The following is a 54,892-nucleotide window of genomic DNA, read 5'->3' as shown; positions in this document are numbered from 1 at the left end:
ACAAAAAACAACTAAACCTCCAATTAAAAAAATGACAATTAATGATTTAGCAGTAATTGTTATTCAAGGTTTTGCAAAACAAGAAGAAGCAAATGCAAAACAAGATGAATTTAATAAAAAAGTTGAAGCATTTATGGACAAACAAATGGAAACAAATGAAAAACAAGAAAAGTTCAATGAATGAGTTTATGATGCAATCACTGGTCTTAAAAAAGATGTCAAGAGAATTGATGGCGTTTTAGAAAAAAATAAAATTAAGTAAAAATATTTTTTGATTAATCAATATTTATTTAAACCGTCACTGTCAGAAAGTGATGGCTTTTTTCAAGCATTGTTCGTTTTTTTAATTTTGCTTTTAAGATAAAATAGTCAACCAATTTCAAAATCTAAAAAACTTGACCATAACTTGTTTTTGATTATAAAAATAAGCAGTAAAAACATTTATAAGGCAAAGGGAATTATGAATAAAATTAAAATAAAAAAAGATTCAAAAGTAATTGACTCAAGTTTTGAAGGTCATAAAAATATTATAATCGATTGTGAAGATAAAGAAGACCATTTAAGAATTTGCATAGTATCTTCAGATCAATTAAAGCAAAAAACAACTAAACCTCCAATTAAAAAAATGACAATTAATGATTTAGCAGTAATTGTTATTCAAGGTTTTGCAAAACAAGAAGAAGCAAATGTAAAACAAGATGAATTTAATAAAAAAGTTGAAGCATTTATGGACAAACAAATGGAAACAAATGAAAAATTTGAATCATTTATGGACAAACAAATGGAAACAAATGCAAAACAAGAGAAATTCAACGAGTGAGTTTATGATGCAATCACTGGTCTTCAAAAGGATGTCAAAAGAATTGACGGCGTTTTAGAAAAAAACAAAATCAAGTAATAATTTTGAAAATATATTCTAGTTAACTTAATAACTATATAACCTATCACTGACTAACAGTGGTAGGTTTTTTATGCACACCAAAATATTTTTATATTTTGTAAACAAAAGAAACATGTACCTACTTTTCAATATTTTCAAAATAAGCATATTTATTACAAAAATGTGCAAAATTCTGCCTTTTTCGCCAAAACAAAAAAAAAAAAAACGGGCATACAATTGAAATAGAAGAGAAAAAAATTCTTAAGGATCTACTTATGAAAAGAAGAAAACTGTTTACTATTTTATCATTGTCTATTGCAACATTTGCTGGTTCAGCAGCAATAGCTTGCAGTCAACAACCTACTCCAACTAATATCAATGCACAGACAATTATCGATAGTTTACCTAGTGAAGTTAAGACTAATATAGATAATCAAGAGCTAGATAAATTAAAAGAAAAACTGCAAAATTTAGGTACTGATTTACAAGCAACTTTTTTAAATTTACTAGATGAAACTAATAAACAAACATTTGCAAATGCTTTAAAAGATGGTTATAAAATTTCTAAAATTACTCTAGCAACTGCAGATAAATCAAGTGCATCTTTGCAGATCTATTTAAGTGTAAGTAATGCTGAAGATGTTAAAAATAAGACAATTAAAATTGTCGATTTAAAACAAACTTCAAGCCAAAATCCACCTTCAACTAAAGTACCTGATCAGCCTGAAAAAGGTAAACCTCCAACTGGTGCATCGCCATCAGATAACCCAGAAGAACCACCTAAAAATGGCGATCCTGAAAAATCAAAACCACCTAAAACTGCAGACCCAGGTGCAGTAAATTCTAAACCACCAACTGATGTTACGCCACCTAATCCACCTGTAACTGGTCAACCAGAAAAACCAATAAATCAGCCTAAACCACCTGATAAACCATATGTGCAAGTCTTTGAAACTGATTTAAGAAAGTTTCAAGGCTATCAAATTAATACCCAATTACATACAGATCAGCCTGAAAAAAATGATTATATCTTTGATATTTATAGCGAAGGTTCTAAAAAAACTGCAACCCGTAGTAATGAGTGAAGTGTTCAAAATGAAGCTGTTAAGGGTAAACTTAATAACAATGATTTTTTAAAAGCAATTCCTAATTTAGATGCTCCTGAATGAAATCCTAATCAGAATACATATACCATGGCTAAAAAGCAAAAAGATGAACTGCTTGCTAATGGTTTTAATATAAATTCTGATCAAAATTATGATCAAAGCTATAATTTTTGGTTCAACCAAAAATTAATTGCTCATCGTTCAATTGAACATTTAATTAGTGCTTCAGCTAAAGTAGATATTGATAAAATTGCTGAAGCACCTTTACCACTTGAGCCTAGTGAACAAGTTAAAAAAGATGCCGTTGCTATGGAAAATAGTGAATTAAAATTCAATTTAAATTCACTAAAATACTTAGTAACTCATAATGAAATGGGTCAAAACCCTAAAATGTTTGCTTGAAAATTATTAACTTTGAGTGATGACATACGTTTAAATAAAAAGACGGTTTTATCAGACCATATTTATTTAAATAATATAAGCGAAGATGAAAAAAGTTACAAACTTTTTGAAAAAGTTGACTCAGATATTAGTGACATTATGTTCTATGCTGAAAAAGTTGATAACAAAACTGGAAACATGATTTTATATGTTTCATATAAAAAGAATGGTTCTTCTAAATCATTTAAAATCGAACTAAATAAGCAAAATAGCGAATTAAAAAGTGACTACGATTTCATTAAATATGTTAATGATCGTTCATTTTCAATTGCTTGAAAATATGCAGGATGATTTGATGAAAATGATCAATATGATGATGATAAAAATGATACCTGAAAAAATTTACATAGTATTTTTAAGCAACGAATTTCAGGTTTTAAGGATGTTCCTGAAAGCTATAAAGCATCAAAATTTTCTTCATACTTTGGGCAGAGCAATACAAGTGGTGTTAAGTGAACAAGACTGTCAGGTTCAGGTGGTACAGGTTGGGTAGTTGATAAAATAATTGACCCTTCTTTACCTCAAGGTCAACACGCTTTTGTTGTTGCTACAAATAAACATGTGATTGATATTGGACAGTTTGCAGGAACAACTACTTCGAGATTTTTCAATGGCTTCACTTTTGAAAATGAGCATTTATCAGGTGAAGTTGATCTTTTAACTTATGTTAAAAGATTCCCTTGATATAACGAAAAATACGCTTCAATAAATAAGCAAAACTATCAAGAATTGTTTAAAGATCAGCCTGATAAAATTGAACTAATTAAAGATCGTATTAAACTAAATGAGCAAGCCATTGTAACAAATCGTAAAATCATGAATAGACAAAGTAGTTGATTAAAAAATTCTGGTTTTACTTCATTTACTTGAAATAGATTTGAACCAGATGATTATACAAAAACTGATCCAATTGATTCAAAACACATTCATAATCTAACTGAAGCACAGAAAAATCAACTTCCAATTCGCCATCAATTACCACTTGATGTCGTTGGCTTTTCAGGTAAACTTTTTAAAGACAATAACTATACAGAATTAAATGCAACTGATGAAAGTCCTTCATGATTAACTGACACTAGAAAAAACTTTATCAATAGCATTATCTATAATCCTCAATTTAGTGCCGGTCATGTTTATCGTGCAAGTGATGAACAAGGCGATTCTAGATTAGGTGGTGGCTTAAAACGTGAAGAAACTAATAATTACTATACTCATCAACTGCTTGGTCCTGACCTTGTTTTGATCAAAATGATCTTTAAAGAAGAAGACTTAAAAAAATACTGAAAAGCACTTTATGAAATAGTTCATAAATCTGAAGAAGAGCAGAAAAAATGATTTAATGGAATTGATTTAAACCCTTATACAGATGAGCGTGTTAATTCATATATGGCAGGTTATCCTGCATCAGGTGATGAAAATGACAGAATTTTTTCATACCGAACTCCTGAAAAAGCAGCAACATCTACTTTAAGAGAGCGTTTTCTTACACAAGGTGTTTCTGAAAATATTAGTCAAACATTTTTTGCTGATTGAGATGAAATAGCTTTTAAAAAATATTATGCACCTTATGATTTAGGTGGTAAATTTAATGAAGCAAATATCCCAGTTTTTCCTGCAAGTAAGATAATATCTAATAAAGAAAATGGTTTATTCAGTGTTACTCCTAGAGTAGCAACTGAAAGTCTTTATTCAGGTGATCAGGTTCATCCTGGAAATTCAGGAACAATGGTGATAGATGCCAACTTTAAAAACTATGCAATTATTTTTTCATATGTGCCTGGATTAGTGAATGGTGGAGCTAAATCACTAGCACATCATTTTGTGCAACAAGATCCTTATGCTCGTTCAAATGTCTTAGAAAATCAGCGACCTAATGTTAGGTTAGAACTAATTGAAATGCTGAAAAAGAAAAATATTAAGACACTTAACTTAAATCCTGAAAAGTAAAAATAATCTAACAACACTTTTATAAGTGTTGTTTTTTTTAATATTTACCTGTTTTTTAAAACTAGCACATTTATTACAAAAATGTGCAAAATTCAGGCTTTTTCAGCAAAACAAAAAAAAAAAAAAACGGGAATAAAATTGAATTAGAGAGATAAAACTCTTTTAAGGATTTGTTTATGAAAAGAAGAAAATTACTAACAATTATGTCATTGCCTGCTACATCATTTGCTGTCGTTGCAGCAATTGCTTGTACGCAACAAAATGAACCTGCACCTGTTTTAAATGCACAAGCAATTATTGATGGTTTACCTAAAGAAATTAAGACAAATAGTTCAAATCAGGAACTATCTAAACTAAAGGAAAAACTACAAAACTTAACCAAAGATGTACAAACATCTTTTTTGAATTTATTAGATGAATCTAATAAAAATACTTTTGAAAAAGCATTGAAAGATGGATATAAAATTTCTAAAGTTACGCTTGTTGCTGCCGATGTTTCAAAGTCTTCTTTATCAGTTTATTTAAGTGTAAGTAAAGAACAAGATGTAAAAACTGCCACAATTAAAATTGTTGATTTAAAGCAAGCAACACTTGTTCAAAATAAACCCAACCCCAACCCACCTGGAGATCAAAATCCTCCTGATACTAAAGACAATCAAACTCCAAAACAAGATAAACCTGGAGATCAAAATCCTCCTGATACTAAAGACAATCAAACTCCAAAACAAGATAAGCCTGTTGATCAAAATCCTCAACAGGCAAACCCGGGTCATTCTCAGTCACCAAAACCACCTGAATCTTATGTCCAAAAATTTGAAACTGATTTAAAAAAATTCCAAGGTTATCAAATCAAAACAACACTTCATACTGAACAACCTGCTTCTCATGAATATATTTATAGTTTATCTGGAAGTAAAAAAACAGAAACTAGAAGTAATGAATGAACAACGCAAAATGACAGTATCAAAGACAGAGTTAATGACGATGATTTTCAAAAAGCAATTCCTAATTTAGATGCTCCAGAATGAAATCCTAATCAGAATAAATATAGTCAAGCTGTTAAACAGCGTGATGAACTTATCAAAAATGGTTTTGAAATTAACCCTGATTCATATTTTGAACAAAGCTATAATTTTTGATACAATCAAAAATTTATTGCTTGAAGATCATTAAGTAAAATTGCAGCACTTAAGCCACCTAAGAACATGAATTTAGATTTAATAGCAAGTGCACCACAATTACTTAAACCAACTCAAGAAGTTAAAGATTCTGCCGTTGAAATGGCTAATAGCGAATTTAAATTAAATTTAAATTCACTAAAATATTTAGTAACTCATAATGAGATGGGGCAAAATCCTAAGATGCTTGCTTGAAAGTTATTAACTTTAAGCGATGACATTAGAATGAATCAAAAGTCAATTTTATCAGATCACATTTATTTAAATAATGTTAGTGAAGTTGAAAAAACTTACAAGTTATTTGAACAAGTTGATCCAGATATTAGTGACATTATGTTCTATGCAGAAAATATTGATAATAAAACTGGAACCATGACTTTATATGTTACATATAAAAAAGGTACTCAAAATAAGTCCTTCAAAATAGATTTAAATAAAGCAAATGTAGATCTAAAAAATGATTATGATTACATTAAGCATATTAATGATCGCACTGTTTCATTAAATTGATCATATGGAGGTTGATTAAGCGAAAATGATGATTGAGATGATGATAAAAATCAAACATGAGAAAATGTTAAGAAAACATTTGATAGAAATATTGAAGGTTTTAAAACTTTAAAACCCGACATTAAGATACAAAAATATTCTTCATGATTTGGACAAAATGATACAAGTGGAGTTAAATTTAATCAGTCACTTGCAACAGGTGGTACAGCTTGAGTAGTCGACAAAATTATTGACCCAAACTTACCACAAGACCAACACGCATTTATCATTGCAACTAATAAGCACGTATTAGATATAGGCATGATTGCTGGAACAACAGCTTCAAGATTTATAATGGGTTATGTCTTTGAAAATAGTAAGTTATCACCAGAAGTTGACTTAGCGACTTGAGCAAAATATTTTAATTGATATGAAGATAAATACGCTAATTTGAATGAGTCAAATTATGAAGAATTACTTAAAGATTATCCTGATAGAATAAAGTTAGCAAAAAGTCGTCTTGAAGAAAATAAAAAGAATAGACCTAATAATAAAAAGATCTTTAACAAGCAAAATAGTTGATTAAGAAACTCTGGTTTTTCATCATTCACATGAAATAGATTTGAAACAGATGATTATTCAAAAACTGATCCAATTTCATCAAGTGCTCTTTCAAACCCTACTACTGAACAAGGAAAGCAAAGCCCAACTTATCAAAGACAGGATATGGAAGTAGTTGGCTTTCAAAAGCCAATGTTTTTGGATAATAACTATACACAATTAAATGCTACAGATCAAAGTCCTTCATGATTGACAGATACTAGAAAAAACTTTATCAACAGCATTATCTATATGCCTCAATATACAGCAGGTCATATTTATCGCTCTGGTGATGAGCAAGCTTCTGTTATTTTAGGCGGTGGTATGAAAAGAGAAGAAGATCAATTTACATATACCTACCAACTTGCTGGCCCTGATTTAGTTTTACTAAAAATGGTTTTTAAAGATTCAGATCTTGAAAAAGCATGACCTGCTTTACATCAGATTTTGAAAAAACCTGAAGCAGAACAAAAAGCATGATTTAATACTTTAGATTTAGATCCTAGAACTGATGATCGCACTAATTCATATGTTGCAGGTTATCCAGGCTTACAAGGTGAAAACGGCAGAATTTTATCGTATCGTTCATCAGATAGAACAGCTACTTCTTCACTAAGAGAATCATTTGTGACTTCAGGAGTTTCAAATGTTATAGCTCAAAGTTTCTTCAGAGATTGAGACAAAGAAACATGAGATAAATATTACGCTCCTTATGATGTAGGTGGCAGATATAATGAATTAAATTCAGTTAATTATCCAACAAGTAAGCATGTATCTAATCCTGAAAATGGACTATACACAACTACTACTAAAACTGCAACTGAAAGTTTATACTCAGGCGAAAAAGTTAATGCAGGAAATTCAGGATCAATGGTAGTTGATGCTAATTTCAAAAACTATGCAATTGTCTTTTCTTACCTTCCAGAATTGCAAGGTGGAGATCGAACATCTGCTCATCATTTTGTGCAACATGATCCATATGCACGATCAAACGTATTAGAAAATGAGCGACCAAATGTCAGATTAGAATTAATTGAAATGCTTAAAAAGAAAAATATTAAGACACTTAATTTGAACCCTGAAAATAAAAAATAAATTATTTACTCAACACTACAAAGTGTTGAGTTTTTTTTACTAATTATGCACTAATAATTAATCAAATATTTTTGCTAATTATTTAAGATAAAATTTAAAATCTAACTATGTTTAAATATTTAATTTTAAAACCTTATCTTGACTATAAAATTTGAGGTGGAAATCACTTAGCAAATTGATTTAATTCAGACAGAAAAAATATAGGAGAAGCACTTGTAATTTCGGCTCTGGAAAATAAAGAAAGTGTAATTATTAATTTAGGACAAGAAGTTTTACTTTCGGAATTTTACAGAGCAAATAAAAAATTTTTTGGTAACTATTATGGCGACCTGTACCCACTTTTAGGCAAAATAATAGATGCAAATGATGATCTAAGTATTCAAGTACATCCTGATGATGAATACGCTGAAAAGCATTTTTATAAGCTAGGAAAAACAGAGTGTTGATACGTTCTAGAAGCACCTAAAAATGCACAAATAATTTATGGTTCAAAAGTAGAAAATATAGACACTTTTAAAGAACATGTTTCACAAAATAATTGAGACCAAATTTTAAATTATGAAACAGTTAAAAAAGGAGATCTAATTAATGTTCCTCATGGCACAATTCATGCAATTACAAAAGGCATAACAGTTTTTGAAATTCAGCAAAATTCAGATCTAACTTTTAGACTTTATGACTATGATAGATTAGATATAAATAATGAAAAAAGAGAGCTTCATCTAGATCATAGTTTTAATGTTTTAAATTTAAAAAACAAAATAGAAATAATTAATAAAGAAGAAGGTATTTTATTTGAAAGTGAATTTTTCAATATTGAAAAATTAATTGTTGATGATGAAATTTTTATTAAAAAAGAGAATGCTTATTGAACACAAATAACAGTTATAAAAGGTTATTTAAATGTTGATTATTATTCTCTTACAAAGGGTTATTCTTTAATTTTAAAACATAAAATAGGATGAAAATTAAAAGGACAAGCAGAAATATTATTAACTTATATTGAGAAAAAACCTTTGAAAAAATAACCTAATTATGAAAGTTTTGTTCAATAAATCTTAATTAAAAATGTGGAACAAAACCTGCAAAAAAACTAGAGTGAACAATTCTTAAACTATTCTTATATAATTTATTATGTAGATTTGTGTTCGGTCTACAAAAATTCAATACAAGGAATTAAATGAAAACCAACAATACTTATAAAGACTGAAGTACTCTTTCCAGAAAAATTTCTCCGTTATTTAAAGAATATAGTGATTTAGAATTAGATCTTGTTTTTAATGAAAATGGTGGATTAGTATGTACAATTAAAGCATATAAATTAAGAACTAAAGGTGGTGGCATAATGACTGTTGAACAACTAGCAAAAATAGTCTTAGAAGGTTTTGCGAGAATAGAATCTGTTATTGGTGTAATGCAAGAAGATATTAATCAACTAAAAACTGATGTTGCAAGAATTGATAAAACCACACAGGTTCTTCAAAAAGACATGGTTGAAGTTAAAGCAGATGTTGCAAGACTTGATAAAACTGTGAGCGGCATTCAAAAAGATGTCAAAAGAATTGATGATACCCTAAAAAGTGTCCAAAAAGATGTCAAAAGAATTGATTCTGTTTTAGAAAAAAACAATATCAAATAACTCAGTCACTAATTTCAAATCCTTAAACTAAAAAATAAAATCAAATAATATTTTTACAAATATTAATGAACATAAATATTCTATTTTGTTATTTAACAAAAATATAATGCAGCATATTTTTCTGCATTTTTACTTACCCTTAAATTAGCGACAGTTCTATTTATCAACCAATTTATTAAACCTGAAAAAATGAAAATGAACCCGTTAAGGTTCATTTGCTTTAATAAATTAAGATCAGTATCGAATATCTGGTCCATCTTCTTGCCATCTATCAACAATAATAAATAGGTTTTGTCCCATGTGAGCGTATGCAGAATTTTTACGACCACTTTTATAGGTGAAGTATGGATTCAATCTTAAAATTTCGTGTGATCCTTCAGTTTTATAATAACGTACACTTTTGATATGCATGTTTTTAATAATTGAAATTGGATTTCAACTTGTAGGTTCTGGTTTAGGATCAAAGTTTTTTGAAGTAGGTCTAAAGATATCTTCAACTCTACCTTCATGTGGTGTATTAATTGTAAATAAGAATGAAATATAGTCTCAAGGTTTATCTCTTTGAAGTTTACTTCGATCGGCTTGTTCGTTGGCTGTTCTTCTTTTTAAGACCATACGTTGGTTGACTTTGAAGATAAATTCTTTTAGAATTTCAAAGTCAACATAGTTAAATAAAGGCTCGATATTTCTTGAATATCAGTGTTTTGTTGGAGTAACTTTAACTTTCAAGCGAAAGACTTTATTGTCACGACCATAGCGTAAAACTATGTCAAAAGTATTAGTTGTGTTTCCTCCTGCTTCTGAAAATTCTAGTGCTGAACCAGTGATTGGAACTGATTGAATTAGTCTTACAACTTTTCACTGTTCATTAGTTAAACTAGCATTTGCAAAGAAATCACCTAGCATAGTCATATTGTTTTGTAAGTTACGATCTCTAGAGAATTTAGTCATAAATTCATAAACATTAATCTTATTTGAAACTGCCCTAGCTGAACGATAGTAATTTCCGGCAGTATCTTTTTCACCTTCAATTCCTGGTTGTCTTACTTCATAACGACTTGATAAATCAAACATTACATCATCTAACTCATCGAGTTTATTATCTTGTGTAATAAATGTAAAGTTGTATTTAACATCTTTATTGTTATAATTTAAGGTAAATGATACTGAAAGTGATTGGGAAACAACTTTTTGATTTCATTTTCATTCCACATTTTTAACATTAGTCTTAGCAATTAAATATCCATAGTGGCTAAATGAAGGTGTTGCTTCTTCTCTTCTATTGAAATCTAGTGAGTGCTCATCAAATAAATTAACTAGCGAATCACTAGGGTGAAGTTTTGAGAATCATTCAAAATATTGTTTAGGAGTTTTGCCTGATTTTAGCCTAATAATTTTAGCTTTAGCTAAATTATCTAGATTAACTGCAAGTGAAGCAACTAGTTGATGATTACCATTTGGTAAGTAAACAAAATCAAGGGGATGATTTTCGTAAATGCTTTTTCTAGTATTTGGATCAGGCTCTGGTGGTAAAGGAATTGCGCCAATCGGTGTATTGTCAACTGGCTTTACGTATGAAATTGAAATTCCCATACCTTTTTCTTCTTCATGCTTTTTAGAATCTTTTTGTGAAGGTGCAGGTTTTGCTGTTGTTGTTTGAGGTTCAACTTTTTCCTTTGTTGTTTCTTCTTTAACATTAACCTGAGTTTCAGCTTGTGGCTTAGAAACTGTTTCTCTTTTTACCACTTTTTTAGGTTGATCAACATAGCCGCTAACAACTAGTTCTAGATTAAATTGTTTAAAATCGACTGCATATAAAAGTCTTAAAACAATTTCTACTGAATCTTTTTTCTCAACTAGATAGAAATTTTTTGCAATTGGTGAATTTAAAATTTTTGTTTTTAATAATTCTTTAACCTTGTTTTTCTGAGCAGATGTCAAAGTCGTATTAGCTAACAATCACTCAAGTTGGTAACTAAATGATTTAGTTTTGTTTTGCTTAATAAATTCACGAGTAGTTAATTTATAGTCTTTTAAATAGATTGTTTTTTCACTTCCAAAAATATCAAGTAGACCATTTTCAACTTTATTTCACTCTTCAGTTGCTTTTTTAGTTTCTTCAGTTCAATCTTCTTCAGAATGATCACCACTTTCTAAATGGTGGTGAATTTCCTTGGTTTTTGAAGATTCTTCTGAATCCTGTTTTTGCTCATTAACTGAGACACTACTTTCTTGTACTGCAGGCTCAACTTTAACTTCAACGTTATTGATTTCTGGTTGTTCTACAGAAGTTTTAGAAACTTCTGTAGATGGTTTTTCAACCTTGTTAGTTTCTACTTTTGGTTCTTTTACAAGTTCACTAACTGCTACAGGTGTTGTAGTGCTTGTTAGTTTATTATCATTTTCAGATTTAGTTTTTTCAACTACACTTGTACTACAGGCAACTGCAGCAGCAGTTGCACCTATACCAGCTAGGACTGCAAATGATAAGAATAATTTTTTAGTTTTTTTCATATATATCTCCTAATAAATGAAAGTAAGCCTTAAATATAAAACTTACAAATTTTCTGCCCACATTATAGAACTATTGCAAAAAATACTGGATTTTTAATTTCTATTTATTTTATTTGGAAATTCCAATAAAAAAACATCTAAAAATAGTTATCAAAGACCAATAAGTCGATTTATTTATGTTTTTGGAGTAGAAATCTGACTTTTTGGAAAAAGACAATATATTAGTGATTAACTACTTTTTCTGATTGGTTGCAAAAAAATTTACAATTTAAATTTTTTAATGAATATAGTTGGGTAAGGTAACAAAAAAATGAACCGTTGAAGGTTCATTTTGATTTGTATTATTAATATCAGTTTTGAATATCAGGTCCTTCTTCTTGTCATCTATCAACAATGATGTAAAGACTTTGCCCCATGTGTGCGTATTTAGAAGTTTTGATCCCGTTTCTATAAGTGAAATATGGATTCATTCTCAAAATTTGGTGTGAACCTTGAGTTTCATAGTAGCGCATATTTTTAATATGTACATTCTTAATAATTGAAATTGGATTTCAACTTGTAGGTTCTGGCTTAGGATCAAAGTTTTTTGAGGTAGGTCTAAAGATATCCTCAACTCTTCCTTCATGTGGAGTATTGATTGTAAACATATATGACATGTAACTTCAGTCTGTATCTCTTCTGAACTTATCTCAGTCAGTAAGTGTGTCAGAGATTTTTCTTTTTAAAACCATACTTTGGTTGACTTTGAAGATAAATTCTTTTAGAATTTCAAAGTCTACATAGTTAAATAATGGTTCAACATTATGGCTGTATCAATGACTAGTTGGAGCAATTTTAACTTTTAAGCGAAAGACTTTATTATCTTTTCCATAACGAAGCACAATGTCAAAAGTGTCAGTTGTATTACCACCATTTTCTGTAAATTCTAGGGCTGAACCAGTGATCGGTACTGACTGAATTAGTCTGACAATTTTTCATTGTTCAGCATTTAAATTAGCATCTTTTAAGAAATCACCTAGCATATTCATGTTAGTTTGTAAATCTCTACTTCTAGAGAATTTAGTCATAAATTCATAGACATTTTTTCTGCTTGAAACTGCTCTAGATGAACGATATAAATTACCTGAACTATCTGTTTCACCATCAATTCCTGGTTGTCTTACTTCGTAAGTTTTTGATAAATCAAACTTGATGTTTTGTAAATCATCAAGTTTGTTACTTGCAGTTACAAAGTTAAATTTGAATTTATGATCTGAATTGTTGTAAAACAATGTAAATTCTACTGAAAGTGGATTTGTAACGGTTTGGCGATTTCAAATTCACTTAATATTTTTAACTTTAGTTTTTGCAATTAAGTATCCATAATCACTAAATGAAGGACTTCCACCACGTTGTGCAAAATCTAGTGAATGTTCATCAAATAAATTAACTAGTGAATCACTTGGGTTTAATTTTGAAAAATGCTCATAATATTCTTTGACACTTTTATTATTTTTCAAACGAATAGTTGTTGCTTTTGAAAGCTTATCTAGTCTAGCTGCTAAAGAAGCAACCAGTTTTTGGTTACCATTAGGTAAATAAGCAAACCATAGTGGATGTTTTTCATAAATACTTGAAGGTTTTTTAGTTTCTACTTGTGGTTTATCAGGTAAAGGAATAGCCATAATTGGCGTATCATCAACTGGTTTACCAATTGAAACAGTGATCATGCGATCATCTTTTTCAGTAGTATTATCTAGAGTTTGTGCCTGCGAAGAAACATCTTTATTTTCTAGTTGTACCTCTACTTTAGGCTCAACTTTTTTATTTGGATTTAAAAATCCATTAACTGTGAAATCTAGTTTAAAGCCTTTAACTTCAAAAGAAAATAATAATCTTAAGGTTGCCTGAGTAGGGTTATGATCTACTAAATGAAGATTTTTCATAACGGGCATGTTGAAAATTCTTCTGCTTAATAATTCTTTAACTTTATCTTTTTGCTCCTTAGTTAAAGTTGTTCCTTCTAGTAAACGAGCAAGTTGTACTTTGAAAGGTTGCTTATTAGTTTCTTCAATAAAATCTTTAGCACTCTGCTTAAAATCTTTTAGTTCAATAGTTTTTTGGCTACCAAAAACTTCTATTAAACCTTTTTCAATTGCTTTAAATTCAGCAGTTGCTTGATTAGATTCTTCAGTTCAATCATCTTCAGAATCAGCACCATCAGGATCAACATGATGCACTACTTTTGTTTTAGTGGTTGTGTTTGTATCTTCTTTTTGCTGATTAACTGAAACTTGACCAACAACTTCAACTGGTTTAGTTGCTTTAACTTCAACAGGTGCTTGAATCCCATTTCCATTTACAACTGGTGTATTATTCAAATTGTTATCGAGTTCAGTTTTTGTTTCTTTATTAACAACACTTGTGCTGCAGGCAACTGCAGCTGCAGTTGCACTTAATCCTGCTAAGACTGCAAATGATATTAATAATTTTTTTGTTTTTTTCATATATCTCCTATTAGATGAAAATAAGTTTAAATAAACTTACAAATTTTCTGCCCATATTATAGAACTATTGCAAAAAATACTGAATTTTTAAATAATTTAAAAGTTTGTAATTTTGAAAGTTTTTGATTATAAAAATTGTCAGCAAATAGATAATTGCTAACAAATATTAATTATTTTATTCATTAATCTTTTCAAATATAAATGTTTAAAAAGTTTTTAAGATGTCATGCAAAAGTAATGTAAAGATTTATTTAAATTTTTATTTAAATAAAACATAAATTTAATTAATTATTTTCAAATTAAGATTGATTAGTTTTTGTCTATTTGTGATTCTTCTTTTAATTTTTCAAGCTCTTTTTGTCCTAGTTTATTTTTAATTTCTTGAGCTATTTTTAAAGGAACAAATTTACTTAACTCTTCTAAAGATGCGTTAAAAATATTATTGTAATTTGAAAAATGTTCAAGCAATAAAAGTTCTCTTTTTTCACCTACACCTGGAATTTTTTTAAGGTCTCCTTCTAGTGAAAAATTACCTTTTCTTTTACGATAGGATTCTTTTGCAAAGCGATCAACTTCTTCTTGCATTTCTGATAAAAAGTTAAATAAATTCCTGTCTTCAATTTTTATTTTACTTTCATTTAAATCAATCAAATATTTTGTTTTATGTCTTTCATCTTTTGTAAGAGCAATAACATTAATATTTATTTCTAATTCATGTAATGTATTTTTAACTTCATGTAATTGTGGATATGAGCCATCAACAATTATTAAATCAGGTCACATCTTTATTCGTTTTTCTAAATTAGAAAAGTATTTTGTAACTGCCTGTTTCATGTAATCCACATCTGCTAATCTTTCATCATTTGCTGCTAAATTTATTTTTCGATATTCATCTTTTTTCTTTTCACCATTTACATAAGAAATAATTGCAGATACAGGATTAATATTTGAAATATGAGAATTATCTATTAATATAATTCTTTTAATTTCATCTAAGTTTATTAACTTTTCAAGTGCAGATAAATTGCGTTGATTTTTTTCTAGTCTCAATTTAAATTCATTTGCTTTTTCTTTAATTGCTTGATTTGTATTCTCAATTGCGTGATTCAAAATTAAACGATAAAGCCCTTTTTCTGGGAAGAATAGTTTAATTTTTTCATCAAAACTAAATTCATAATTTTTAAATTGTGGCTCTAAAATAATATTTGCAACAATTGCTTTTTTAGCATAAAACTGATTTACAAATTCAACTAATGAATTTTCAAAATCAGTTTTAATTTCAAATACTTCTAAACTTTTACTTATCAAAATTCCATAGCGATAAAATAAAAATGTTACATAAATTAGGCCATTATCTTCCTTAGCACTTATGACATCTATATCAGCAATATTTTCTAATTGAACAACTTGTTTTTCATGTAGCTTTTTTAAAAAAATTAATGTATCTCTGAGTTCTTTTGCAATTTCAAAATTTTGAATTTCAGCTGCTTGGTGCATTTGACTTTCAATATTTTTAAGTAATTTTTTATCACCTAATTTTAATAAATTTTTTACTTGTAAAAATTTATCTTTTCAATATTCACTATTTGTATTTACAATTGGTAAACCATTTTCAAAAAATAATTCACGTTCAATCATACGCTTAATTATGTTCGCTCCTGAACCAGTTGGGAAAGGTCCATAAAATAAACTATTATGTGATTTTTTGCTAACGATTCTTTCGTATCTAACTTCAATTTTATCCTTCTTTAAAATAATTTTTATGTAAGGATAGCGCTTGTCATCTATTAATAAAATATTGTAATAAGGCTTATGTTGATTAATTAAATTTCGTTCTAAAAGCAAAGCCTCTTTTTCATTTTCAACTACAAAAACTTCAAAGTCTTCAACCTTTTCCATCAAGGCATTTGTCTTATAAGAATTGATTGATCCTTTTAAATATTGAACCATTCTATTTCTTAAATTTTTAGCTTTACCAACATACAAAACATGGTCATATTTATTCTTTCATAAATAGACTCCTGGTTTAGTTGTAACTGATTTAATTCTTTCCTCAAGTTGTAAATTCATTATCTTAATTTTACATTCAAAAAATTAAAAAATGAAAGTCTGTTTCATTTTTTAAATAGATCATATTTTCAAGAAAATAAAAAAATGGGCTTGCCCATTTTCTCTTAATCTATAACTTGTGAATTTAATTCACTGTATTTAATTGTACGTCTAGAGATTTCATCTTTACGTGTTCCTGGTTGTGCAAGTGCTTCTAAAATTGGAGTATGAGTTGTAAACCCTTTAACGATTCCAACAGCAATTCCACTGTGACCATTATTTAGAAAATCAACTGCATTTGTTCCCATTCTGGTTGCATCAATTCTTTCACGTGCAGAAGGATGTCCCCCTCTTTGCATATGCGCAAGCACAACTGCTCTTGAAGAAATTTTTGTTTTTTCTTCAATTTTTTTGGCAATTGCATGAATGTCATCAAAAATAAATTCACTAACCATAACAATTACAGCACGTTTTCTTTTGCTTGTAAATAACTTTTCAACACGCTCAATAATTTGATCTTCAGTTAGTTTAAAATCATTAGTAACAATGATTTCAGCACCTGTAGCAATTCCTGAATATAGTGCTAGATCACTAGCTCCATGTCCCATGGTTTCAACTAGTATACAGCGGCGGTGTGAGCGAGCTGTATCACGAATTTTATCGACTGCTTCAGTAATTGTATTTAAGGCTGTATCATAACCAATTGTGAAATCACTTGAGGCAATATCATTATCAATTGTTCCTGGAAGAGCAACAGTTTTAACACCCATTTCGTGTAAGCGTTGTGCCCCTTTATATGAACCATCTCCTCCAATAACTAGTAAAGCATCGATACCTAATTTATCTAAATTATCTTTAGCAATTTTTCTGACGTTTTCATCAGCAAATTCTGGATAGCGTGCTGAAAAAATAAAAGTTCCACCTACATTGATATAGTCGTTTAAGTTAATTCCTAATTCTTTTAAACTTTTAATATTGTTTTCAACTAACCCTTTATAACCGTAAAAAACTAGGTAAGGTTCAATTCCTAGAGCAAGTGCACGTAGTGCAGCAGCACGAACGGCGTTGTTCATCCCTGGCGCATCACCACCTGAAGTTAAGATGGCAATTTTTTTAATATTTTTATTCATTTTATCTTAGTTCCTTTTCTAATAACTGTTTAACTTGTTCTTCATTTTCAAGTTCTAATGCCTGAGTAGCAATTTTTTCTCACTTAGTTTTTTCTAATGTACTTAGCAATTTACGTGCAGGTAAAATGCTACTTGCTGACATTGAAAATTCATCAAGTCCTAGTCCTAATAGTAAAGGAATAGCGTTTTGATCACCAGCCATTTCGCCACACATTCCTACTCATTTACCGTGTTTATGACCACCATCGATTGTTAATTTAATGAATTTTAAAATTGAAGGATTTAATGGTTGGTATAAGTATGAAACGTGTTCGTTCATACGATCAGCAGCCATTGAATATTGAATTAGATCGTTAGTTCCAATGCTTAAAAAGTCAGCATATTTAGCAAATTTATCAGCTAAAATTGCTGCAGCAGGAGTTTCAATCATTAACCCAATTTCGATGTCTTCTTTTTTACCGATAGTTACTTTTTCTTTAACTAATTCTTCATAAGTTTCTTCATAAAACTTCTTAGCTTCGATAAATTCAGGTAGGTTTGTAATCATTGGGAACATAATTCCTAGCTTTCCAAACTGTGCTGCTCTGATTAAAGCACGCAATTGGTCTTTAAAAACTTCTTTTTTCTCTAAAGTTAAACGAATTGCTCGATAACCTAAAAAGGGATTTAATTCTTCAGGAAACTTAAAGTAATTTAAAGTTTTATCACCACCAATATCTAAAGTACGAATGATCATTTTGCGTTTTGGATCATTGAACTTTTTAATTGCTTCAGCATATTTTTGAAACTGAAATTCTTCAGTAGGTCAATTATTGGCATCCATGTATAAAAATTCACTTCTAAATAATCCGACTGCTTCAGCATCATTATTGATAACGCCTTCCATATCTTTAGGGCTACCAATATTAGCTGCTAGTTCAACCACAAAATTATCTTTTGTGGTTGATGCTTTACCTTTATATTCTAAAATAGTGTTTAAATATTCTAAATAAGCAGCACGATCTTTAGCAAAACGTTCTAGTTCTTCCTTATTAGGATTAACGATAACTTCTCCACTTTGGCCATTCAATGCCAAAGTGTCACCATCTTTAGTATTTTCTAAAATATCTTTTAGACCAACAACTGCAGGGATATTTAAACTACGAGCCATGATCGCACTATGGCTTGTGCGCCCTCCAATATTAGTTGCAAAACCTAAAGTATGCTTTAGGTTTAAGCTCGCTGTTTGACTTGGTGTCAAGTCAAAAGCAACTAAAATACTATCTTCAGAAATTTGCGATAAATCGAAAATTTTGACATTTGCTAGTGAAGCTAGCAATTTATAACGCAGATCTTTTAAATCAGCAGCACGCTCACGCATGTAAGCATCATCCATTGATTCAAACATTGTGATGTAATTATTATAAGTTTTATCTAAAGCTTGCATCGCATTAAGTTGATTAGCTTTGATCTCGTTTTCAATTAAAGCCTTAGTATCAGGATCTTTTAAGATCTCTAAATGGGCTAGAAAAATTTCTGCTTCTTCTAGATTTTCAGCTTTTTTTAACTTAGTAATTAAATTTTCTAGATCATTTGCTACAAAAGTAAAAGCACGATCTAGTTCTTGAAGTTCTGCTTCAGCAGATTTAAAATCATCTCTGATGGTGATTTTAACTTCTTCAAGGCGAAAAATTTTGGCTACAACAACACCTGCTGAAGCACCAATTCCTTGATATTTCATCTTGTCCTCCACATTAATTTGTGTTATGCTTTTATAATATAACAAAAACCACTATAAAATAAATAAAAACAAAGCACATTCCTGCTTTGTTTTTTTATCTTCATAATCCTGAAACTAAATCATTTTTTCAGAAAGCATTAAGTTTTTAATTCCGGCAATCGCTGCTTTAGCATCTTCACCTTCAGCAGTAATTTCAAATGAATCATTTTGCTTAATCCCTAATGACATTAAATTCATAATTGATTTTAAGTTTGATTCACGTCCGTTTGCCTTAATCTTAATTTCTGATTTATATTTAGCAGCTTCTTTAGTTACTAAAGAAGCAGGTCTAGCGTGTAGACCAATAGGATCGATAACGGTTGCGTTAAATTTTTCCATAACTACCATTATAATACAAAACTAGCTATTAGAGAAATAAAAAGTCTTGCCATGTGAAAAAAATGGCAAAACTTTTCACATTCTAGCGAATTTTAGGCTTTTTGTCTTTAAAGCCTTTGAAATCTGCTTGCAGTTTTTTAAAGAAATCGTCTTTTTCTGGACCTTGAGGAAGATTTGATAACTGATTAACTGAACTTTTAAATTTATCCATGTATCTTTGGTATTCATCATCTTTGATATGTTTTTTGTTTTGTGCTAAAAAGTTTTCAAAATCTGATAAATGATTTTCTAATTTAGTTTTAGCCGCTTGAACTTGTTCAGGAGTTAAATCACTACCTTTAGACTCAAGTTCATTTAAAGAATTATTTAATAAATCTTCTAAATCATTTGTGTAAACATTGTAACGAGTGTTAACTTTATCAGCTAAAATAACTTCTTCAGAACTGCGCACATCTTGACTACAAGCAACAAAAGTAATAGTTGCTGCTGAGACTGCTACAACTAGTGTTGTTGCAAAAATAAATTTTTTCTTCAATTTCATAACTACTTCCTTTTTACTAGGCTAAATTTTAAAGTAATTGCATAAAAAGTTAACGTTTTAAATTATTTTTTTTAAATTTGCAAAAATTTATGAAAAATCTTTACTTAATTGACCAATCAATTGGGGTTTTGTTGAGTTTTTCTAGTTGTTGATTGATTAGTAAAAACCACTCATGATCAAAAAATCCACGCCTTGCGCTGAGTGGTGAAGGGTGAAAACCACTTAAAATGTAGTGCTTTTTCTTATCAAAATGTTCTTCATATTTTTTAGAATAATTGCCCCATAAAACGACAATTAAATTGTCATAATTGTCGTTTAAATATCTTAAAACTTTATCAGTTCAACGTTCTCAACCGATATTAAAATGCGAACCACTTTTAGATTCTTCAATTGTTAAAATTGTGTTTAAAAGTAAAACCCCTTGCTTTGCTCAGGCACTTAAATTGTGATGATTAAGTTCAATTTCTGGATAAGAAGTCTTGATTGATTTATAAATATTTCTTAAACTTGAAGGTATTTTTTCACTATTTGAACTAAAAGCAAGCCCGTGGGCATCACGTTTTTTAGGGTAAGGTTCTTGCCCTAAAATGATAACTTTTAAGTTACTGCTGTCACAAAGTTCAAATGCTGAAAAAAGATTTTCTTCTGTAGGCACTAATGATGATTGCTGATAAAGATTGTGGATTTTTTCATAAAAAAATAAAATCTCTTGATCTGTTTTTAAAAACTTATCAAGAGATTTTCAACTATTTGCTAGATTGTACATCTTTCTCTAGTTGTTTTTTGTAATAGCTTACAACTCCTTTAACATCATCAGAATTGGTTCGATAAAATTGATCAATTTCTTCTTTTGAAACTGGAATATTAAGTAAGTATTTTAAATTATTTGAAAGATTTTCACTATTGATAGCAAGTTGTAAATCATCAAAACCTTTTAAAGTAGCATATTTAATTAATTCTAAAACGAAGGTTTTAGTAATTTTTTTCTTTGCTCACTCTCTTGAAACTGACTCATACATTGTTTTTAATAGTTTGATATCTTTTTCATTAACTAGAGCGATTGAGCCTTTTGAATAAAATTCATGTTCTACAAAATTCATATTACTCCTAAAATATTTAAATTATAATTATTTTTGCACAAAAACATTATAATTTAAAAAACTTCAATGTTGATATAAACAATTTATTTTTAAAAAGGAACTTATGAAAAAGAAATCAATCATCCTCTTATTATTTGCAGGAACAGCTATTTTTACAGCAGGTGCAATCGCAGCTGGTGTTGCTATTTCATCAAAAGAAAGAAATACTTTAGAGCATTTAGCAGAAGTGCAATCAGAACAAGCAGTCTATTTAAATGAATATAATAACCCTATATTCTTCCCTGCTTTTGTTGTAACTTTTACACCATTTGTTAATGATGCTAATGCAACTTTCAATGCTGACCAATTAAAAACTGCTTCTAACTACCAAATTACACCTTTCCCTGAATCAACTTGAGCCAAACTAGTGGCTTTAAATGATGGTTACACAGCAACAATTTCAAGTATTAAAGTTAATACAAATAATACTGTCCAAGTTGTTGTTAGTCTTCAAAAAGATGGTGAAAGACGAGATGTTCAAACCTTTGTTAAACAAGCAGTTCCTACTGCAGCCAATAGAACAGAAGGTGCAGGAGCAGCTTGAAGAACAGATTTTAATAAAGCAGCAACTAGCTAGAATAATATAGATGAAAATATAATTACGAGTTCATTTGAACTCGTTTTTATTTGTTTTATATCTTTTAAAAGATATAAAAAAGTTGCCTTACGGCAACCATTTATATAGGTTCAGTTTATTAAAGATTTTGATCTAGAATTGATTTAAAAGTATCTTTACCAGTGTAACCTACGATGGTTTTAATAATTGTACCATCTTTGTAAATAAATGAAGTTGGGGTTCCTTGAATACCCATTTCGATTGCGTATTCACGGTCTTGATCAACATCAACGTGGTAAACAGTAACTTTGTCACCGTATTCTTCACCTAAAGCTCTTAGAACAGGTTTAAGCATTTTACATGGTCCACATCAAGTTGCGTGGAAGTTAACTACTTTAAGTCCTTTATCTAAGTCCTTAATATCTTTTTTAGTAACGTCAAATACCATAATTGACTCCTTTAATAAATTTGTTTATATTTTAATATTAGCACTTTTAAAAAGTTGTGATGCTTTTTCCTTAAAAATTACTAAAAAGTCTGAAAATTGAATGTTTTTTTTCAGTTTTTTCACTTTTTGCAAATTTCTAGATAAATTTATTTACTAAATCGAAGAATTCGCTGCGTCTTGTGTAACCGATAATTTTGTTTAAAATTTGCCCATCTTTTACTAAAAAAGTTAATGGCACATGGTCAACACGTAAGTCTTTACTTCAAGCAGTTTCTTTGTTGCTATCAATTTTAAAAATACGTACATTACTTAAAACAGCAATTTCTTCCATGATTTTTTGGGTAAAAATACATGGTCCACAGTTGTCTGAATAAAAGTATAAAAGTGACACACCTTCTTGAACTTGGCGTTCTACTTCTTCACGAGATAAGTTTTCATATATCATAATTAGTCTCTTTTCTTTTTAATAAGCTTTTGCAAAAACGACATGTCTGCGTGTTAAATTACCACACATTGAGCAAGGTTTTTTAATTTTATCTGCATCAAACATGTCTTCTTTATCATCAGAAACTAGAATTAATCTAGCTGTTGCTCCTGATGTTTCTTGAATTAATTCTTCTTTTTCATTGCCACAGCAAAATGGTGCGACTGCTCATTTATAAGCATTTGTGGCTGCAATAATTTCATCAAAATTACTGCATTTGATTAGGTTATCATTCAGTCTTTTTCTAGCACTTTCATACAAGTTATCGTGAATGTCTTTGATCAGATCTTTTAAAATATTTTTTAAATCTGATTGCTTCACGACTTTTTTTTCAAGCGTGTCTCTTCTGACTAAAGTAACTGAATTTTGCTCAAAATCACGAGGTCCAACTTCAATTCTAATAGGGATGCCTTGGATTTCACTTTCAGAAGCTTTATAACCAATTGAAGAATCTGAATAGTTAGTTCTTACTCTGTAAATATTGGTAATACTTTTTTCAATATTTCGAATATAGTTATCTAAATTAATATCTAATTTAGGATTAAAACTGAGTAAATCAATTTGTGTAGGGGCAATGTAAGGTGGAATAATTAGTCCTCGATCATCACCATGAGTCATGATTAAAGCACCAATAATTCTTGTTGACATTCCTCAAGATGTTTGATAAGCATATTCAATTTCATTAACTTCATTTTTGAATTTGATGTCAAAAGGTTTTGAAAAATTTTGTGCTAGATAGTGACTGGTTGCACTTTGCAGTGCTTTACCATCTTTCATCATTGCTTCACAAGTATAAGTTGAACAAGCTCCTGCAAATTTTTCTCTAGGTGTTTTCTTGCCGATCATTACGGGAATTGCAAAATATTTTTTAAAGATTTTTTCTTGCAACTTATGCATCTTAATAGTCATACGGCGAGCATCAAGTGCTTGGCTATGAATTGTATGACCTTCTTGTCATAAAAATTCAGTTGTTCTTAAAAAAGGATTGGTTGTTTTTTCTCAGCGAATCACATTTGCTCATTGGTTAGCCATGATTGGATAATCTTTATAAGAATGTGAATTATTGGCAAAATATTTACAAAATAAAACTTCGCTAGTTGGTCTTGCATAAATATGCTCTGTTAATTTTTTATCACCAACTTGCGTAACTGTTGCTAATTCAGGAGCAAAACCTAGGATGTGATCACTTTCTAAATCCATCAAGGATTTAGGGATGAACATTGGAAAATACATGTTTGGAATATTGAGTTTTTTTAGTTCTTTGTTAAAAATTTCTTGGAAGCGTTCTCAAATACCATAGGCATTAGGCTTGATAATGACAGTGCCACGCACTGGTCCATATTCAATTAATTTACCATTAACAACCACATCAGTATACCACCTTGCAAAATCTTCACTTTGAGGTGTGATCTTGTTTAAAACTCTTTTTGAATTTACTTGTTGACTCATATTTCCCTTTAACTTGATTTTTTTAATAATTATACTAATAAAGTTCTTTTTTGATTGATAAAAAAAGACCCTTAACGTAGTAAGAGCCTAAACTATCATTTTTAAGTCGCTTTTTAGCGATTTGGCTGCCCCAGTTAGATTCGAACTAACGAATGCTGGTACCAAAAACCAGTGCCTTTCCACTTGGCGATGGGGCAAAATGGTGGAGGGGGAGGGATTCGAACCCCCGAACTCGAAAGAAATGGGTTACAGCCACCTGCATTTGGCCACTTTGCTACCCCTCCAGATTTTGCGACATTTTCACTTAATAATAAGTGCAAATGCTTATTAATTATATGCTATCAATTTGAAAATTTACGAATTTTTTGAAAAAATATTTTGCAGTTTTTGTGTTGAAATTTTGCCTGTAGATTGCTTAATAATTTGCATCTTGTTTCAAACAAAACTGGAAAATTTTGCAGGTTAATTCAAAAATTTTGACTTTATTTGCAAAAAGGTTATAATACTTAAGCAAAAATCGTGTTTTAAGATTTTTAAGCAACTAACCAATCAGAAAGGTTTAAGATGAATTACACAAATTACAAGACATTAAAACCTTTGACTTGCTCAGGTTTTAATAACTATTCAGAAATTTTTACTTATAAATTTTCAGAAATTAAGATTTTAATTCTGCCAATTAATAAGTAAGTATTTTTATTTACAAAATAGAAAATACAAAGTTTTTTAGAAACTTTTTCACATTCAAATTTTAAATAACTAAAACTGCTTTTAATCATTTATTAGATTAAAACTATTTAGTTAAAAACCAATAACTTTTCATAAATTTTATATAAAAGGAGATCTTATTACTCTTAAATAATAGTGATAATTAATACATCATGAACGAAATTAAAACACTGCAATTGCAAGCAGAACAAAATTTATTTTTGGTTTTTGTACCAATTTTAATAGGTGCAAGTTTTTTGTTTTATCTTTGATTTTGAGTAGTTTTTGTAAGCAGAAATCGCAAGTTAATGATTAAAAAAACTGGGCTTCCTATTGCCTTTATTAACTATGCAAAAGATGCAACTTATAGAAGACATGTTTTCTATTTTTCTCTAATCTTACTCGCTATAAACCTTCTTATACTTGTAATCGCTTTAACTCTAGGTAGTTATAAAGCAAACTTATTTACTGATGCAGACACTTATGAAGTAACTAGATATTTAACAACTGCAGTAGTGCATTTAGGTTTAATTTCACTAGCTAACATGCTATTTTTTATAATTTTATCTAGCATTACAAGTGTTATTTTCTTTAAAAAAGAACCTAAATCTAATAAAGAAATTATTATTAATATTGAAGAATTAAAGCGATTTTGTCAGTACTATGAAAATCCTATTGATTCATCTAAGGCAATCGATTCATCTCACAACGGTTTATGAAACTGAGTTTTTATCTATTTTCTATTTCAATTCTTTTTTTGATATCCACAAATTTATGTTAGTTTTAAAACTAAAAATTACTACGAGATATTTGCTGGATTACCAAGATGAAATGTTAGCGAAGAGAAAAAATATCAAGCAATTATTTACGACTTATCACTGATGGCAAATTACCTTTGATATAGTCATATGTTTTTTACAAGTGAACATAAACTAGCACAAGTAAGAGGGTGATTAAATATCTATATTAGAGAAGCAGAACGACATGGTTTTGTTTTTCCAACTGAATAATAAAACTTATTAATCAATTAAAATATAGACATCTAAAAATAATTATTTAACTGATCAAAAGGAAAACTATGCAAACAACTGAAGCGCTGCAAGTTGCAGCTAATCAAAAATTTTATTTACTATTTATACCTGTTTATATAGGTGTAAATATTTTGTTTTACATCTGATATTGAATCTTGTTTATTAAACGAAATGAAAAGTTAATTCCTAAGAAAACTGGTTTAACTGATGCTTTTTTAAACTATGCAAAAGATGCAACTTATAAGCGACATCTACTATTTTTTAGTTTAATGTCAATTGCTCTTAACATTTATTTAGTGATTATTTCTATACTTGTTGTTTATAACGAAATAAGTTTTTTTACTGATGCTGTTGACTTTGAAGCAACAACCATTAAACTTAATCTTTACATTAATGTAGGAATTCTTGTGCCTATTTTACTAGCAATTTCAATAATATTTATTGCCTTATTTGCACTTACAAGTCACTTACTTTATAAAAAAGATAAAAAATCTGAAGAGATTACAAACTATGACTTTGAAGTTTTGAAAAAGTTTTGTGACTATCATAAAGAAGTCTTAAATAGATGAGATAGTTTTGAAAACTTAAAAAATCCTTTTGATGCTCTATATCTTGTATGTCTATTTATATGAATTTTTTGACTGCCTTCAATTTATGCACCAAGTAAAATCAAAAGAATTTTAGAAAAAATTAAAGAAATCAAAAATCAGCAAATTAGTGATGAAGAAAAGCGTAAATTAATTGCTTATAATTTGTCACTAGCGACAAATTACCTTTGATATGGCTACATTTTTTATTTAAATAGTTTTAAGATTAACAAATTAAAAACATACTTAAGTATTCTTATTAGAGAAGCTGAACAAGATGGATTTACTTTAGAACCTACAAGTTAAAAAATAAATGCTTTTTTACTTTTATAAAGTAAAAAGAGAAAGAGATCAACTAATGAATCAAAATCAATTATGAATAAATCAAATACAAAGTTATTTTTATATCATTGCAATTGTTACCTTGGTAGGCCTGCATCTTTTGCTATATTTATGATTCTGATTTTGATTCATAAGAAGAAATGAGAAAATCATTTTAACTAAAACAAATCTACCTCAATCATTCATAAATCTTTCTTATAAAAGAGTTTATGCACGCCATAATAATCATGTTTTTCTTTGAACAGTTGCACTATTTATCTTAACAATAGTAATTGCTTTATTTTATGCACTAGCTGTCAGAGCATCTGATAATAGTGATGTTTTAAATATCTATTTTCAACACTTTGGTTTATTTTTACCTATGGGTATAGGAGTTACAATAGTATCAATTATTGTATCTTTAATTACTAGTAAAATTTTATTAATGCGTAAAAAAGTGCCTGATGAAAATGCAATAATTGATCTGAATTTAATAACTGAATTTGCAGATATTAATCCTGATGAATATGAACCTTTTTCTAATAATCTCTACTTTGGAGCTAGAGTTTTTATCTTTCTTTGATGATTACCTGCTTTTTATGCTTCAACCAAAATAAAAGATAGCATTAGTCTAGCTAAAATTATCAGTAATAAGAGTTATGACATTCAGACTAGAGATCAAAAATTAATTCAGGAAATGTCTTACATGACCAATTACCTTTGATACAATTTTGTCTTTTTTACTAAAAATTTCAAACTTGAAGTTATTAAACAAACTTTAGCAACAATGCTTGTTGAAGCGAATAAAGATAAAGTTTTAACTTTAGAAGATAAATCTAAAGAGCAAATAGTTGATACAACAAATAAGTAACAATCACATACACCTTATCCGTTTTTGGTTAAGGTGTATGTTTTTTATTATCATTTTTCTAGTCTTTAACTACCTATCTAGATTAAAAATTACTAAAAAGTCGTTTTTAACCACTTTTTAGTAACTAAAGATAACTGTTTTAGGTTATAATGATTAAAATCAATTATGTAAAAGGAATATATAAAATTATGAAATTAAAAACTAAACTAGGTCTATTTTCACTTGTTACAGTTGCATCAGCAGCAACTGTAACATTAATAGCGTGTTCACCAAGTACAAATGTTACTAACCCACCAGTTGAACCAATTTTAACTCCACCTATGGGGGGGGGGTTCAGATTTAGATTCTTCTAAAACTGAAAAACCCGAAGATAACAATCAATCTGATACTAATACAGATAATTCTAACGATAATAACCAAACTGAGCAAGGCAGTTCTAAAGAAGAAACACCTTCTCAGGAAAATAATGATAATTCCCAGAATCAAGAACCTGATACTTCGACTAAAAATAGTGATGAATTAGGTAATAATGATTCTAATGATTCTCAAACAGATTCTAAACAATCTGATAGTTCACAAGAACAAGAATTTGCTCAAGATAATAATGATAATACTAAAACTGAAGAGCCTGATACTTCAAATAAAGATAGTGAAGAATCAAATTTAGATTCTAAACAATCTGATAGTTCACAAGATCAAGAATCTGCTCAAGATAATACTGATAATCAGCAAAATGAAGAGCAATCTACTTCAAATAAAGATAGTGAAGAATCAAAAAATAGTGATTCATCTGAAAAAGAAATAGATGGTTCTCAGGATGAAAAAGCATCTCAAGAAAATGATAATCAAGAAACTAAAAATTCTGATTCATCAGATCAACAAGTAGATAAAGAAGAACCAAATAAGGATCATCAACTAGATGATTCTAATGAAACTACACCATCTCAAAAGGATGGTGGAGATTTTGATAGCAGTTCTAATGATAATCAAGATACTTCAGTTTCTTATACAGGTGAAACTGATGGTAATTCATCAGAAAATAAAAAAAGTGATCAAAGTGAACAAGCAGGTAATTCTGGAGAAAGTAATTCAGATGATAACCTTACAAAGAATAATGATGAATCAGCTAAAGATAATGTCGATAATAAAAATGATGATAAAGAGGAAGAAGTAACTACACCATCAGAACCTAAAGAACCAGAGACACTCCCTTTTAGAAGATTGAGTAGTGATTTTAGTAACGGTTTTGAGCCAAAGAGCATTGGATGAAAAAATGATCGTACGGGTTCATATGATGATGGTGTGGGTATGTCTTATAGAGGTGGTTTTCTAGGAATTCATTATACTGTTTGACCTTATAATGATGAGTCTATTTGAACAAGTGCATATGCTGGGGCAGGATCAACAAGTCGTGGTACTTATGGGTTTGGAAGTTACTTTTTCACTTATAAAACAATTCTAGACTTAGAACAGTCTTTACTCAAAAATATTAATTCTTCAGTAGAAATAATGGATCTTAAGGAAATAATTTTTAATCAACCTGACAAAAGTCATTCATATTTTGATCGTGAAAAGGGAATTCTTTATATTAATACAAAATCAAGTTGAAAAGAAGATAAAAAACTAACGACTGAACAAAGAATTGAAAAAACACTTTCAATAATACAAAAAGAATTAGTTGATGATATGTTGAATCTTTTTTCAATAAATCTTGGTAGTTCTTCACACCCATGAAAAGGTGAAAAAATTGATAATAAAGAAAGCATTTATATATCCTATAATAACTATTCACACTATTACGAAGATAGTATCTCTAGACCTTTATCCTATGACAAATTTGATAAAAAATTTGTGGAATCATTTTTAGAAATACTGAATCTTCATTTTAATGAGTTGAATAACTCATATAAGGGCGAAGAATTAGCTGCACCTTATAATAGTTTTATAGGTAAAGAATTCAGTGCTAGCGAATTATTTTTGATTGCTAACGGTGATCCTAGAACCAAGGAAGTAAAAGACCTAGTAAAAAGATTTGGTTATAACGAATATCTAATTGAAGAAAACGGAAGCTTTTATACATACGATATTAAAGATGTAAGAAGAGAATTTTCTCTTAAAAAACTACTTTCTAAGTATTTTGTGAAAATCTTTAGTACTCAAAACAAGAATAAACAAAATGAAAATGTTCCCAAATTAATTATGGCTAATAGTCTTTATGGTGGAACCTTAAAAACTGCTAATGGTGATATCACTTTAGACAATAAAGTACAAGCTTTATATACCTTATTTCTAGATAAACTAAAACTTGATAATGAAATTAGTTACATAACTATTAAAAACAATGTTATAGAAAATTCAGGAAAATATGAATCAACTAAAACAATTGGTTACGATCTTGATTATGTAGGTTTTGGTGGTTACTTAAGCCTTGAAAAAGCTAAAACTTACAAAGGCTTAGTAATTAAAAAAGATGATAAATATGAGTTGGCTAAATTAAAGTTAATAAACTTTAAAGATGATTATTCTGAAAATGATTTTCCATTTAAAGCAAAAAAATCATTAGAAACTCAAGATTATTGAAATCCAAGTAATGCAATCAATAGCGATTTATTAGTTGCTTGATTTGCTGAAGCATATGTGCATTTAGCTAACAGTAATGATGTAACTCTATATTTCTGAGATGATACCAATATGGATCAACTACTTCAAGATGATGAATTAGTCAATATAGTTAATAAATCAGATAAATTAATAGCAACTGATAAACGTTATTCACCAGATATTAGTAAATACAAAAATTACTCTCTAAAAACTGTTGATTCAAAAGTAAAAGTTATTTTGAATAAAACTGATGTAGAGTTCGAATAAAATTCAAAAAACATGCTTTTTGCCACTTTTTTGGCTACTTTGCATGTTTTTTTACTTCCTAAAAACACTCACTCAAACACCACATATTCAAAAAAGTCCAAATTTTTTTATTTTTAACTGCTTTTTTATAATCAGTTTAAAATTCTTAGGACTTTAAAAAGGAACAATCAGTAGTTATGAAGATTAAAACCAAGATCAAATTATTTTCACTAGCTGGACTAGCAACTGTTGCTGGTGCAGCAACTTTAATAGCATGTTCAAATGGCGAGTATACCCTAACTCAAGCAGATCCTGCCGTTCCTGTTAACCCTGCAGATACTACAGGAACACCTAATGGATCAAATGTTTCAAGCGACCAAACAGGTTCAAATACTAAGGGTTCTGGTACATCTAGTACTTCAGGTTCTTCAAGCAGTCAATCAGGAACTACTAGTGGTTCTACTTCAGATAAAACAGGTGATAATTCTCAAAACCCTAAAACTGGTGAAACAGGTGACACTTCAGGTGATGATAAAACTAAAACAGAAGATCCTAACAAAGGTAGTGAAAACAAAACTAGCGATCCTAATAACAATGTTAAGGAAAACCCTGGTTTAAATAAAGTTATTTCAGAACCAGGGACTGTTTCACCTTTAAAAACTTTAACTACCGAAAAGTTAAAAGGTGAAACATATGGTTATGCTCCTCGTTATGAAGAATATCAACTATCTACTTCTAATGAAAAACTAAAAAAATTAGTTTTTCAAGAAAGTAAATACGGAATTAAATATGTAGTCTTTCCAGTTAATGGTAAATACTACTTTGATGAAAAGACTATTTTAGAATTTAATGATTACTTATTAAAACATTTAAATTACACATCAGAAATCTTATATATCAGTGAATTAATCTTTAATACACCTTTTACTAAGATGGAAGAAGCGAAAGGTTATTATACAACTCCTGATAACCGTATTTATTTTGAAACCAATGATGAATTATCAAGTGATACTAAATCATTAACCACAATTCAAAGAATTGAAAATATTTTTGGAACCTTACAACATGAATATATTCATCATGTTGATAACGTTTATTTACGTTCGATTAAAGATGAAAAATCAGATCAAGTTTATAAAATCTATCAAAATCAAAGAAACTATGAAAAAGATTTAGTAACTGCTAAAAGAACTGATTATCAACTTTACAATAAAGACTTTGTTAACGCCTTTATTAAAAGTTTAAATTATGAATTTAATGCTTTAAATAATTCTTATAAAAACGAAAACTACAATAACCCAGAATTTAATTTTATCGGTAAATATTTTAGTGCTAGTGAATTATTTTTAATTGCTAATGGAAATCCTGAATCACCAGAAGTTGAAGCTTTAGTTAAAAAGTATGGAAACAATAAATACGTTTTCAAAACTGAAAAAAGTAATTTAAACAGCGTTAAAGGTTCAAACAGAAATTCTAATCAAGAATTCACTTTAACAGATATTCGTTACTATTATTCTTTATCAGAATTAATAGCTAGAGAATTTACTAAAATAGGAACTGCTTCAATTTTTACTCATGAAGTTGGTGATCAAACTTTAAACATTTGAGGTAGACAATCACTACAAAAAGAGAATCTTTACTATCCAAGCGTGTTTATGAGTGATTGAAGTAGAGCAGTTAAACTATACTCAAATATTAATAGAAGACTAATCAGAAATGGTAGCCAAACAGTAACCAATGTTTCCGAAGGTTATGAATTCTTAAGCGAACTTTCTTCGTCATTACTTATGGCTAATAGTGTTTATGGTGGGTCATTACAAACAACTAAGGGCGAAGCAATTTTAAAAAATAAAGTTAATGATTTATATAACGCTTATTTAAATGCTTTAGGTATTAATAATGAAATAAGTTTAATGTATATTAAAAATAATGCTACAGGATCTGCAGGCTCAACAAAAGACAGATTCCAATCTGATACAGTACGTTTTAGTGGTTTTTTAAATCTAGAAAAAGCCAAAACATATAAAGGTTTAGTAATTCAAAATGGAAATAAATATGAAATTACTGACATTAAATTAATCAATTATAAAGATGATTATTCAGCAAGTGATTTTCCATTTAAAGTTAAATCATCATTTACAAGTGACAATGATTTAAATCCAAATCAGACACTTAAAAGTGAAACTTTAGTTTCATGATATAGTGATGCATTTGTAAATTTAGCAAATAAAAATAATCCTAGTTTATACTTTTGAAATGATTTAAATAATGATGAATTACTACAAGAAAATGAATTAGTTAATGTAGTAAATAAATCAAATAAATTAATAACATCACAAACTCCTTATCTAACTGCAGGAAGATGATATAACCTAGAAACACAAAATGGTGTTGTTAAAATTGCGACCAAATATAGTTAAAATAAGATTTAAAAAAACTGCCCTTAAAAGCAGTTTTTTATATGTCTACTAAAACGGTTTCTTCAATAACATCAGCGTTTTTTAAATCAACCATTTGGGTTTTTTCTCCGTTACCATAAGTTAAGTGAATGATTTCTTTAGGTACATAATTTATAACTTTTGTTGCATCAATTTTTGATCAAGTTATAAATTCATCTAAGGTTGAAAAAACTTTATGATTATCTTTAAAACTATGGAATGAAGGAATCTCTCCTGAATTAATAACTGTTTCTCCAGTTTTAATTAGATCTTTTTTAACAGCTAAATTAGCAATTAAATATTTACTGTAAGGGTGAATTGGATTTTTAATCACCTCTCGATAATCACCAATTTCAATTGTTTTATTTTCGTAATTAATAAATAAATTATTAGCATGTTTTTTTAATAGCTCGCTAGTTTTATCTACCAATATAAAACCAAAATTATTTTTTTGAATAAATTTTTTAATGAATTCAAAAATATGTTTTTGTTCTTCATGATTAAATTTTTGCGAGTAATTTCTCGAAATAAATAAAAATGGTCTAGCATTTAATGATGTTTCTACGAAAGCAATTTTTTCTCTTTTTAAAGGTGTTAGAGATTTAATTGTACTTAATAAATCTGAAATAGGAATTGCAAATTGTCCAGTTGCAGTTAGCACATTTTCCAGCAATGCAAGTTGCTTAAAGTGCCGTAAATTCAGGGCTTTTGATTGAATTCTGAATAATTTTTTTCCACTTGAAGCAATGGCAAAAAACTCATTAATTAATAGTTCTAATTTTTTAATTTTGATTGCTTTTTCATTTGTTGTAAATCAATTATTTAATTCAGAATTTTTATATAAACAACTTTGAATATTTCTATTTGTTTTTGAAATTTCAGATTTATATTTTTTGACTAAAGTTAAATATTTTTTACTTACATGATTTACATCTTCATAAACAAATTCTTTATCTTTTAAAAATTCTTTTTTTCATTCAAAGTCAATCATCTCACTGGTTAATTGATATTCGATTGTATTTAAATCTTTACCAATATAATTCTTTTCATATTTTTTAACTTTATGGCTTTTGACTTCTTTTAGTTTTCGCTTGAATTCTTTTTTTTCAAAATTCATATTTCTAATATTTGACTTAGCAATTGAAACGTATGATTTAATAATTTGAAAATCAAATTCTTCTTTAATGATTTTTTTAATTTTTTCAACTGTCACATCTTCTGGTTTCAAATTAAATAAATTATTATTTATAAATTCATAAATGTATTCATAAACATTGACTTTTAAATCATTAAATTCATTTCCAGGAAGATGCATTAAATCGCTCATTTCTGATTTTAAAAATAAATAAAAATGCTTATGAATTAGAGCCAATTTTAAGTAAGTTATTTTTGATTCAGTTTGTCAAATTTTTCAATAAACTTTGTAATTGTTTTTAATAGTTTTTAAATATTTAATAAACTGTGTTTCAGAAATTTTTAGATTAAATAAAAAGTTTTTCTTTTCAAGTTGAAAATTAGTTTTTAATCTATTGATCTCTTCTAACTTTGCAATATATGAACGGTTGATTTTAGAAATCTTTTTTAACTCTTCAAGTTTCTCTTTATAGTTTTCAATTTTTTGTCCATCGACAACTAATAAATCTTTATTTGAAATTGATTTTATTCTTGAATAAAATTGCCAGTAGTTATTAATTGAATTTAAAATATTTAACAGTAATTCAATTCTTGTGTCATAAACTTTTTCAACGAATCCTTTAAAAAGTACAGGATCAATTTTACGAGTAAAATCATGCTTAGAATTAAATTCAACAGATAAAGCAATTGCATCTGAAATATTTTTATTTAAGTCATTAAAAACCATAATATATTTTTTTGCAAATAACTTACGGTGGTTTTTAGCTAATTTAGTTAGTGTTAAAAATCTAGATCAACTTCATTTAGTTTTACGAGCATTACTTAAAAAGTGATTAATGATTAAATCATCATCAGCCAGTTTATAAATTTCACTATCTTCTAAAAAAGCAATTTCAGTTTTAGGATTTTTAAGTAAGTTGACAAAATTAAAATTTTCGTCAATAAAAAAACTGCTGCCTTTAAATTTATTTAAAAGGCTTTTGTTTTTTAAAATTTCAAGATCTTCATCACCAACTAAAACATTGAATTCGCCACTTTTAGTTTCTAACCTAGAAATTTTTTTAATAGGTTTTTTATTATGACCAGTATCAAAGTAAGTTAGATTTTCAATATAAATTTTTTTATTCATATTTCATAATTATAAATTAATTGATTTATTACGGTTAAGTAAATAGTTAATTACTTTTCAAGAGAAGTAAATAACAATCATATTAAATCAAACCTTAATAGGCGCTGTAAAAATATGTTGTAATAAGGCAGGAACGAATTCAAGTCTTAAGACATTAGAATCTGTATATGCGAGTAAATAAACCTGCACCGACTCTAAAATAACGGAGAATGAAATAATTGCACCAATAATTGAAAACTTTTCAAATTTCATTTTAAAGCGAGCAAATAAAATGAAAATAGAAATAGATACAAATCCTACACTCGTTAGAATAATTACGTTAATTTGGCTCTTTAAAAATGATTTTTCAAATGCTGCAGCATCGATTACTTCTACAATAACTAAAATATTAATTGAAGCAGCTAGAGCGATAAAGAACCAAGTTGTAAATAAATAAATTCAACCTAGCATTTTTTCTGAATTAATTTTAGAATGTGCAACTTGTTTATCTAGTTTTTCAATTTGCGCTTTTCTTCACTTAATATTTCTCTCAAGTTTAGTAATACGGTTAAGGTCGATCTCAATCGTTTTATTAAACTGCAATTCTTTTAATTCTTCTTTAATAGATTTAAGTCTACTTCGTTTGTTGATTCAGTTTGTCAGGAATTTAAATAAAATTACTGAAACTAAACCAGGAACAAGTCCATTGATTCCACTAACTAGTACGTAGCCTCAATGGATGTAAGAAGGGATAAAGAGAATTGAAAGAATGTCAGCAATAATCCCTATAAAAAATCCAATAATAGGTCCAAAGATAAATCCTGAAATTTTAATTGGTAAACCTGTAAAAGATAACTTATAAGAAGGGATCGAAGCAATCGGAATGATTGTAACTCCAATAATTGCTGCTGTAACTGAAATCGAAATCAAAATAGCCACAAAAGTTATTTTGCGGATTGATCAATATTTTTTGCTTGCTCTAAGATGAGCTTTCAAAAACTGCACGAACGGCATATGTAATATTTTTTCAAGCATTGTATAAATGATATATTTTTTCTAAGAAATAAAAAAGAAAAAGTCGCAAGTTATTTTGTCCCACATTTTTTTGCACAAAGCAAATTTTTAATAAACTTACTTATGATATTTGGAATTATTGAGAATTGAAACTGCTCGATAAATTTGTTCCATTAAGACAATTCTAAATAGCTGATGAGCTATTGTCATTTTGCTAAATGAGATGAAACTTATGTCATTTTCTTTTAAAAGGTTTTCATCTAAACCGTTTGAAGGACCGATTATAAAAGTAACATCTACATACTTAATTTTTTTAGCAAATTGCTCGCTTGTAAACTGATCACCACGAAATGTTAGATAAAAATTTTTACTAGATTTATTTAATTTTGAAAGCAAAAGATTTGTGTGTTTTTGCTTTTCAAAATCAATGTTTTCATGGGGTGTTTCTTTTAGTTCAATTAAGTTAAAAGATACCTTCTTTTTTAATGAATTTTCAAAGTCATTATAAAGTGTTTTTGAAGCAGAATTTAGTGTTCCAAAAACAATTAAATTAACCTTCATGTTTTTGATTTACAACTGCATTTAAATAAAATAAAAGCATTTGAATATCAGCAGGATTTATGCCACTAATTCTTGAAGCCTGTCCGATATTTTCAGGCATGATTTTAATTAATTTTTGGCGTGCTTCTGTTGCTAAATTTGGAACAATTTGATAGTCAATATTTTTAGGAATTTTTAAGTTCTCTAAACGCTTCATTTTATCAGCTGCTAAGTTCTGTTTATCAATGTAACCTTTTAATCTGATGTTAATAATTAACTCATTTAAAAATTCAAAATCTGAAAAATCTTTGCCATCAACATCTGGTCGAGAAAGCACTTGATAAAGGCTTACACCATTTTCAATTTTGTATTTAATTGCACCTTCACTTTTTGATGAAATATAAACATTTTTAATACGTTCAATTTCATTATTTATGGCTTCATATTTTGCTTCAACTTTAGTAATTTCTGCTTGACTTAAAAGTCCAGCTTTTTTTGCATATTCTAATAATCTAATATCAACATTATCGTTTCTAAGAAGCAATCTATATTCAGCTCTACTAGTTAACATTCTGTAAGGTTCACTAGTTCCTTTTGTAATCAAATCATCGATTAAAACGCCGATATAAGCGTCATTTCGGGAAATAATGATAGGTTCTTCACCTTTTAATTTTAAGGCTGCGTTAATGCCTGCAATTAATCCCTGAGCAGCTGCTTCTTCATAACCGCTTGTGCCATTTATTTGTCCAGCAAAATATAAATTTTCAACTAATTTTGACTCTAAAGAATATTTAAGTTGTTGCACATCAATTGCATCATATTCAATCGCATAACCATAGACTTTTACGTTAGCATTTTTAAGCCCTGGAATGGTTCTAATTATTTTATCTTGAACCTCAATTGAGAAAGAAGTTGAAAGCCCATTTATGTACATAACATCTTGTTTAATTGTTTCAGGTTCAAAGAAAATTTGATGTCTTGATTTGTCTTCAAATTTCATAATTTTATCTTCAATTGAAGGACAATATCTAGGACCAATTCCTTTAATTGTATCTGAATACATGGCACTCTCATTAATGTTCTCTTTGATGATTTTATGAGTTTCTTCATTGGTGTAAGTTAGGTAACAAGAAATCTGTTCATTTAAGACATTTTTTGTTCTTGATGAAAAGCGTATATCTTGTAAATTTAAGACCTCTTTATCGACTTCATCAAAGTTAATACTATCCGTATAAATTCTTGCTGGTGTACCAGTTTTTAAACGAATTAATTTAAAGCCTAATTGCTTCAAAGAATTTGATAAAGATGATGATGTTCTTTCTTGATTTGGGCCACTAGTTGTAATCTGTTTTCCACGGAAAATTTTGCTATCTAAATATGTTCCAGTTGTTTGAATTACAACCTTAGTTTTAACGTATCCATGCTTTTCAGATTCAATACCTTTAATCTGATTATTTTCAACTTTGTAAGATAAAACAAGATCTTCAACTACAGTAACATTTTCATGTTTTTCTAAATCAGCAGCAATTTCACTTGCATATGCTTCTTTATCAATTTGGGCACGAAGTGCTCTGACTGCAGGACCTTTTGATTCATTTAGCATTTTAACCTGAATGGTATTACGATCTGCATAATAACCTTGCACACCACCTAGTGCATCAATTTCTCTAGTAATAATTCCTTTAGCAGGTCCACCGATCGAAGGGTTACATGGCATGGCTGCTAATTTATTTTTATTTAAGGTAAACAAAGCTACTTTAAAGCCATTATTAGCTAGTGCTAGTGTTGCTTCAACACCAGCATGACCTCCACCGATTACGATTGCATCAAACATCTTTTTATTCATAGATTATATTTTTACATGAAAAGCAAAATTTTTACTTAAAATTAAAGTAGATAGGAATAATATGAACAACATTAAAATCGCTAAAAAACAACAAGACTTACTTTTAAATATTTCAAGAATCATCAATGAAGAAGTTTACAAACTTAAAGACTCATTCACAACAGTTAATGATGTGCGTTTAACTCCTGATTTAATGCACGCTACTATTTACGTATCATTTCTAGATTTTGAAGCTACAAATTTAGAAAAACTAAATAGTGCCAAAGGTTTTATCAGAAGTGAACTAGCAAAGATTTTACCTTGAAGAAAAATCCCTGCCTTACACTTTAAACTTGATGAAGTTGCTAAGAGTGCTGAACGCATTGATGAAATTTTAAATAATCTTAAAAAATAAAACTTATTTTGCTAAAATGTATAAACATTACTAGCAAAATATAAATTTCAAATTTATGTGAAAGGATTAAGTATGAAAAAAGATTTACACCCTACCGTTAATAAAGTAGAAACTACATGTTCAACATGTAACACAAAATATAACTTTTCATCATCTGCAAAAAACATTAAAGTAGATATTTGTGCATCTTGCCACCCTTTTTACACAGGTGACAAAAGTGTTGCAAAATCAACTGGACAAGTGGATAAATTTAATAAAAAATACGGTATTAAATAAACTGATTTTTTATTAAAAAAGAGTTAGAAATCTAACTGATAAAAGAGCTGGTCTGAAGAAGTCCAGTTTTTTTATGCTCAAAAGTTCAAAATTTGTATAGAATTTTTATGGATTTATAAGATTTTTGGATTTTCAAGACAGTATTATTTTTTTAGCATTGATAGCATTAAAGTGCTATTTTTATAATATAATTTAATAAAATATTTTAGAGAAAAGGATTTAAGATGAACAAAAAGAAAAAAGACATAATCAAAAGTTCACGTTACATTCAACACGATGATATAGAAGATTTCAAAAACTTCGATCGCTATACTCAAGAAAAATTTAATGAAAACGATTATGAGGATGCAGGTTATGGTAACACCGAAGAAGAGGATGTAGAAGAATTCTACTCTTCTAGCGAGCAATACCCTTCATTTGATACAAATGAGTTTTATCCAATTGAGCAATATCGTCGTCCTACAGACTTTGATATTACACCTGAAAATGATTTTGAAGAAGATGAATATCAGTCTAAAAATAAATTTGATATTTTAAGTTCAGACTTTAACAGTTTTGAACAATACAAGCAATACCCTTTAATTCCTGAAGATGATTTTGAAAGCGATAATAGCAATTATGATCTTCAATATCAAGATGAAGATCTGAATAATAACGACCAGTACAACTATTATTCACAGCCTACAAATCCAGGAAGTAATCTACTAAGTCTTTCAACTCAAAATTATTTACCAACAACTGAATTCATTTCAAATGCTCCTGAAATTATGCCACTTTATGGACCACAATCATTCAATGATCATTTACCACAATATCAAAATTACAATGTACCTGAAATTTATGAAACTAGAATTTATGACTATGCTAATCAGTTACATACAGGTTATGATTCATTCAATAGAGCACAGCAACAACTTGCACAAAATAATTACCCAATGCTACCAGAGGCTCAAAGTAATTACACTCAAAATAATTTACCTGCTCTACCTTCTCAAATTACACAACAAGCACAAACTGGATTAGTTCCTGTTTATTCAAATCCTTACTATTACACACAAGAACAAAATAATCCATATGCAACAAATAATTACACTTTACCAGTTGCATATGATGTAAATCAATACCAAGGATATCAAAATACACAGTCACATAATTTAAGACAAATTAGTCCTGTTTTAGAAAATCAAATTGATCATACACATTTAGTTGATGTTACAAATTTACATAACTTTAATCCAATGACTCAAAGTTTTGTTTCACCATATCGCCAAGCTTATGATGCAAACGTGACAAATGATTTTCGTTTAAATGTTAATGAAGAATCATTAACATACAAAAGTAAAGAACGTATTAAAAATTTAAATTATTTACTTGAAAATAATTTAATTACTCAAGGTGAATACTTTAAAGCAAAAAATAAAGTTATTCAAAATGATCAAAATGAACAATTCAAAACAGGTGAATTAAATATTGATTTTTCAAGAGTTAAAAAAGGATTCAATAATTCTAAAAACCATAGAAAAAATAAATAATTAGTTCTATCATGACAAGAGAATATTTAACTGATAAGCAAACTAATATTTTAAAACTAGTCGTTGATTATTATGTGGAAACAGGGAATGCTTTAGGTTCTAAAGCAATGATTGAAAAATTTGATCTAAAAGTTTCTTCAGCAACAATTAGAAATATTATGTCTGAACTTGAAGAATTAAAAATGCTTGAAAAATCTCATATTTCAAGTGGCAGAATTCCTTCAAGATTAGGGCTAGAATATTACACAAAGTATTTAGCTGTTTATGATAATCACGATTTAAAAATGCAACTTGAAAAGTTGTTTTTACAACGTGATTTATCGATTGATCAGATCTTTGAATTAGCAGCACAAACCATTAGCGACACAATTGGTGTAACGCTAATGACAAGTGAAATTAAGAGTCAGGAATTATTAAAATCATTGCAATTAATTCCCCTTAGTTCACATGAAGCAACTATTATTTTAGTAACATCTTCAGGAAATGTTGCAAGCAAAAAAATTATTTTAGATGAAAAAGATCTGCTTATAAATTTAGATGATCTTAGAATTGCAGTTAAAATTTTTAACGACAGATTAGTCAATATTGAAATTCATAAATTAAAAGTTACTGCATACACATTAATGCCTATTTTGGCTAATAGTATTCATAATTATGAACAAATTATGCAAGTCTTTATTAGAAAAGTTTTTGAAATTGATAGTGGTTTCAAAAACCAAATTTATGGTAAAAATAATTTATTACTATCATCATCAATTAAAAGAGAAGACCTTGTTTCATTACTTGATTTAATTGAAAAGCAATCAATTTGAAATCATCTAGAAGGTCTTAATGAAGATGAAAATATTAAAATTGAAATCAGACCTGATCACACTTCTTTCATTTCAAAAAGAATTGAATTTGAAAAAGATAAACATAAAGAAGTAACTTTTGTTGGTGATGATAAAATGGATTTTGCAAAAACAAAATCAGCATTATTATTAATTGAAGAAATGATCAGATCATTGCATAATAGAAATATTCTTGAAAATAAAATTGAAAAGGAAAATGAAGATGAATAAAGAAAATAAAGATGAAAACATTTATCAAATTGGTGATGAATTAACACTTGATATTATGGCCTTTAATGGCAAGGAAAAAATTAAAAAGTGAGAACGTAAAAACATCAAAATTAAATTGGGTAATGATAATTACATTAAAGGTTTTGATGAGTTATTAATTGGTCAAGAAATTAAAGATTATTATTCTCTAGATTTTAAATATGAAAATACAAGGCTGAATGAAATGGAAGATATTCACTTTGAAGTTCATAATAAAATTGATCTTTTAAAAGATGTAAGTGGTGATGATAAAGCATCTAAAAAAGATCTTAAAAAATTAAAAGAGAAAGTTAAAGAGCAAGAAAAAGAAATTGAAGCTCTTGAAAAATTAGTTGCTTCGTATAAATCTGAAGAAGAAAAAAATAAGTTTTTAATAGCTACAAAAGAACTTGAATTCAAAGACAAAATTCATGAAGTAGAAAAAAAGATGACTTCAATAATTGATACAAAAGTTAGTGAACAAAAAAACTTTTATGAGCAAAAAGCAAGCGAAGAAAAAAAGTATGCTGCTCAGAAATTATTAGAAAGTATTTTGCCAATTATTAATAATATTGAACTAGCTTCTCAATGAGGTTTAAAATCAGAAAACCAAGAAGTGAAAAATTATGTAAGTGGCTTTACAAGACTTCTAGAACAACTTTATAGTGCACTACAAGATTCAAATATTTTCAAAATTGATCCAAATATTGGAGACACTTATAATCCTGAAAATCACGAGATTTTAGAGACTACTCAATCAAGTGAATTTAGTGATGAACAAATATTAGCAGTCAAGGCTCCTGGTTTTATGTTACACGACCGTGTAATTATTCCAGCCAAAATAGTTATTGTAAAAAATAATCAATAGTCCCTAAATTTAGGGATTTTTTATTACTTTTAACGACTAATCAGTTCTCAAAAATATTTTAAAAATTTTTTAGCACTCTCATGCATTAAGTGCTAAAATAGAATTATTAAGATAATCAAAAACTATTATTAACAAGGAGTTTATATGGCAAAAGAAATAATTTTAGGAATCGATTTAGGGACAACAAATAGTGTTGTTTCAATTATTGAAAACAAAGAATTTAAAGTTCTTGAAAACTTAAATGGAAAAAGAACAACCCCATCAGTTGTTGCTTTTAAAAACGGAGAAACCATCGTTGGTGAAGTTGCTAAAAGACAACTAGAAACTAACCCTGAAGCTATCTCATCAATTAAAAGATTAATGGGTAGTTCAAAAACTGTCAAAGCAAATGGTAAAGACTATAAACCTGAAGAAATTTCAGCTTTAATTTTAGGATATTTAAAAGAATATGCTGAAAAGAAAATTGGACACAAAGTTAAAAAAGCTGTTATTACAGTACCTGCATATTTTGATAATGCACAACGTGAAGCAACTAAAATTGCAGGACAAATTGCTGGTTTAGAAGTTGCTCGTATTATTAATGAACCTACTGCTGCTGCTTTAGCATTTGGAATTGATAAAACTGATAAAGAACAAAAAGTTCTAGTTTATGACTTAGGGGGTGGAACTTTTGACGTTTCAATTCTTGACTTAGAAAACGGTACTTTTGAAGTTCTTTCTACAGCAGGAGATAACCACTTAGGTGGAGATGATTGAGACTTAGTTGTTGTTGATTGATTAATCAAAAGAATTAAAGAAGAATACCAATTTGACGTTAATAACGACAAAATGGTGCTTGCTCGTTTAAAAGAAGCAGCTGAAAAAACAAAAATTGATCTATCAAGTCAAAACGTTGCTCAAATTAATTTACCTTTCTTAGCAATTGGACCAAATGGGCCTATTAACGTTGATTTAGAACTAAAACGTAGTGAATTTGAAAAAATGACACAACATTTAGTAGATCGAACTAGAAAACCGATTGAAGATGCCTTAACTGAAGCAAAATTAAAACCATCAGATTTAGATGAAGTTTTATTAGTTGGTGGCTCAACACGTATTCCTGCAGTGCAAACTATGGTAGAACACGTATTAGGTAAAAAACCTAACCGTTCAATTAACCCTGATGAAGTTGTAGCGATCGGTGCAGCTATTCAAGGTGGAGTTCTTGCAGGTGAAATTGATGATGTTTTATTATTAGATGTTACACCTTTAACATTAGGAATTGAAACAATGGGTGGTGTGGCTACTCCTTTAATCCCTCGTAATACAACTATTCCAGTTACAAAGTCTCAAATCTTTTCAACTGCAGCAGATAATCAAACTGAAGTAACAATTAATATTGTTCAAGGTGAAAGATCAATGGCTTCAGATAATAAATCTTTAGGACAATTTAACTTATCAGGAATTGAACCAGCGCCTCGTGGTTTACCTCAAATTGAAGTTTCTTTCTCAATCGATGTTAACGGAATTACAACTGTTAAAGCTAAAGATAAAAAGACAAATAAAGAAACTGAAATTGTAATTACAAATTCAACAAAACTAAGTGAAGAAGAAATTCAACGCATGGTTAAAGAAGCTGAAGAAAACCGTGAAGCTGATAAAAAACGTAAAGAACAAGTTGATATCACTGTTCGTAGTGAAAGTTTAATTGACCAACTAGAAAAATCAATTAAAGAACAAGGCGAAAACGTTGATCCAAAACTTAAAGAAGAAACTGAAAAACAAGTTCAAGAAATTCGTGACTTATTAAAAGAAGAAAAATACGAAGAACTGAAAACTAAGTTAGAACAAATTGAAAAAGCAGCACACGAGTTCGCTCAGCAAACTGCGCAAAACAATGCTAAAAAACAATCATCAGAATCTTCAAAAGATGATGATGCTGTTGAAGCAGAAGTTGTTTCTTAATTATCAATAAAGACTGCTAAAAACGCCCTATTTCAGGGTGTTTTGTTTATTTATTAAGAATTTTATTATGAAAAATTTCTGCAAAAATTTGCATAGATTTAGCAATAAATTTGGCTTTTTTAATTGTTTTTTATTGTCATTCAGAAATTTTTAAATTTGTTATAATATTGATTAAATATTTATGATAAAGAAAAAAATTGTAATCTTCGTTGGACCAAGTGGCACTGGAAAGGGTACTGTCGAAGAGATTTTGTTTAAAGATAAGTCACTTAATTTAGAGTTCTCAATTTCTGCAACAACAAGGAAAAAGCGTGTTGGCGAAATTGAAGGCAAACACTATTTCTTTATCGATAAAAAACAATTTGAAGAAGGCATAAAAACAGATCAGTTTCTAGAATACGATCATCATCTAGGAAACTACTATGGAACACTATGAAGCGAGATCGATCGCATTCACCAAGCCAATAAAATACCTTTTTTAGAAATTGAAACTGAAGGTGTAAAATTTATAATGAATATGAGAGAGAAAAATCCTAAATGAGATTTTGACTACTTAAGTATATTCCTAAAACCACCTTCAATTGATGAACTAAGACAACGGATTTTAAACCGTAAATCAGAAGATGAAGAAAGCATCAAAATCAGATTAAAAAAAGCTGAAGACGAACTTAAAGAAATTGATAAGTATCGTTTTACAGTTGTTAATGATGATGCCGAAAGAGCAGCAAAAGAAATTGCTGACATAATTAAAAAAGAAGCGGAGAAGTAAGATGAATTTTTACAAACACACTGATGTCGGAGTTGTACGTGCAGAAAACCAAGACCGTGCCGACTACTTTGAAAAAGGTAATGTAGCCCTTGCCATTTTATGTGATGGAATGGGTGGACATTACGGTGGCTCAATTGCTAGTTCAATTACAATTGATGTTTTCAAAAATCACTTTGAAAACCAACCACCTAGAGAAAGCGAAAACCTTTACAACTGGTTTGAAAGAGGTTTAAGAGCGGCTCGTGAAAGAATGATTATTGAGGCTGGAAATTCAGTTGAAAAAATCGATATGGGAACAACTGTAGTCGCTGCCTTATTTTTCATCAACAGCCGAAAAATCTTTATTTTTAATGTTGGAGATTCACGTGCCTATGTTTATAACGGACTATTGCACCAAGTTTCAATTGACCACAATTTAATGAATTACTACATTAGAAATGAAAAAATGAAACCTGAAGAAGCTGCTAAAATTTTATCAGCAACAGCATTAACTTCAGCCTTAGGTCCACAGAAAAAAACTAATTTAGAAGTTTTTGAAATCAATGAAGATAGCAAGGTTAAAGCCTTGATTTTAACAAGCGATGGTGTCCATGATTACATTCAAAAACCAATGTTTGAACAAGTTATTGCAAGCAATAGTTCACTTGAAGTTAAATCAAAAGAATTAATTAAAAAAGCCATTTTAGGAAAAAGTACAGACAACTTAACTGTCTTAATAGTAGAGGTAAAATAATATGAGCACAACAATGAAACAATTTAGTAAGTATAAGACAATTAAGAAAATTGGCGAAGGTGGAATGGCAACAGTTTATCTTGTTCAAGATCCTACTGATAATAAATACTATGCAATTAAAGAATTAAAAATGGAAAATTCTGAACCCGCTAGAAAAAATCGTTTTATTCAAGAAATGAAAATTTATTCTAGAGTAAGTTCTCCATATGTAGCTCGTTTTATAGGTGGTGTTCAAAGTGGTGCACCTGTTCCTTGAATGATGATGGAATATGTTGATGGCGTTCCTTTAAAAGATTTCATTACAAAACAAGGTGGCTATCTGCACTACAATTTAGCAGCTAAAATGATTTCTGACTTAGCAAGAGGTTTTCATGAAATTCATGGAAACGGAATTATTCATAGAGATATTAAGAGCACAAACATCATGGTTCAAAACGGAACTAATAATGTAAAAATTGTTGACTTTGGAATTGCTCTAACTGAAGAAGCAGAGCGCTTTACTAGTGAAGGGAAAATCATTGCTTCAGTTCATTATATTGCTCCTGAATTATTATCAAAACAACCACCTTCAGTTTCAAGTGACATTTATGCTTTAGGAATTTTATTCTATGAAATGCTAATTGGGAAAACTCCTTATACAGGAAGTGATATGCTAAAAATTGCTCAAGCACATCGTGATCAACCTCTGCCTGATGTTAGAAAAATCCATGCAGAAATTCCTGATGCAATTAAAAATATTTTAGCAAGAGCCACAGCTAAAAAACCTGAACAACGTTATACTTCGATGAAAGATTTTATTACTAGTGTTGACAGTTTTATCAACTCACAAAATCCAAATGGACATCATGGTTCAGATGATAATAAAAATAAAAACTTTTTTGGAAGATTATTTAAATCAAAAAAATAGAGAATTTGAAAACCTAAAAAGGTTTTCATTTTTTTAAATTTAAAATTCAAATTAACAATTTTGCAGTTAAAATATAAAGCAATAATATGATTAAAAACTGGTTAAAAATTAAATTCAAAAAAGTGTCTAAAAGTGCCTATTTTAGGGGTTTTTGTGCAAGGTAAGGTATATCAAATTTTAGCTGGTTATTACGACATAAAAAGTGGAGATAAAATTTACCGAGTACGTGGTGCTGGTAAATTAAGACACAATAATTTAACTCCCTTAGTTGGTGATGAAGTAATTTTTGAAAATGAATTTTTAATAAAAATACTTGAACGAAAAAATGAAATGATTAGACCCAAGGTCGCAAATATTGATCAAGTTATAATTGTTATGTCTTTAAAAGAACCTGATTTTTCATCTTTTTTATTAGATAAATTTTTAGCTAAAGTTTATCATCTAAATTCACAAATTACAATTTTATTGACTAAAAAAGATTTGTATGATGGAAATAATTTTAAAGTAGATTTTTATTTAAAAAATCAAGATACATATTTAATTAGCATGCAAAATTTAGAAGAGTATAAAGGTATCTCAAATCTTTTTGATAATAAAGTAAACGTTCTAATGGGGCAAACTGGTGTAGGTAAAACTACCTTCTTAAATTTAATTTCAGATAATGATTTTTTGACACAAAAAATTTCTAAATCATTAGGTCGTGGAATTCATTCAACTCGTGTTGTTCGCATGATTGATTTTTTGAATGGACAATTAGTTGATGCACCAGGTTTTAGTAGTTTTGAAATAGATTTTGATCCACTTGAACTAGCAAGAACTTTTAAATTTTATAAAAATTTTGAATATAAATGTAAGTTTAGAACTTGTCAGCATTATGAAGAAGATGAAAAAATTTGCTCAGTTAAACAAGAAATTAGTAAGCAAAATATTCCCTTATGAAGATATGAAAACTATGTAAAAATCCTTTTAGAAGTACGTGAAAGTAAAAATAAAAGAAATTTTTAGATTAAGCATTTTTTAATAATAATGGTTTAAAATATTTGCATGAAATTAAAGAAACTATTATACTGACTTTTACCACTTAGTTTTGCTGCAGTTACATTTGCAGCTGTTTCTTGCTCTCAAGATGACCCTAGAGCAGGTCTACCTGAAGCACCAGTTAATGGAAAACCAAAGGATGATAAAGATGATTTTGATTCATATCATGGTGGTCATGTTCATAACTATAACCCTTCATATGAACTTGTTTCAAGTTCAAGAGTTTTAGCTGACATTGAATTTATAAATAATTTAAGTGGTGATTCTTTAATTATTAAAAGTACTCATAAAAATATTCAAGAACTATATGATGAATTAACTTCTCACAAGGAAAATACAATTTCAGTTTTTGAACACCTAACTTTTTCTGATATTGATTTTAAATCTACTGTTTCCGTTACTTCAGTTAAACTAATTAATAATAAAATAAACATTGAATTTACATTCAAAGATAAAACTTCTGATCGCTACCCAGTTGAAAAAGTTGCAAATAATTTTGAGTTTGTTCATGTAGATGAAGTACCAAACGGCATTAATGAAAATCCTAACTTTATAAATGATTTAGTTAAAAAATAGATCAACTAAAAAGAGACTTCAAGTAAATTTGAAAAGTCTCTTTTTTAATTATTTTTTATTTATTAAACTAGAATTTACTTTTTTCCATAAGGTTTAATTGTCATGTTTTCTATTTTTGAATTTTCATCAAAATTAAAAAATAGATAAGGTGAAACTAATTTATTAATTTTTAAATTAGTTCTAAATTCTTCAGAGTCACCATTGATTACACCTACAGAATTCAAAAAAGAAGTTTCAGATTTTAATGACTCTAAGTCTTGATATTTATCGTATGAATTAACTATTCTAGTTTCAATATGCAGATGCTGTCTTCATCCACCGTTTTCTCTTTCTTTACCTAACTTAGCAATAACTGATCCTGCAGTTACTTTCTTTTCTTTAAAGTTTTTAGGTAGTCAAAATAGTTTATCTTCAATTTGAATTTCTTCATATTGATAACCGTTTACATTGAAAATTACTGATGGATCCAGATGAATTAAATGCATGATTAAAAACTCATCATCCTTCATAATTTTATTGACATATTCTCGTTTATAAAATTTAAATAGTTCTTCCTTTTCAATTTTCAAAGTGATGATTCCACCTGAACCTTGATTAGGTTTATAAGGTACGATCATTGATCAGTGCACTGAAATTATTTCACAATCAAAAGGTGCATAAATATCTAATTCGGGATCAAAAAATAAGTCAACTCCTGCATGTGTAAAGACTGTATTTTGACCTTCTCCAAAGTAAAATTTGCGCTCTTCAGCATAACCTCCATGAGCAAAATCAATTCCTCAAGTTTCAACAATTTTTTCAGGATATTTAGCTAAATCTTCTCTTTTTATTTGTGGCATTAAAAACTTGACCTTTTTACCATCCTGTTTTTTAGGATCAATTAAATAAGGAGTTTCCTTTAAGTTATTTAGTAAATCAAACATAATGAAATTATATAACTTAATCTGAAATAGTCTGAGCCTAAATATGAAAAAATTTTTCAGTTTTTTTTCACATTTCACTTTATTAAAATTACCTGCTTTGTTATTGTGGTAAAATATAGTTAACTATTAAAAATTATAAAATAATAGTTAAAAGTAAATATTACAATAGGAGTATTATGAAAATAGTTTTAGTCGGTGCAAACCACGCAGGAACTTCTTTTGCTAGAACCCTGAGACAGCTAGATCAAAAGGCTGAATTAAAAATTTTTGATAGAAACAATAACACAAGCTTTTTAGGTTGTGGGATTGCTTTATGAGTAGGTGGAGAATTTAAAGAACCAGATGGTTTATTTTACTCTTCACCTGATAAATTATCAGGTATTGGATGTGATGTAAACATCCTACATGATGTTACAAAAGTTGATCACTCTAAAAAAGAAGTGACAGTTAAAAACCTAGAAACTGGTGAAGAATTTGTTGAAAAATACGACAAAATCGTTTTTGCAGCAGGAACTTGACCAATTCTTCCAAAATTTGAAGGAATTGATTTAGAAAACATCATCATTTCAAAAACCTTCCAACACGCTCAAGAAATCAAAAAACAAGCAGAAAGCTCAACAGTTAAATCAGTAGCAGTTATTGGTGCTGGTTACATCGGAGTTGAACTTGCTGAAGCGTTTAATAAATACGGTAAAGAAGTTCACTTAATTGACTTAGGTACACGTGTTATTAACCGTTACTTTGACAAAGAGTTTACAGACTTAATGGAAAAAGGAATGGCTGACCACGGTGTTAAATTACACCTAGGTGAAAAATTAGTTAAATTCACTTCAAAAGATGGTAAAAAAGTTTCAGCAGTTGTAACTGACAAAGGTAGTTATGATGTTGACTTAGTAATTATGTCAGTTGGATTCAAACCAAATACAGACATGTTAGACTTTGACAAAGTACCTAATGGTGCTTTAAAAGTTGATGAGTTCCAACATGTTATGAAAAATGGAAAACCAGTTGAAGATTTCTACGCAATTGGTGATTCAGCAGCAACTTACCATACAGTTTTAAAAGACCACATGCACGTTGCTTTAGCAACTAACGCTGTTAAAACAGGTGTTGTAGCAGCGATGTCAGTTGCAGGTAGTCCACTTAAATTCCCAGGTGTAGCAGGTACAAATGCAATCTCAGTCTTCGGTTGCCACTATGCTTCAACAGGATTCACTCTAGAAAGTGCTAAATCTTTAGGATTAAAAGCTAAAGAAACACCTTTCTTTGTTGATAATGACCGCCCTGAATTTATGCAAGATTATGACAAAGTTGGAATTAAAGTTGTTTATGAAGAAGGAACATTAAGAGTTTTAGGTGCTCAAGTAGGTTCATGAGGTAAACATGTGCATACAGAGGTTGCTTACTTATTTGCTCTAGCAGCCCAAAAAGAAATGACCTTATTAGACCTTGCTCTAATGGATTACTACTTCTTACCACACTTAAATAAACCATTTAACTTTGTGATTTCACCAATTTTAAGTGCTTTAGGACTTAACTACTAGTTTTAATTAGTAAAACTAAACTTAAAAATGAGGTTTTAGGATCTCATTTTTTATTGCTTTCGTAGAAAAGCAATAAAAAATTGCAACCTTTAAAGTTGCAATTTGATTATTAATTAGCTGTTTTTAACGTCAACTACTTGTCGACCTTTATATCAACCACATGATGTACATGCATGATGAGGAATGGTTTGTTTTGAACAATGTGAACAAGTTGTTGTAGTAACTGCAGTTAAACTGTCATGAGTTCTACGTTTGTTACGTCTTTGTTTTGACGTTTTACGCTTTGGTACTATAGCCATTATTGCCTCCTAGTATTAATTTTTTGTTTAAGCATTTTATAGACGATTGTTTTAAAATTGTACATTATTTTTTTAAAAATAATCTAAATATTTTTGCTCTAGTTAGAGTAAAAATAGAGTTGGTTTTTAGCAATAAAAAAGAGCCATGAAAAGGCTCTTTTTCTCTGCCGCTTTTGTGACAGCCCATTCCAACACTTGAGAACATACTAGTTAGCTAGTCTTATAAAACTCTATCTCAGATCTTATGTCTTTAGCAACTTCTATCACCGCAATGGGGCGTACTAAATGATAGCTTTAACACTAATGTGGGGGATCAAATTCTGTTTTATAGTTGTTAAAATTATTAAATACGTTTTGTTTTTTTATGGATTTTTTTGAAGGTTTGCATCTTGTTTTTTATAACAAACCAACCTAGATAAGGTTAATAGTTTTTATTTATCCTTCTTCTTAAGCAATTCTAAAATTTCTTCTAGCTTTTCATTTGTCTCTTTATTTTGTTTTTCAACTTTATCAAGTCTTTGTTCTATTCTTCTTTCCATTTGTTGTCTTTCAACTTTCGATTCATCGAACTTTTGATTCATTTCGGAACGAATTTGTTCGTTGCCATCTTTCATCTCAGAACGAAGTTCACCTGCTACTTGATCAATTTTGGCATCAAACTTTTGCTCGATTCTTTTCTCCATTTGTTGACCTTCATCACGCAAAATAGTTACAGCATTGCCTACTTCTAATTTTATTTGCTTCAACACTCATTCTTTGTTAAAAGCTTCATCATCTCCACCAGGACCAGGAGGTGGAGGTACTATAGGTGGTAAGGGGTCGCCTTCTGCTTCATATTTATATTTAGCTTTATTTGTAACAGGATCAATTTCAACTATGTCGACTGTTTCTTTCATATCGTGTGTCCTTAATAATTTTTTAATTCTAGTAGCAGGTCTATTAACTACTATTTTTGTATCCTTTTTATTCATAATACTTTAATTATAACTAAAGAAAACAACTATTAAATTGATTTTTTAGTTTTTTCATATTTGAAAAAAATCAACTACATATTTAGAGTTAGAATATATATTACAATTCTAAAAAATTCAATTACAAATTTGGTATTTGTAATTGTTCTTCTTTATTCAAAATTGAAGGACATGAATGTTTAATTTCTCTAAATACATAGCCTAGATAATCCTGAATTTTTTGCATCTTATATGACTTTCTAAAAAAGACAAATTGATATCAAATATAGTTAACTATATAAGATAACTCTGCATAAATTTTTTCTCTTTTAATTTCAGGATCATGATTTCCATTATGACAAATATCTTTAATAGTTCTATGAACTTTTTTCATTTTTCATTCTGCAAAAACTGCAGGAAACCATCAAAAAATTCAGAACGAATAATATAGTGAATAAGCTATATAAGCGACCTTATTAGAAGTAAAAAGATTTTCATAATGATAATCAAAATTAGCTAATTTTATAATTGAAGAAAAATCAATTTTTGCTTCAATTAATTTCTTATTTTTAGATCTTAAAAATAAGAAACTTGTAATTCATGATAAAGTAATAAAAAAGATTGTTACTGCAATTGCCATTGGTAAGAATAATCAAATTGTTTGTCATAACATATTTTTTATTTGAAAATCCATGTTTCTATCTTCTAAATTTAAAAATGAACCATGCTGGCTAGTATAGTTATAAATTATTCAACCTACTATTAAATAAAATGCAATTGCACTTGATTTTAATACGACATGTATTACATGTCTTTTGTAAACTTGTTTTAAATTGTAATTAATAAAACTAGTTTCTAATTTTGTATAATTAGTAATTTTTTTTTGATTTCTTAAATAAAAAATAAATCAAAATCATAAGTAAAGCAAAATATTTAAGCCTATTAAAACTGAAAAAGAAATGATGTAAAAATCATTTCTTAATTCAATTTCTAACATTTGTAAAGTTCTCATATTTATTTTTGGATTTCCTATTTTAAGACTAAAAGTTTATAAAAATTATGTCACTTTAAATTAATCTAAAATCTACAAAGTATGTATTTATTTAGTAATTACTTCAATAAAAGTTTTGGTTTTCAACTTCAACAATTACTTTTAATTTTTTATTTAAAGATATTAAATTTCTTGGTAGTTTTAAAAATAAAGTGTGTTGACGTCGACCATCAGCTTGATGCATTAGTTGACCTTCATCTTTACTTTTATTTTCAAAAACAACATGATCCTGTGGAGTTAATGCATCATTAGTTGGACGAGTATCTTTTTTAAATATAGTGAAAGTAAGTTCATTACCCTTAAGTTTTAAATCGTAAGAATTTTCAATGAAATCGTTAAAAAGGTCGTTATTAGATACATAATCATATGCAGATAAAAGCACTAATTTGTTATCTTTAAAATATTCATCGTTATATGTCTCCATCATATTTTGCATTTGTGATTTTGGAAAATCTTTTTTATATCTTCTTCTATAAAACTTTGCAAACTCATTCACAAAAGTATTAAATTCTCTTTTAGAATGCAAAACAATTGAAGCAAAATTTTCTCATAATCTATTCCTAATTCAATTATTGTAATCATTTTCAACAGGGTATCTTGAAAGATCTTGAGTAATATATGAAGCGACTTCTAATGCACGTTTACTAATTGGTGTTTGTCGCTTTTTATCAAAGCTTCTTTTGACTACAGTGTAATTTTCATTTCTTAAATTAAATTGTTTTTTATTCAATGAATAAAAAACTGAATATAGTTCTGAATTATCATCTACTTTTTTATCGCTTACATCATAGGTAATAATAATTTTATTATTAGAAGGATAAATATCAACTAGGTTTTTAATGATAATTTGAGTATCAAAAAAGTATTTACTTTTTTGGCCTAATGCTGAATATTTATTTCCAAAGTCAATTACTATTAAATTTTTATCAAAGTACTCACTATTAAATTGCTTGATGATTTGTTTCATGAAATCATCAAACATTTCGGTTAATTTGAGTTTTGAAAGACCAAGATCTCTTTGTGTTTTTTCATCAGTATCAAATTTATTTAATAAACTATTTTTTCAATTATTTAAAAATCTAATTAACTGTTTTTTAGATCTTAAAACAAGTGGTTGTAAATTTTTAACCTCTTGATCAACCAGCATTTTAGTAACTTGCTTATTAAAAGTTAAGTAACTCAAGTTCTTTGAATTTAAATATACATTTGATAATTTGCTATCTAAATTTATTTTAATCTCCTGAATTGATTTATCTTTTTTAATCGGTTTTTCAGAACCTTCTTTTTTAATAATAGGA

At 28.6% G+C, this 54,892-nt stretch carries 47 protein-coding genes and 2 tRNA genes (1 of these 49 cut by a window edge); 25 read left to right on the top strand and 24 right to left on the bottom strand.

Going from position 1 to position 54,892, the window contains the following annotated elements; all coding sequences use genetic code 4:
* The 6 genes from CJF60_RS04520 to CJF60_RS04495 form a co-directional block, all read left to right on the top strand.
* Positions 1–262 (top strand): hypothetical protein (locus CJF60_RS04520; RefSeq protein ID WP_180737984.1); only part of this gene is annotated, 262 nt, incomplete at its 5' end.
* Between the two features lie 198 nt (positions 263–460).
* A complete protein-coding gene (locus CJF60_RS04515; protein WP_084232848.1) occupies positions 461–898 on the top strand; it encodes a hypothetical protein in 438 nt (145 codons plus the stop codon).
* A gap of 257 nt (positions 899–1,155) precedes the next feature.
* Positions 1,156–4,374, top strand: a complete 3,219-nt coding sequence (locus CJF60_RS04510; protein WP_084232847.1) for a hypothetical protein — start codon at positions 1,156–1,158, stop codon at positions 4,372–4,374.
* Positions 4,375–4,550: 176 nt separating this feature from the next.
* The gene (locus CJF60_RS04505) at positions 4,551–7,736 is read left to right on the top strand and encodes a proline-rich domain-containing protein (RefSeq protein ID WP_095279152.1); all 3,186 of its coding nucleotides are present in this window, start codon (positions 4,551–4,553) and stop codon (positions 7,734–7,736) included.
* Positions 7,737–7,843: 107 nt separating this feature from the next.
* A complete protein-coding gene (locus CJF60_RS04500) occupies positions 7,844–8,764 on the top strand; it encodes a type I phosphomannose isomerase catalytic subunit (protein WP_084232136.1) in 921 nt (306 codons plus the stop codon).
* 152 nt (positions 8,765–8,916) lie between these two features.
* Complete coding sequence (locus tag CJF60_RS04495) at positions 8,917–9,375, top strand: hypothetical protein (protein ID WP_084232137.1); 459 nt, start codon at positions 8,917–8,919, stop codon at positions 9,373–9,375.
* A 228-nt stretch (positions 9,376–9,603) separates the two neighbouring features.
* Here the strand turns inward: CJF60_RS04495 and CJF60_RS04490 are convergent, their stop codons facing one another.
* From CJF60_RS04490 to CJF60_RS04450, 9 genes are all read right to left on the bottom strand, one after another.
* Positions 9,604–11,889, bottom strand: coding sequence for a hypothetical protein (locus CJF60_RS04490; RefSeq protein ID WP_084232138.1), 2,286 nt, complete (start codon positions 11,887–11,889; stop codon positions 9,604–9,606).
* Positions 11,890–12,233: 344 nt separating this feature from the next.
* Positions 12,234–14,375 (bottom strand): hypothetical protein, encoded by a 2,142-nt coding sequence (locus CJF60_RS04485; protein ID WP_084232139.1) that lies wholly within the window; start codon positions 14,373–14,375, stop codon positions 12,234–12,236.
* A 309-nt stretch (positions 14,376–14,684) separates the two neighbouring features.
* The gene (locus CJF60_RS04480) at positions 14,685–16,445 is read right to left on the bottom strand and encodes a GIY-YIG nuclease family protein (protein ID WP_084232140.1); all 1,761 of its coding nucleotides are present in this window, start codon (positions 16,443–16,445) and stop codon (positions 14,685–14,687) included.
* A 104-nt stretch (positions 16,446–16,549) separates the two neighbouring features.
* Positions 16,550–17,554 (bottom strand): 6-phosphofructokinase, encoded by a 1,005-nt coding sequence (pfkA, locus tag CJF60_RS04475; protein WP_180737983.1) that lies wholly within the window; start codon positions 17,552–17,554, stop codon positions 16,550–16,552.
* Between the two features lies 1 nt (position 17,555).
* Positions 17,556–19,274: a phosphoenolpyruvate--protein phosphotransferase gene (gene ptsP, locus CJF60_RS04470; RefSeq protein WP_084232141.1), complete on the bottom strand. Its 1,719-nt coding sequence runs from the start codon at positions 19,272–19,274 to the stop codon at positions 17,556–17,558.
* Positions 19,275–19,388: 114 nt separating this feature from the next.
* Positions 19,389–19,652 carry an HPr family phosphocarrier protein gene (locus CJF60_RS04465; protein ID WP_084232142.1) on the bottom strand — a complete coding sequence of 88 codons (264 nt, stop codon included), beginning with the start codon at positions 19,650–19,652 and terminating at the stop codon, positions 19,389–19,391.
* 82 nt (positions 19,653–19,734) lie between these two features.
* Positions 19,735–20,193 carry a hypothetical protein gene (locus tag CJF60_RS04460; RefSeq protein ID WP_084232143.1) on the bottom strand — a complete coding sequence of 153 codons (459 nt, stop codon included), beginning with the start codon at positions 20,191–20,193 and terminating at the stop codon, positions 19,735–19,737.
* A gap of 100 nt (positions 20,194–20,293) precedes the next feature.
* Complete coding sequence (locus tag CJF60_RS04455) at positions 20,294–20,959, bottom strand: uracil-DNA glycosylase (RefSeq protein WP_084232144.1); 666 nt, start codon at positions 20,957–20,959, stop codon at positions 20,294–20,296.
* Positions 20,940–21,293 (bottom strand): hypothetical protein, encoded by a 354-nt coding sequence (locus tag CJF60_RS04450; protein ID WP_084232145.1) that lies wholly within the window; start codon positions 21,291–21,293, stop codon positions 20,940–20,942. Before CJF60_RS04450 ends, CJF60_RS04455 begins: the two co-directional genes overlap by 20 nt.
* A gap of 103 nt (positions 21,294–21,396) precedes the next feature.
* Between CJF60_RS04450 and CJF60_RS04445 the strand changes: the two genes are divergently transcribed.
* Positions 21,397–21,909 carry a hypothetical protein gene (locus tag CJF60_RS04445; RefSeq protein WP_084232146.1) on the top strand — a complete coding sequence of 171 codons (513 nt, stop codon included), beginning with the start codon at positions 21,397–21,399 and terminating at the stop codon, positions 21,907–21,909.
* A gap of 118 nt (positions 21,910–22,027) precedes the next feature.
* Here the strand turns inward: CJF60_RS04445 and CJF60_RS04440 are convergent, their stop codons facing one another.
* The 5 genes from CJF60_RS04440 to CJF60_RS04420 form a co-directional block, all read right to left on the bottom strand.
* On the bottom strand, positions 22,028–22,336 hold the full coding sequence (locus CJF60_RS04440; RefSeq protein WP_084232147.1) for a thioredoxin family protein: 309 nt from the start codon (positions 22,334–22,336) through the stop codon (positions 22,028–22,030).
* Positions 22,337–22,472: 136 nt separating this feature from the next.
* Positions 22,473–22,781 (bottom strand): thioredoxin family protein, encoded by a 309-nt coding sequence (locus CJF60_RS04435; RefSeq protein ID WP_084232148.1) that lies wholly within the window; start codon positions 22,779–22,781, stop codon positions 22,473–22,475.
* 18 nt (positions 22,782–22,799) lie between these two features.
* Positions 22,800–24,269 carry a proline--tRNA ligase gene (proS, locus tag CJF60_RS04430; protein ID WP_084232149.1) on the bottom strand — a complete coding sequence of 490 codons (1,470 nt, stop codon included), beginning with the start codon at positions 24,267–24,269 and terminating at the stop codon, positions 22,800–22,802.
* Positions 24,270–24,391: 122 nt separating this feature from the next.
* Positions 24,392–24,466, bottom strand: a tRNA-Gln gene (locus tag CJF60_RS04425).
* A gap of 3 nt (positions 24,467–24,469) precedes the next feature.
* Positions 24,470–24,553 (bottom strand) — tRNA-Tyr (locus CJF60_RS04420).
* A gap of 594 nt (positions 24,554–25,147) precedes the next feature.
* Between CJF60_RS04420 and CJF60_RS04415 the strand changes: the two genes are divergently transcribed.
* From CJF60_RS04415 to CJF60_RS05250, 4 genes are all read left to right on the top strand, one after another.
* Positions 25,148–25,984, top strand: a complete 837-nt coding sequence (locus tag CJF60_RS04415) for a hypothetical protein (protein ID WP_084232150.1) — start codon at positions 25,148–25,150, stop codon at positions 25,982–25,984.
* Positions 25,985–26,052: 68 nt separating this feature from the next.
* Positions 26,053–26,898 carry a hypothetical protein gene (locus tag CJF60_RS04410; protein ID WP_084232151.1) on the top strand — a complete coding sequence of 282 codons (846 nt, stop codon included), beginning with the start codon at positions 26,053–26,055 and terminating at the stop codon, positions 26,896–26,898.
* Positions 26,899–26,950: 52 nt separating this feature from the next.
* On the top strand, positions 26,951–27,784 hold the full coding sequence (locus CJF60_RS04405; RefSeq protein ID WP_095279151.1) for a hypothetical protein: 834 nt from the start codon (positions 26,951–26,953) through the stop codon (positions 27,782–27,784).
* A 188-nt stretch (positions 27,785–27,972) separates the two neighbouring features.
* Positions 27,973–28,137: a hypothetical protein gene (locus tag CJF60_RS05250; protein ID WP_159444199.1), complete on the top strand. Its 165-nt coding sequence runs from the start codon at positions 27,973–27,975 to the stop codon at positions 28,135–28,137.
* A gap of 651 nt (positions 28,138–28,788) precedes the next feature.
* Here CJF60_RS05250 and CJF60_RS05170 read toward each other — a convergent pair.
* Positions 28,789–29,046, bottom strand: a complete 258-nt coding sequence (locus CJF60_RS05170) for a hypothetical protein (RefSeq protein WP_143823391.1) — start codon at positions 29,044–29,046, stop codon at positions 28,789–28,791.
* A gap of 46 nt (positions 29,047–29,092) precedes the next feature.
* Here CJF60_RS05170 and CJF60_RS04395 point away from each other — a divergent pair, with 46 nt between their 5' ends.
* Together CJF60_RS04395 and CJF60_RS04390 are read left to right on the top strand one after the other, a co-directional pair.
* On the top strand, positions 29,093–30,652 hold the full coding sequence (locus CJF60_RS04395) for a hypothetical protein (protein ID WP_143823392.1): 1,560 nt from the start codon (positions 29,093–29,095) through the stop codon (positions 30,650–30,652).
* A 176-nt stretch (positions 30,653–30,828) separates the two neighbouring features.
* Complete coding sequence (locus CJF60_RS04390) at positions 30,829–33,051, top strand: MYPU_1760 family metalloprotease (RefSeq protein ID WP_084232155.1); 2,223 nt, start codon at positions 30,829–30,831, stop codon at positions 33,049–33,051.
* A 37-nt stretch (positions 33,052–33,088) separates the two neighbouring features.
* Here CJF60_RS04390 and CJF60_RS04385 read toward each other — a convergent pair whose 3' ends face one another.
* The 4 genes from CJF60_RS04385 to mnmG all read right to left on the bottom strand — a co-directional run bounded on the left by CJF60_RS04385 (position 33,089) and on the right by mnmG (position 38,711).
* Positions 33,089–35,332 (bottom strand): MAG1360 family OppF-related protein, encoded by a 2,244-nt coding sequence (locus tag CJF60_RS04385; protein WP_084232156.1) that lies wholly within the window; start codon positions 35,330–35,332, stop codon positions 33,089–33,091.
* 9 nt (positions 35,333–35,341) lie between these two features.
* Positions 35,342–36,346: an ECF transporter S component gene (locus tag CJF60_RS04380; RefSeq protein WP_143823393.1), complete on the bottom strand. Its 1,005-nt coding sequence runs from the start codon at positions 36,344–36,346 to the stop codon at positions 35,342–35,344.
* A gap of 96 nt (positions 36,347–36,442) precedes the next feature.
* Entirely contained in the window at positions 36,443–36,886 is a 444-nt protein-coding gene (locus CJF60_RS04375) for a 23S rRNA (pseudouridine(1915)-N(3))-methyltransferase RlmH (protein ID WP_084232158.1), read from the bottom strand.
* Positions 36,876–38,711: a tRNA uridine-5-carboxymethylaminomethyl(34) synthesis enzyme MnmG gene (mnmG, locus tag CJF60_RS04370; RefSeq protein WP_084232159.1), complete on the bottom strand. Its 1,836-nt coding sequence runs from the start codon at positions 38,709–38,711 to the stop codon at positions 36,876–36,878. The genes CJF60_RS04375 and mnmG overlap by 11 nt, the downstream gene beginning before the upstream one ends.
* 61 nt (positions 38,712–38,772) lie before the next feature.
* Here mnmG and rbfA point away from each other — a divergent pair, with 61 nt between their 5' ends.
* The 11 genes from rbfA (at position 38,773) to CJF60_RS04315 (ending at position 48,827) form a co-directional block, all read left to right on the top strand.
* Positions 38,773–39,105 carry a 30S ribosome-binding factor RbfA gene (gene rbfA / locus CJF60_RS04365; protein ID WP_084232160.1) on the top strand — a complete coding sequence of 111 codons (333 nt, stop codon included), beginning with the start codon at positions 38,773–38,775 and terminating at the stop codon, positions 39,103–39,105.
* A 72-nt stretch (positions 39,106–39,177) separates the two neighbouring features.
* On the top strand, positions 39,178–39,381 hold the full coding sequence (gene rpmE, locus CJF60_RS04360) for a 50S ribosomal protein L31 (protein ID WP_084232161.1): 204 nt from the start codon (positions 39,178–39,180) through the stop codon (positions 39,379–39,381).
* 224 nt (positions 39,382–39,605) lie between these two features.
* Positions 39,606–40,913, top strand: coding sequence for a hypothetical protein (locus CJF60_RS04355; protein WP_084232162.1), 1,308 nt, complete (start codon positions 39,606–39,608; stop codon positions 40,911–40,913).
* An 11-nt stretch (positions 40,914–40,924) separates the two neighbouring features.
* Positions 40,925–41,974 (top strand): heat-inducible transcriptional repressor HrcA, encoded by a 1,050-nt coding sequence (gene hrcA / locus CJF60_RS04350; protein ID WP_084232163.1) that lies wholly within the window; start codon positions 40,925–40,927, stop codon positions 41,972–41,974.
* Positions 41,967–42,860: a nucleotide exchange factor GrpE gene (grpE, locus tag CJF60_RS04345; RefSeq protein ID WP_159444200.1), complete on the top strand. Its 894-nt coding sequence runs from the start codon at positions 41,967–41,969 to the stop codon at positions 42,858–42,860. The genes hrcA and grpE overlap by 8 nt, the downstream gene beginning before the upstream one ends.
* Before the next feature lie 144 nt (positions 42,861–43,004).
* Positions 43,005–44,804: a molecular chaperone DnaK gene (dnaK, locus tag CJF60_RS04340; protein WP_084232165.1), complete on the top strand. Its 1,800-nt coding sequence runs from the start codon at positions 43,005–43,007 to the stop codon at positions 44,802–44,804.
* Between the two features lie 181 nt (positions 44,805–44,985).
* Positions 44,986–45,573 carry a guanylate kinase gene (gene gmk / locus CJF60_RS04335; protein ID WP_084232166.1) on the top strand — a complete coding sequence of 196 codons (588 nt, stop codon included), beginning with the start codon at positions 44,986–44,988 and terminating at the stop codon, positions 45,571–45,573.
* A 1-nt stretch (position 45,574) separates the two neighbouring features.
* A complete protein-coding gene (locus CJF60_RS04330) occupies positions 45,575–46,306 on the top strand; it encodes a PP2C family protein-serine/threonine phosphatase (RefSeq protein WP_084232167.1) in 732 nt (243 codons plus the stop codon).
* A 1-nt stretch (position 46,307) separates the two neighbouring features.
* Complete coding sequence (locus CJF60_RS04325; RefSeq protein WP_084232168.1) at positions 46,308–47,213, top strand: serine/threonine-protein kinase; 906 nt, start codon at positions 46,308–46,310, stop codon at positions 47,211–47,213.
* A gap of 132 nt (positions 47,214–47,345) precedes the next feature.
* Complete coding sequence (gene rsgA, locus CJF60_RS04320; protein ID WP_234805274.1) at positions 47,346–48,218, top strand: ribosome small subunit-dependent GTPase A; 873 nt, start codon at positions 47,346–47,348, stop codon at positions 48,216–48,218.
* Between the two features lie 39 nt (positions 48,219–48,257).
* On the top strand, positions 48,258–48,827 hold the full coding sequence (locus tag CJF60_RS04315; RefSeq protein WP_084232169.1) for a hypothetical protein: 570 nt from the start codon (positions 48,258–48,260) through the stop codon (positions 48,825–48,827).
* Positions 48,828–48,901: 74 nt separating this feature from the next.
* Here the strand turns inward: CJF60_RS04315 and CJF60_RS04310 are convergent, their stop codons facing one another.
* On the bottom strand, positions 48,902–49,750 hold the full coding sequence (locus CJF60_RS04310; RefSeq protein WP_084232170.1) for a hypothetical protein: 849 nt from the start codon (positions 49,748–49,750) through the stop codon (positions 48,902–48,904).
* 176 nt (positions 49,751–49,926) lie between these two features.
* Here CJF60_RS04310 and CJF60_RS04305 point away from each other — a divergent pair, with 176 nt between their 5' ends.
* Complete coding sequence (locus CJF60_RS04305; RefSeq protein ID WP_084232171.1) at positions 49,927–51,294, top strand: FAD-dependent oxidoreductase; 1,368 nt, start codon at positions 49,927–49,929, stop codon at positions 51,292–51,294.
* A gap of 113 nt (positions 51,295–51,407) precedes the next feature.
* Here CJF60_RS04305 and rpmF read toward each other — a convergent pair whose 3' ends face one another.
* The 4 genes from rpmF to CJF60_RS04285 form a co-directional block, all read right to left on the bottom strand.
* Positions 51,408–51,593, bottom strand: coding sequence for a 50S ribosomal protein L32 (gene rpmF, locus CJF60_RS04300; protein WP_084232172.1), 186 nt, complete (start codon positions 51,591–51,593; stop codon positions 51,408–51,410).
* A 431-nt stretch (positions 51,594–52,024) separates the two neighbouring features.
* Complete coding sequence (locus tag CJF60_RS04295; RefSeq protein WP_084232173.1) at positions 52,025–52,564, bottom strand: hypothetical protein; 540 nt, start codon at positions 52,562–52,564, stop codon at positions 52,025–52,027.
* Positions 52,565–52,685: 121 nt separating this feature from the next.
* Positions 52,686–53,555, bottom strand: coding sequence for a hypothetical protein (locus tag CJF60_RS04290; protein WP_084232174.1), 870 nt, complete (start codon positions 53,553–53,555; stop codon positions 52,686–52,688).
* A gap of 91 nt (positions 53,556–53,646) precedes the next feature.
* Positions 53,647–54,892 carry the 3' portion of a hypothetical protein gene (locus tag CJF60_RS04285; protein WP_084232175.1) on the bottom strand. 149 nt of this gene lie beyond the right edge of the window, so only the last 1,246 of its 1,395 coding nucleotides appear in the window; its start codon lies beyond the right edge, outside the window; the stop codon is at positions 53,647–53,649.

This window comes from Mycoplasmopsis agassizii (assembly GCF_002272945.1).
Classification (GTDB): Bacteria; Bacillota_I; Bacilli_A; order Mycoplasmatales; family Metamycoplasmataceae; genus Mycoplasmopsis_B; species Mycoplasmopsis_B agassizii.
Note: the sequence above shows the minus strand (reverse complement) of the source record. Positions and strands in the feature narration are given on the sequence as shown.